This is a genomic window from Pseudomonas sp. CF161, assembly GCF_000416215.1.
Taxonomy (GTDB): domain Bacteria; phylum Pseudomonadota; class Gammaproteobacteria; order Pseudomonadales; family Pseudomonadaceae; genus Aquipseudomonas.
Genome location: NZ_ATLP01000107.1, coordinates 1 through 56,317, shown reverse-complemented (window position 1 = coordinate 56,317; position 56,317 = coordinate 1). Strand labels below are relative to the sequence as shown.

At 61.4% G+C, this 56,317-nt stretch carries 51 protein-coding genes and 1 pseudogene; 37 read left to right on the top strand and 15 right to left on the bottom strand.

Annotation, left to right across the window (positions count from 1 at the left end; genetic code table 11):
- Positions 1-190 precede the first annotated feature (190 nt).
- Positions 191-559: a hypothetical protein gene (locus tag CF161_RS24100; protein WP_020299235.1), complete on the top strand. Its 369-nt coding sequence runs from the start codon at positions 191-193 to the stop codon at positions 557-559.
- A 72-nt stretch (positions 560-631) separates the two neighbouring features.
- Here the strand turns inward: CF161_RS24100 and CF161_RS24095 are convergent, their stop codons facing one another.
- On the bottom strand, positions 632-2,185 hold the full coding sequence (locus CF161_RS24095; protein ID WP_043230297.1) for a beta-1,6-glucan synthase: 1,554 nt from the start codon (positions 2,183-2,185) through the stop codon (positions 632-634).
- 329 nt (positions 2,186-2,514) lie between these two features.
- Between CF161_RS24095 and CF161_RS24090 the strand changes: the two genes are divergently transcribed.
- The 3 genes from CF161_RS24090 to CF161_RS24080 all read left to right on the top strand — a co-directional run bounded on the left by CF161_RS24090 (position 2,515) and on the right by CF161_RS24080 (position 5,524).
- Complete coding sequence (locus CF161_RS24090; RefSeq protein ID WP_020299233.1) at positions 2,515-3,366, top strand: glycine betaine ABC transporter substrate-binding protein; 852 nt, start codon at positions 2,515-2,517, stop codon at positions 3,364-3,366.
- Between the two features lie 191 nt (positions 3,367-3,557).
- Entirely contained in the window at positions 3,558-3,869 is a 312-nt protein-coding gene (locus CF161_RS24085; RefSeq protein WP_020299232.1) for a DUF485 domain-containing protein, read from the top strand.
- Positions 3,866-5,524, top strand: coding sequence for a cation acetate symporter (locus CF161_RS24080; protein ID WP_020299231.1), 1,659 nt, complete (start codon positions 3,866-3,868; stop codon positions 5,522-5,524). Before CF161_RS24085 ends, CF161_RS24080 begins: the two co-directional genes overlap by 4 nt.
- A 275-nt stretch (positions 5,525-5,799) precedes the next feature.
- On the opposite strand, the gene gltA is transcribed toward CF161_RS24080, so the two are convergent.
- Entirely contained in the window at positions 5,800-7,089 is a 1,290-nt protein-coding gene (gene gltA, locus CF161_RS24075) for a citrate synthase (RefSeq protein ID WP_003222994.1), read from the bottom strand.
- A 363-nt stretch (positions 7,090-7,452) separates the two neighbouring features.
- Between gltA and sdhC the strand changes: the two genes are divergently transcribed.
- The 12 genes from sdhC to CF161_RS24015 all read left to right on the top strand — a co-directional run bounded on the left by sdhC (position 7,453) and on the right by CF161_RS24015 (position 21,939).
- The gene (gene sdhC, locus CF161_RS24070; protein ID WP_020299230.1) at positions 7,453-7,827 is read left to right on the top strand and encodes a succinate dehydrogenase, cytochrome b556 subunit; all 375 of its coding nucleotides are present in this window, start codon (positions 7,453-7,455) and stop codon (positions 7,825-7,827) included.
- On the top strand, positions 7,821-8,189 hold the full coding sequence (sdhD, locus tag CF161_RS24065) for a succinate dehydrogenase, hydrophobic membrane anchor protein (RefSeq protein ID WP_020299229.1): 369 nt from the start codon (positions 7,821-7,823) through the stop codon (positions 8,187-8,189). Before sdhC ends, sdhD begins: the two co-directional genes overlap by 7 nt.
- 3 nt (positions 8,190-8,192) lie before the next feature.
- On the top strand, positions 8,193-9,965 hold the full coding sequence (gene sdhA, locus CF161_RS24060) for a succinate dehydrogenase flavoprotein subunit (protein ID WP_020299228.1): 1,773 nt from the start codon (positions 8,193-8,195) through the stop codon (positions 9,963-9,965).
- Positions 9,966-9,976: 11 nt separating this feature from the next.
- On the top strand, positions 9,977-10,681 hold the full coding sequence (locus CF161_RS24055) for a succinate dehydrogenase iron-sulfur subunit (RefSeq protein ID WP_020299227.1): 705 nt from the start codon (positions 9,977-9,979) through the stop codon (positions 10,679-10,681).
- Between the two features lie 261 nt (positions 10,682-10,942).
- The gene (locus tag CF161_RS24050; RefSeq protein WP_020299226.1) at positions 10,943-13,774 is read left to right on the top strand and encodes a 2-oxoglutarate dehydrogenase E1 component; all 2,832 of its coding nucleotides are present in this window, start codon (positions 10,943-10,945) and stop codon (positions 13,772-13,774) included.
- Positions 13,775-13,818: 44 nt separating this feature from the next.
- Positions 13,819-15,039: a 2-oxoglutarate dehydrogenase complex dihydrolipoyllysine-residue succinyltransferase gene (odhB, locus tag CF161_RS24045; protein WP_020299225.1), complete on the top strand. Its 1,221-nt coding sequence runs from the start codon at positions 13,819-13,821 to the stop codon at positions 15,037-15,039.
- 103 nt (positions 15,040-15,142) lie between these two features.
- Positions 15,143-16,579, top strand: coding sequence for a dihydrolipoyl dehydrogenase (gene lpdA / locus CF161_RS24040; protein ID WP_020299224.1), 1,437 nt, complete (start codon positions 15,143-15,145; stop codon positions 16,577-16,579).
- Positions 16,580-16,804: 225 nt separating this feature from the next.
- Entirely contained in the window at positions 16,805-17,971 is a 1,167-nt protein-coding gene (sucC, locus tag CF161_RS24035) for an ADP-forming succinate--CoA ligase subunit beta (RefSeq protein ID WP_020299223.1), read from the top strand.
- A complete protein-coding gene (sucD, locus tag CF161_RS24030) occupies positions 17,971-18,852 on the top strand; it encodes a succinate--CoA ligase subunit alpha (RefSeq protein ID WP_020299222.1) in 882 nt (293 codons plus the stop codon). The genes sucC and sucD overlap by 1 nt, the downstream gene beginning before the upstream one ends.
- Positions 18,853-19,215: 363 nt before the next feature.
- Positions 19,216-20,529 carry a branched-chain amino acid transport system II carrier protein gene (gene brnQ, locus CF161_RS24025; protein ID WP_020299221.1) on the top strand — a complete coding sequence of 438 codons (1,314 nt, stop codon included), beginning with the start codon at positions 19,216-19,218 and terminating at the stop codon, positions 20,527-20,529.
- Between the two features lie 176 nt (positions 20,530-20,705).
- Positions 20,706-21,443, top strand: coding sequence for a DUF599 domain-containing protein (locus tag CF161_RS24020; RefSeq protein ID WP_020299220.1), 738 nt, complete (start codon positions 20,706-20,708; stop codon positions 21,441-21,443).
- A gap of 37 nt (positions 21,444-21,480) precedes the next feature.
- The gene (locus CF161_RS24015) at positions 21,481-21,939 is read left to right on the top strand and encodes a hypothetical protein (RefSeq protein WP_020299219.1); all 459 of its coding nucleotides are present in this window, start codon (positions 21,481-21,483) and stop codon (positions 21,937-21,939) included.
- Between the two features lie 179 nt (positions 21,940-22,118).
- Here CF161_RS24015 and CF161_RS24010 read toward each other — a convergent pair whose 3' ends face one another.
- Positions 22,119-22,370 (bottom strand): hypothetical protein, encoded by a 252-nt coding sequence (locus CF161_RS24010; RefSeq protein WP_020299218.1) that lies wholly within the window; start codon positions 22,368-22,370, stop codon positions 22,119-22,121.
- 158 nt (positions 22,371-22,528) lie between these two features.
- On the opposite strand from CF161_RS24010, the gene CF161_RS24005 reads away from it, so the two are divergent.
- The 4 genes from CF161_RS24005 (at position 22,529) to CF161_RS23990 (ending at position 26,246) form a co-directional block, all read left to right on the top strand.
- On the top strand, positions 22,529-23,005 hold the full coding sequence (locus tag CF161_RS24005; RefSeq protein WP_020299217.1) for a PaaI family thioesterase: 477 nt from the start codon (positions 22,529-22,531) through the stop codon (positions 23,003-23,005).
- Positions 23,002-23,454 carry a PaaI family thioesterase gene (locus CF161_RS24000; protein WP_020299216.1) on the top strand — a complete coding sequence of 151 codons (453 nt, stop codon included), beginning with the start codon at positions 23,002-23,004 and terminating at the stop codon, positions 23,452-23,454. The genes CF161_RS24005 and CF161_RS24000 overlap by 4 nt, the downstream gene beginning before the upstream one ends.
- Before the next feature lie 88 nt (positions 23,455-23,542).
- The gene (gene htpG / locus CF161_RS23995; protein WP_020299215.1) at positions 23,543-25,447 is read left to right on the top strand and encodes a molecular chaperone HtpG; all 1,905 of its coding nucleotides are present in this window, start codon (positions 23,543-23,545) and stop codon (positions 25,445-25,447) included.
- Positions 25,448-25,517: 70 nt separating this feature from the next.
- Positions 25,518-26,246, top strand: coding sequence for a dienelactone hydrolase family protein (locus CF161_RS23990; RefSeq protein WP_020299214.1), 729 nt, complete (start codon positions 25,518-25,520; stop codon positions 26,244-26,246).
- Positions 26,247-26,344: 98 nt separating this feature from the next.
- On the opposite strand, the gene CF161_RS23985 is transcribed toward CF161_RS23990, so the two are convergent.
- The gene (locus tag CF161_RS23985; protein WP_020299213.1) at positions 26,345-27,217 is read right to left on the bottom strand and encodes a pirin family protein; all 873 of its coding nucleotides are present in this window, start codon (positions 27,215-27,217) and stop codon (positions 26,345-26,347) included.
- Between the two features lie 63 nt (positions 27,218-27,280).
- Positions 27,281-27,697 (bottom strand): OsmC family protein, encoded by a 417-nt coding sequence (locus CF161_RS23980; protein ID WP_020299212.1) that lies wholly within the window; start codon positions 27,695-27,697, stop codon positions 27,281-27,283.
- 146 nt (positions 27,698-27,843) lie between these two features.
- Between CF161_RS23980 and CF161_RS23975 the strand changes: the two genes are divergently transcribed.
- The 3 genes from CF161_RS23975 (at position 27,844) to CF161_RS23965 (ending at position 31,185) form a co-directional block, all read left to right on the top strand.
- Positions 27,844-28,851 carry an amidohydrolase family protein gene (locus CF161_RS23975; RefSeq protein WP_020299211.1) on the top strand — a complete coding sequence of 336 codons (1,008 nt, stop codon included), beginning with the start codon at positions 27,844-27,846 and terminating at the stop codon, positions 28,849-28,851.
- Between the two features lie 106 nt (positions 28,852-28,957).
- Positions 28,958-29,422 (top strand): DUF3859 domain-containing protein, encoded by a 465-nt coding sequence (locus CF161_RS23970; RefSeq protein WP_020299210.1) that lies wholly within the window; start codon positions 28,958-28,960, stop codon positions 29,420-29,422.
- Between the two features lie 137 nt (positions 29,423-29,559).
- Positions 29,560-31,185, top strand: a complete 1,626-nt coding sequence (locus CF161_RS23965) for a methyl-accepting chemotaxis protein (RefSeq protein WP_020299209.1) — start codon at positions 29,560-29,562, stop codon at positions 31,183-31,185.
- Between the two features lie 84 nt (positions 31,186-31,269).
- On the opposite strand, the gene fabB is transcribed toward CF161_RS23965, so the two are convergent.
- The 5 genes from fabB to CF161_RS23940 form a co-directional block, all read right to left on the bottom strand.
- Complete coding sequence (fabB, locus tag CF161_RS23960) at positions 31,270-32,490, bottom strand: beta-ketoacyl-ACP synthase I (RefSeq protein WP_020299208.1); 1,221 nt, start codon at positions 32,488-32,490, stop codon at positions 31,270-31,272.
- Between the two features lie 11 nt (positions 32,491-32,501).
- Positions 32,502-33,017: a 3-hydroxyacyl-[acyl-carrier-protein] dehydratase FabA gene (fabA, locus tag CF161_RS23955; RefSeq protein ID WP_010211704.1), complete on the bottom strand. Its 516-nt coding sequence runs from the start codon at positions 33,015-33,017 to the stop codon at positions 32,502-32,504.
- A 247-nt stretch (positions 33,018-33,264) separates the two neighbouring features.
- On the bottom strand, positions 33,265-35,166 hold the full coding sequence (locus tag CF161_RS23950) for an ATP-binding protein (protein ID WP_020299207.1): 1,902 nt from the start codon (positions 35,164-35,166) through the stop codon (positions 33,265-33,267).
- Positions 35,163-36,095 carry an ABC transporter substrate-binding protein gene (locus CF161_RS23945; RefSeq protein WP_043230260.1) on the bottom strand — a complete coding sequence of 311 codons (933 nt, stop codon included), beginning with the start codon at positions 36,093-36,095 and terminating at the stop codon, positions 35,163-35,165. Before CF161_RS23945 ends, CF161_RS23950 begins: the two co-directional genes overlap by 4 nt.
- Before the next feature lies 1 nt (position 36,096).
- Positions 36,097-38,220: a TonB-dependent siderophore receptor gene (locus CF161_RS23940; RefSeq protein WP_020299205.1), complete on the bottom strand. Its 2,124-nt coding sequence runs from the start codon at positions 38,218-38,220 to the stop codon at positions 36,097-36,099.
- Positions 38,221-38,414: 194 nt separating this feature from the next.
- Between CF161_RS23940 and CF161_RS23935 the strand changes: the two genes are divergently transcribed.
- The 10 genes from CF161_RS23935 (at position 38,415) to CF161_RS23890 (ending at position 46,968) form a co-directional block, all read left to right on the top strand.
- On the top strand, positions 38,415-39,440 hold the full coding sequence (locus tag CF161_RS23935) for an NAD(P)H-dependent glycerol-3-phosphate dehydrogenase (protein WP_020299204.1): 1,026 nt from the start codon (positions 38,415-38,417) through the stop codon (positions 39,438-39,440).
- A gap of 19 nt (positions 39,441-39,459) precedes the next feature.
- Positions 39,460-39,807 (top strand): DUF4389 domain-containing protein, encoded by a 348-nt coding sequence (locus CF161_RS23930; RefSeq protein ID WP_020299203.1) that lies wholly within the window; start codon positions 39,460-39,462, stop codon positions 39,805-39,807.
- Positions 39,804-40,253: a phosphohistidine phosphatase SixA gene (gene sixA, locus CF161_RS23925; protein WP_020299202.1), complete on the top strand. Its 450-nt coding sequence runs from the start codon at positions 39,804-39,806 to the stop codon at positions 40,251-40,253. Before CF161_RS23930 ends, sixA begins: the two co-directional genes overlap by 4 nt.
- A 136-nt stretch (positions 40,254-40,389) precedes the next feature.
- Positions 40,390-42,057 carry an AMP-binding protein gene (locus CF161_RS23920; RefSeq protein ID WP_020299201.1) on the top strand — a complete coding sequence of 556 codons (1,668 nt, stop codon included), beginning with the start codon at positions 40,390-40,392 and terminating at the stop codon, positions 42,055-42,057.
- A 29-nt stretch (positions 42,058-42,086) separates the two neighbouring features.
- A complete protein-coding gene (locus CF161_RS23915) occupies positions 42,087-42,530 on the top strand; it encodes a hotdog fold thioesterase (RefSeq protein WP_020299200.1) in 444 nt (147 codons plus the stop codon).
- Positions 42,531-42,646: 116 nt separating this feature from the next.
- Positions 42,647-43,453, top strand: coding sequence for an alpha/beta fold hydrolase (locus tag CF161_RS23910; protein WP_020299199.1), 807 nt, complete (start codon positions 42,647-42,649; stop codon positions 43,451-43,453).
- Entirely contained in the window at positions 43,450-44,304 is an 855-nt protein-coding gene (locus CF161_RS23905) for an alpha/beta hydrolase (protein WP_020299198.1), read from the top strand. Before CF161_RS23910 ends, CF161_RS23905 begins: the two co-directional genes overlap by 4 nt.
- Before the next feature lie 50 nt (positions 44,305-44,354).
- On the top strand, positions 44,355-45,014 hold the full coding sequence (locus tag CF161_RS23900; RefSeq protein WP_020299197.1) for a glutathione S-transferase family protein: 660 nt from the start codon (positions 44,355-44,357) through the stop codon (positions 45,012-45,014).
- Between the two features lie 23 nt (positions 45,015-45,037).
- Positions 45,038-45,844 (top strand): DUF4892 domain-containing protein, encoded by an 807-nt coding sequence (locus tag CF161_RS23895; protein WP_177326801.1) that lies wholly within the window; start codon positions 45,038-45,040, stop codon positions 45,842-45,844.
- 71 nt (positions 45,845-45,915) lie between these two features.
- Positions 45,916-46,968: an AI-2E family transporter gene (locus CF161_RS23890; RefSeq protein ID WP_020299195.1), complete on the top strand. Its 1,053-nt coding sequence runs from the start codon at positions 45,916-45,918 to the stop codon at positions 46,966-46,968.
- Between the two features lie 54 nt (positions 46,969-47,022).
- Here the strand turns inward: CF161_RS23890 and xopAW are convergent, their stop codons facing one another.
- The 3 genes from xopAW to CF161_RS23875 form a co-directional block, all read right to left on the bottom strand.
- A complete protein-coding gene (gene xopAW, locus CF161_RS23885) occupies positions 47,023-47,868 on the bottom strand; it encodes an EF-hand domain-containing protein (RefSeq protein WP_020299194.1) in 846 nt (281 codons plus the stop codon).
- Between the two features lie 123 nt (positions 47,869-47,991).
- Positions 47,992-49,038 (bottom strand): HAMP domain-containing sensor histidine kinase, encoded by a 1,047-nt coding sequence (locus tag CF161_RS23880; protein ID WP_020299193.1) that lies wholly within the window; start codon positions 49,036-49,038, stop codon positions 47,992-47,994.
- The gene (locus CF161_RS23875) at positions 49,038-49,802 is read right to left on the bottom strand and encodes a response regulator (protein ID WP_020299192.1); all 765 of its coding nucleotides are present in this window, start codon (positions 49,800-49,802) and stop codon (positions 49,038-49,040) included. The genes CF161_RS23880 and CF161_RS23875 overlap by 1 nt, the downstream gene beginning before the upstream one ends.
- A gap of 313 nt (positions 49,803-50,115) precedes the next feature.
- Here CF161_RS23875 and pyrF point away from each other — a divergent pair, with 313 nt between their 5' ends.
- Positions 50,116-50,814, top strand: coding sequence for an orotidine-5'-phosphate decarboxylase (gene pyrF / locus CF161_RS23870; RefSeq protein ID WP_020299191.1), 699 nt, complete (start codon positions 50,116-50,118; stop codon positions 50,812-50,814).
- Positions 50,815-50,891: 77 nt separating this feature from the next.
- On the opposite strand, the gene CF161_RS23865 is transcribed toward pyrF, so the two are convergent.
- A complete protein-coding gene (locus CF161_RS23865; RefSeq protein ID WP_020299190.1) occupies positions 50,892-51,896 on the bottom strand; it encodes an NADP-dependent oxidoreductase in 1,005 nt (334 codons plus the stop codon).
- A 232-nt stretch (positions 51,897-52,128) separates the two neighbouring features.
- Between CF161_RS23865 and CF161_RS23860 the strand changes: the two genes are divergently transcribed.
- From CF161_RS23860 to CF161_RS33740, 3 genes and pseudogenes are all read left to right on the top strand, one after another.
- Positions 52,129-52,890, top strand: a complete 762-nt coding sequence (locus tag CF161_RS23860) for an SDR family oxidoreductase (RefSeq protein WP_020299189.1) — start codon at positions 52,129-52,131, stop codon at positions 52,888-52,890.
- Between the two features lie 166 nt (positions 52,891-53,056).
- A pseudogene (locus CF161_RS33745) lies at positions 53,057-54,205 on the top strand (HAMP domain-containing protein); the annotation flags it as partial.
- Positions 54,185-55,066 (top strand): methyl-accepting chemotaxis protein, encoded by an 882-nt coding sequence (locus CF161_RS33740; protein WP_371106541.1) that lies wholly within the window; start codon positions 54,185-54,187, stop codon positions 55,064-55,066. The pseudogene CF161_RS33745 and the gene CF161_RS33740, both read left to right, overlap by 21 nt.
- Positions 55,067-55,159: 93 nt before the next feature.
- Here the strand turns inward: CF161_RS33740 and CF161_RS23850 are convergent, their stop codons facing one another.
- Positions 55,160-55,918 carry a hypothetical protein gene (locus CF161_RS23850; RefSeq protein ID WP_020299187.1) on the bottom strand — a complete coding sequence of 253 codons (759 nt, stop codon included), beginning with the start codon at positions 55,916-55,918 and terminating at the stop codon, positions 55,160-55,162.
- Positions 55,919-56,317: the final 399 nt, after the last annotated feature.

Genomic DNA, 56,317 nt, shown 5'->3' with positions numbered 1-56,317 from the left:
TATGACCACCGGGGTACTGCCGAAGTGCCATGGTTCGGCACAAATATCGGTCAAGACAGGCGGGATCGGGGGTAATAGTAGCCGGACGATACACTTTGCCGCTAATTGCTCACAGTTATATGTGTAACAGGCTTGCTTACCGCTCTCGGGCGATTATGCTGGGCGCCGTTTTCGCTTATCGGAGTGCCTCATGTCCCGTCTTCCCGTGGTTGTGCTGCTTATTGTCCTGCCCCTGTGGCTGGCCGCCAGTTATGGCCTGCGCTACGGCTTTATGGAAGATGCTCGGTGGGTGGGCGTCTGCGTCGATGAGGCGAGCCGCTGGGAGTGCCAGGCACGTTCCACCCTGGGCCTGTGGATTCACTTCAAGGTCATGGGCTGGGCGGCCCTGGTCTCGGCGCTGCTGGCGTTTGTGCTGCCGGGTCGTGGTGGCTGGGGCCTGGCGGTGGTGGCGCTGCTGTTCGGTTTGCCGGCGCTGGCGCTGTACAACACCACCCTGGCGGTGTTTGCCGTGGTGATCGCGGCCTTGCGCCTGGTCAGGGCGCCGCGCCAATCGGCCTGAGCAAACGGGGCTCGATAAAAAAGGGATGACCGCGGTCATCCCTTTTTTGTGCCCGTGAGGCCTGAATCGGGATCAGGCCTTGCGTGCCCGCAGGCTGCGCCACATGGCGGCCACCAGCAGCAGGCTGACCAGGGCCCAGGTCCAGGCTTGCTGGTTTTGCAGGCCTTCGCGATACAGCTGCGGGGCAATCCCGGCGCCGACGATAAAGGTCAGCAGGGCGATCTCGCGGCGTGGCACCCGTACCGGACGGCACAGGTAGACCAGGGCCGGCAGCACCAGGGCCGCACTCGGGAAGCTGCGATAGCGCGGGTCGAACACCAGCTCCAGCATCATCACCGCGGCGGCGAAACCTGAGGCTGTCAGCAGCCAGCCGGCACGTCGCTCCAGGATGTCGAAAGCCTGTTCACGCCAACCGCTCCTGGCGCTCAGGGTCAGGGCCGCGTGGGCCAGCACCAGCAGGTTCAGGCCCAGCAGCAGCGCCGCCCAGAACCACTCGCCGGCAAACCGACTGGTGACCCGCGCCAACTCGCCCCAGGCGCCGATGGAGCAGGCGGCGAGGGCGCCCAGCAACGGCAGCAGCAGCGCCGCGCGGGTGCTGCGGACACGGCCGCCGAGCAGCAGGGTCACCAGGAAGATCGCCCCGCCCACGCCCAGCCACTCCGGCCAGTAAGGCAGGTTGGAGACCGGGCCGGCGAGCACGCCCTTGTCCTGGCGGTCGGCGTCGAACAGGCCCCAGTAACCGCCGACGGCGCCTTCGCTGGCGCGCTTCCAGGGTTGGTCGAAAGCTTCGATCAGGTTGTAGTGCCAGCCATTGTGCTCGGCCAGGGCGACAAACCCGCGAATGAACTTGGCTTCATTGACCCGGCTCGGCAGGGCGGTTTCACGCTGGCGGCCTTCGCTGGGCCAGCCGGTCTCGCCGATCATCACGTCCTTGGGCGCGAAGCGGTTGCCGAATACCTGGCGCACCTCGGCGACGTGGTTCAGCGCGGCGTCGATATTGGACGGGTCGTCTTCCCAGTACGGCAGCAAGTGGATGGTCAGGAAGTCCACCGCCGGGGCGATTTCCGGGTGCTTGAGCCAGAACTCCCAGACATCGGCATAGGTCACCGGCTGTTTGACGTTGGCCTTGACCTTGTGGATCAGCTTGGCCAGTTGCGGGCCGGTGACTTCCTTGCGCAGCAGGGCTTCGTTGCCGACGATCACCGAACTCACTACATCCGGGTTGGCGTTGGCCGAGGCGATCAGCAGGTCGACTTCTTTTTCGGTGTCCACCGGGTTGCTGTTGACCCAGGCGCCGATCATCAGCTTCAGGCCGTGCTTGCGCGCCAGGTCCGGCAGGGCTTCAAGGCCGGTCATGGAATAGGTGCGGATGCACTCGAAGCGGGTGGCCAGCAGCGCCAGGTCGGCGTCCATGCGCTCCGGGCGCAGTTTGAACGGCTGGTCGAACGGTGACTGGTCTTTATCGAAAGGGGTGTAGGAGGCGCATTGCAGCTTGTGGCTGGCGCTGGCGACGTCCGGCAGCAGCACCGGCTGGCCAAGGCCGTACCAGAAGCCGCAGATCGCAAACAGGCCAAGCAGGCAGGCAAATAAATAGGGCAGGACAGGGAAGCGGGCTATCGCGGGCATGGTCAGGCCGTCTGGGAGCAAAGCCGGGCATCTTACCTGCATTTGCCGCTGGCTTGGGGCGCCGCATGATTTTGACATGCAAAGTTCGAGCGGGATCGGCACCCGCCCTGGAGGCGGCAGAATTGCTGGCTATCTGATGTCGTTGCTGGCTGCCTTGAGGTCGCAGACAGAGCAGGTTGCAGATGGCCGCAGGTTGATGATCGAAACATCAGTACTCCGCTGATGTTCGAACGGGTTTTGTGGTGGGCGTGAAGGGGGCGCTGTGCACCAGAACAATAGGTTGACGCGACTCGGCATCCGTCGGGCGCAGCACTTTCGGGGAAGTAACGATGAAGATGCGACGACTCTTAGGCGCAGGTGCCGCTCTGGTACTTGCGATCAGCTCCACCCTGGCCAGCGCCGACAGCAAAACCCTGAGCATCGGCTATGTCGACGGTTGGTCGGACAGCGTGGCGACCACCCATGTAGCGGCTGAAGTGATCAAGCAGAAGCTCGGTTATGACGTCAAATTGCAAGCCGTCGCGACCGGGATCATGTGGCAGGGCGTCGCCACCGGCAAACTCGATGCCATGCTGTCAGCCTGGCTGCCAGTGACCCATGGCGAATACTGGACGAAGAACAAGGACAAGGTGGTCGACTACGGCCCCAACTTCAAGGACGCGAAAATCGGCCTGATCGTGCCGGAGTATGTGAAAGCCAAGTCCATCGCCGACCTCAAGGACGACACCAGCTTCAAGAACAAGATTGTCGGCATCGATGCCGGATCGGGTGTGATGCTCAAGACCGACCAGGCGATCAAGGATTACGGCCTCGATTACAAACTGCAGGCCAGTTCGGGGGCGGCGATGATTGCCGAACTGACCCGCGCCGAAGATAAAAAAGAATCGATTGCCGTCACCGGCTGGGTGCCGCACTGGATGTTCGCCAAGTGGAAACTGCGCTTCCTCGACGACCCGAAAGGCGTGTATGGCGCGGCTGAAACCGTCAACAGCATCGGCAGCAAGGGCCTGGAGAAGAAGGCGCCGGAAGTTGCGGCCTTCCTGAAAAAGTTCCAATGGGCCTCGAAAGACGAAATCGGCGAAGTCATGTTGGCCATTCAGGACGGTGCCAAGCCTGATGTGGCCGCGAAAGAGTGGGTGGCCAAACACCCGGAGCGCGTCGCGGAGTGGACTGCTAAATAATCGACGAGGCGTCTAGATTAGGCTTCTCAAGGCTGCTCGGTGTTCGCACCGGGCGGCCTTTGTTTTTTCTTGGGGATAAATTGGCGTCATGACTAATGTCGTTCTAATACTAAGGTCGTCTGGAACCTGCTCCATAGCCGCATAGAGTGGAATGCGTTCCAACTAAAATCTGTGCTGCGAGGATAAAAACAATGAACGACAGCATTTACCTCTCGATTCAAAACAGCCCGCGTTTCAAGGAGCTGGTCAGCAAGAGAGAGCGGTTCGCCTGGATTCTTTCGGCGATCATGCTTGGGCTTTACTCGGGCTTCATTCTATTGATCGCCTATGGACCTCAGATCCTTGGCGCCAAACTCAGTCCAACGTCATCCATCACCTGGGGCATTCCCATCGGTGTCGGGCTGATTCTTTCGGCCTTTGTCCTGACGGCTATCTACGTACGACGCGCCAACGGCGAATTCGACGACCTGAACAATGCGATTCTCAAGGAGGCTCAGCAATGATCCGGCGTCTATTGGCATTACTGGGCGTCGCGGCCTTTGCTCCAAGTGTCTGGGCGGCTGAAGCCCTGACTGGCGAAGTGCATAAACAACCACTCAACGTTTCCGCGATCATCATGTTTGTGGTGTTTGTCGGTGCAACCTTGTGCATCACCTACTGGGCCTCCAAGCGCAACAAGTCGGCGGCCGACTACTATGCGGCAGGCGGCAAGATCACCGGTTTCCAGAACGGCCTGGCCATCGCCGGCGACTACATGTCGGCGGCGTCCTTCCTGGGTATTTCCGCGCTGGTGTTCACCTCCGGTTATGACGGCCTGATCTACTCGATCGGCTTCCTGGTGGGCTGGCCGATCATTCTGTTCCTGATCGCCGAGCGCCTGCGCAACCTGGGCAAATACACCTTTGCCGACGTGGCGTCCTACCGCCTCGGGCAAACCCAGATCCGCTCCCTGTCGGCCTGTGGCTCGCTGGTGGTGGTGGCGTTCTACCTGATCGCGCAGATGGTAGGTGCCGGCAAGCTGATCCAGCTGCTGTTCGGCCTCGACTACCACGTGGCGGTGATCCTGGTGGGGATCCTGATGTGCCTGTACGTGCTGTTCGGCGGCATGCTGGCGACCACCTGGGTACAGATCATCAAGGCCGTGCTGCTGCTGTCTGGTGCCTCCTTCATGGCACTGATGGTGATGAAGCACGTCAACTTCGACTTCAACGCGCTGTTTGCCGAGGCGATCAAGGTTCACCCCAAAGGTGAAGCGATCATGAGCCCGGGCGGCCTGGTGAAGGACCCGATCTCGGCCTTCTCCCTCGGCCTGGCACTGATGTTCGGTACTGCTGGCCTGCCACACATCCTGATGCGCTTCTTCACCGTGAGTGACGCGAAAGAAGCCCGTAAAAGCGTGCTGTATGCCACTGGTTTCATCGGTTACTTCTACATCCTGACCTTTATCATCGGCTTCGGCGCGATCCTGCTGGTCAGCACCAACCCGGCCTTCAAGGATGCTGCTGGCGCGCTGTTGGGCGGCAACAACATGGCGGCGGTGCACCTGGCCAATGCCGTAGGCGGCAGTGTGTTCCTGGGCTTCATCTCGGCGGTGGCCTTCGCCACCATTCTGGCGGTGGTTGCCGGCTTGACCCTGGCAGGCGCTTCGGCGGTGTCTCACGACCTGTATGCCAGCGTGATCAAGAAGGGCAAGGCCAACGAGAAGGATGAAATCCGCGTCTCGAAGATCACCACCGTCGCGCTGGGTGTGCTGGCGATCGGCCTTGGCATCCTGTTCGAAAGCCAGAACATCGCGTTCATGGTCGGCCTGGCGTTCTCCATTGCCGCCAGCTGCAACTTCCCGGTACTGCTGCTCTCGATGTACTGGAAGAAGCTCACCACCCGTGGCGCCATGATCGGCGGCTGGCTGGGGCTGGTCAGTGCGGTTGGCCTGATGATCCTGGGCCCAACCATCTGGGTGCAGATCCTGCATCACGAGAAGGCGATCTTCCCGTACGAGTACCCGGCACTGTTCTCGATGATCATTGCCTTCGTCGGGATCTGGTTCTTCTCCATCACTGACAAGTCGGCTGCTGCGGAAAATGAGCGGGCGCTGTTCTTCCCGCAATTCGTCCGCTCGCAAACCGGCCTTGGCGCCAGTGGGGCGGTGTCGCACTAAGGTAGCAAGAGGTATCGGCTTCTATATATAAGCGGCGTTACCTGACAAATGCCCCGGTCGAGAGACTGGGGCATTTTTTTGCCTGGGGGGAGGGCTGGGGTGGGGCGCAGATCGGACGCAGCCTGTGGTAGTGGCTACAGAGGCTGGAGCGCTGTCGGTCTGCCGTAGCCGCTGCAGCAGGCTGCGCTAATGTTCTCGAGCCTTGTCCCGGACACAAAAACGGCCTCTAAAGAGGCCGTAATCGCTGCTGCTAAGACGTTATCGCAAGGCAGATCTTATTTGCGGTCTTCCAGCTTGGTGATATCACGCGACTCGTAACCGGTGTACAGCTGGCGCGGACGGCCGATCTTGTACGGGCTGGAGAGCATTTCTTTCCAGTGGGAGATCCAGCCGACAGTCCGCGCCAGGGCGAAGATCACGGTGAACATGCTGGTTGGAATGCCGATCGCCTTGAGGATGATCCCCGAGTAGAAGTCGACGTTCGGGTACAGCGAGCGTTCGATGAAGTACGGGTCGGTCAGGGCGATCTCTTCCAGGCGCATGGCCAGTTCGAGTTGCGGATCGTTGTTGATCCCCAGTTCCTTGAGCACTTCGTCGCAGGTCTGTTTCATCACGGTGGCGCGCGGGTCGCGGTTTTTGTAAACCCGGTGACCGAAGCCCATCAGCTTGAACGGATCGTTCTTGTCCTTGGCCTTGGCGATGAATTTGTCGATGTTCGAGACATCGCCGATTTCATCGAGCATGGTCAGCACGGCTTCGTTGGCGCCGCCGTGGGCAGGGCCCCAGAGTGCGGCGATACCGGCAGCGATACAGGCGAACGGGTTGGCACCCGAAGAGCCGGCCAGGCGCACGGTGGACGTCGAGGCGTTCTGTTCGTGGTCGGCGTGGAGGATGAAGATCCGGTCCATTGCCTTGGCCAGTACCGGGCTGATCGGTTTGATCTCGCACGGGGTGTTGAACATCATGTGCAGGAAGTTTTCCGCGTACGTCAGGTCGTTGCGCGGGTACATCATGGGCTGGCCCATGGAGTACTTGTAAACCATCGCTGCCAGGGTCGGCATCTTGGCGACCAGGCGGATCGCGGAGATTTCGCGATGCTGCGGGTTATTGATGTCCAGGGAGTCGTGGTAGAACGCCGAGAGGGCGCCGACTACGCCGCACATGACGGCCATCGGGTGAGCATCGCGACGGAAGCCGTTGAAGAAGGTCTTCAACTGCTCGTGGACCATGGTGTGGTTTTTCACGGTGCTGACGAACTGGGCCTTCTGTTCCGCTGTTGGCAGTTCGCCATTAAGCAGCAGGTAGCAGGTTTCCAGATAGTCCGACTTTTCAGCTAACTGCTCGATCGGATAGCCACGGTGCAACAGAATGCCGTTGTCGCCGTCGATGTAGGTGATTTTCGACTCGCAGGAAGCGGTCGACATGAAGCCAGGGTCAAAGGTGAAGCGGCCCGTGGCCGTCAGGCCCCGAACATCAATAACATCGGGACCAACGGTGCCGGTTAAAATGGGCAGCTCGACGGGGGCTGCGCCCTCGATGATCAACTGCGCTTTTTTGTCAGCCATGTGGCCTCCTATTTATGCTTGAAATCATCAGACAGACCCCCCACGCAGGGCCCGCACCACTATAGTGAGATAAATCTGAATGTCAATTTGCCTAAAGTCTTGCCCCAGAAGGCTTTAACCGTACTTTTTCGTCGAAATTCCCTGCCATTTACGCCTTTTATACTCGTAACGCAATGCGCTATTAGGGGAAGGCGTTTGCGTTGTCATTAGTAGCCTAACTGTCTATACTCGGCCACCGACCGCCATGGGCTTTTGGGCCTGTTTTGATGGGGGTCGCACTCCCTGGGTGGTGGTTACCTGACCAGTGCACTCCCCAACAACTTTGCCCTGATTGTTAGGGGCTCTTCAGTGTGAAAAAAAGCCGTGAATAGCCAACGACCTGTAAACCTAGACCTAAGGACCATCAAACTCCCCATTACTGGCGTTACGTCATTTCTCCACCGTGTTTCCGGCATCATCCTCTTCCTGGGCCTTGGCATCATGCTTTATGCATTGGGCAAATCCCTGGGTTCCGAGGAAGGTTTCGCCGAGGTGAAGGCATGCTTGACCAGCCCGCTGGCCAAATTCGTTGCGTGGGGCCTGCTGTCCGCCTTGCTGTATCACTTGGTGGCCGGTGTACGCCATCTGATCATGGACATGGGCATCGGTGAGACGCTGGAAGGCGGCAAGCTGGGCTCGAAAATCGTTATCGCCGTATCCGTGGTGATCATCGTTCTGGCGGGAGTTTGGATATGGTAACTAACGTCACGAACCTGTCGCGTTCGGGCCTCTATGACTGGATGGCGCAACGCGTTTCTGCAGTCGTTCTCGCGGCTTATTTCATTTTCCTGATTGGATACCTCGTTGCGAACCCGGGCATGGGCTACGCCCAGTGGCACGCGCTGTTCGCAAACAACGGGATGCGCATCTTCAGTCTGTTGGCTCTGGTTGCTCTGGGCGCTCACGCCTGGGTCGGCATGTGGACCATTTCGACCGACTACCTGACGCCGATGGCGCTGGGCAAGTCCGCGACTGCAGTACGTTTCCTTTTCCAGGCAGTATGCGGCGTTGCAATGTTCGCTTACTTCGTCTGGGGTGTGCAGATTCTCTGGGGTATCTGATTCATGTCTAACATTCCAACTATTTCCTTCGACGCCATCATCATTGGTGGCGGCGGTGCCGGCATGCGTGCCGCATTGCAGCTGGCCCAGGGCGGCCACAAGACTGCGGTGATCACCAAGGTGTTCCCGACTCGTTCGCACACGGTGTCTGCCCAGGGCGGCATCACTTGCGCCATCGCTTCGGCCGACCCGAACGATGACTGGCGCTGGCACATGTACGATACCGTCAAGGGGTCCGACTACATCGGTGACCAGGACGCTATCGAATACATGTGTCAGGAAGGCCCGGCTGCGGTCTTCGAACTGGACCACATGGGTCTGCCGTTCTCCCGTACCGAACAGGGCCGCATCTACCAGCGTCCGTTCGGCGGTCAGTCCAAGGACTACGGCAAGGGCGGCCAGGCTGCACGTACGTGCGCCGCTTCCGACCGTACCGGTCACGCTCTGCTGCACACCCTTTATCAGGGCAACCTGAAAGCCGGCACTACCTTCCTCAACGAATGGTATGCCGTTGACCTGGTGAAGAACCAGGACGGCGCTTTCGTCGGTGTGATCGCCATCTGCATCGAAACCGGCGAAACCACCTACATCCGTGCCAAGGCCACCGTGCTGGCTACCGGCGGTGCCGGTCGTATCTACGCCTCCACCACCAACGCCCTGATCAACACCGGTGACGGCGTGGGCATGGCTCTGCGCGCTGGCGTGCCGGTACAAGACATCGAAATGTGGCAGTTCCACCCGACCGGTATCGCCGGCGCTGGTGTACTGGTTACCGAAGGCTGCCGCGGTGAAGGCGGTTACCTGATCAACAAGCACGGCGAGCGTTTCATGGAGCGTTATGCTCCGAACGCCAAGGACCTTGCAGGTCGTGACGTTGTGGCACGTTCGATGGTTAAAGAGATCATCGCCGGCAACGGCTGTGGCCCGAATGGCGACCACGTGATGCTCAAGCTCGACCACCTGGGCGAGGAAGTGCTGCACAGCCGCCTGCCAGGTATCTGCGAGCTGTCCAAGACCTTCGCTCACGTTGACCCGGTAGTTGCTCCGGTGCCTGTGGTTCCAACCTGCCACTATATGATGGGCGGCGTAGCCACCAACATTCATGGTCAGGCGATCACTCAGGACGCCGAAGGCGTGGACACCATCATCCCTGGCCTGTTTGCGGTCGGCGAAGTGGCGTGCGTATCGGTTCACGGCGCCAACCGCCTGGGCGGCAACTCGCTGCTCGACCTGGTGGTATTCGGTCGCGCTGCCGGCCTGCACCTGGAAAAAGCCCTGACTGACGGTATCGAGTACCGTGATGCCAGCGACACCGACATTGATGTAGCTCTGAACCGCCTGGCCCAGCTCAACGAGCGCACCACCGGTGAAGATGTCGCTACCCTGCGTCGCGAGCTGCAGAACTGCATGCAGAACTACTTCGGTGTATTCCGTACCGGCGAATACATGCAGAAGGGCATCACCCAGTTGGCTGACCTGCGCGAGCGTATCGCCAACGTCAAGATCAACGACAAGTCTCAGGCCTTCAACACCGCACGTATCGAGGCACTGGAACTGCAGAACCTGCTGGAAGTGGCTGAAGCTACTGCCATCGCTGCAGAAGTGCGTAAAGAGTCCCGCGGTGCTCACGCCCGTGAAGACTTCGAAGATCGCGACGACGAAAACTGGCTGTGCCACACCCTGTTCTTCCCGGGTGAGAAACGCGTTGCCAAGCGTGCCGTGAATTTCTCGCCGAAGACTGTTCCGACTTTTGAACCTAAGATTCGGACTTATTAAGGGTGGCTGCCATGTTGAAAGTCAGTGTTTATCGCTACAACCCTGATCAGGACGCTGCGCCGTTCATGCAGGAATTCTCGGTCGATACCGGTGGTAAAGATCTGATGGTGCTGGATGTACTGGCCCTGATCAAAGAGCAGGACGAAGGTTTCTCCTATCGTCGCTCTTGCCGTGAAGGCGTTTGCGGTTCGGATGGCATGAACATCAACGGCAAAAACGGCCTGGCGTGCGTTACGCCGCTGTCCGCTGTCGTAAAAGGTAACAAGCTGGTCATTCGTCCGCTGCCAGGTTTGCCGGTTATCCGTGACCTGGTCGTCGATATGAGCATCTTCTACAAGCAATACGAGAAGGTTAAGCCATTCCTGCAGAACGATACGCCGGCTCCGGCCATCGAACGTCTGCAGTCCCCGGAAGAGCGCGAAAAGCTCGATGGTCTGTACGAGTGCATCCTGTGCGCTTGCTGCTCGACTTCCTGCCCGTCCTTCTGGTGGAACCCGGACAAGTTCCTGGGTCCAGCTGCTCTGCTGCAAGCCTACCGCTTCCTGGCAGACAGCCGCGATACCAAGACTTCCGAGCGACTGGCTTCGCTGGATGACCCATTCAGCGTATTCCGCTGCCGTGGGATCATGAACTGCGTCAACGTTTGTCCGAAGGGCCTGAACCCGACTAAGGCCATCGGTCACATTCGTAACATGCTGCTGCAAAGCGGCGTTTGATTCAGCTGCTGTACCCGTAGACCGCTGTACCGTAGATGCTGCGGCGCAGGCTTCAACCGGCGCCGTAGTTTTAACCTGAGTAGCAGCTCACAAAGCTGCCGCTCTATATTTTGAAGAAATGAGACAAGCAGGGGCATCCGGGCTGGTACCCGGACTATCAGCGTGATCCTAAGTGGCTTGTTTTGGTCGCTGCACTCGGACTTCTGCAAGTTTGCTCGGTGTCTTCGCCGGTGGTGTTCCCCTAACCGAGGGTGACCAAGCATGCAAGAAAGCGTGATGCAGCGCATGTGGAACAGCGCCTACCTATCCGGTAGTAACGCTGCCTATGTGGAAGAGCTCTACGAGCTCTACCTGCACGACCCTAACGCTGTGCCAGAAGAGTGGCGCACTTACTTTCAGAAGTTGCCTACCGAAGGCAGCACTGCCATCGATGTTTCGCACTCGACAATCCGCGATCATTTCGTCTTGCTGGCAAAGAACCAGCGCCGCGCTCAACCGGTATCCGCCGGTAGCGTGAGCAGTGAGCACGAGAAGAAGCAAGTTGAAGTGCTGCGACTGATCCAGGCCTACCGTATGCGGGGCCACCAAGCAGCCCAGCTTGACCCGCTGGGGCTGTGGCAGCGTCCTGCACCTGCAGACCTGTCGATCAATCATTACGGCTTGACCAATGCCGATCTTGATACGACCTTCCGTGCCGGCGACCTGTTCATCGGCAAAGAGGAAGCGAGCCTACGCGAAATTCACGAAGCGTTGCAGCAGACATATTGCCGCACCATCGGCGCTGAATTTACCCATATCGTCGATACCGAGCAGCGCCACTGGTTCCAGCAGCGTCTGGAAAGCGTGCGTGGTCGCCCAACGTACTCCGCCGATATCAAGGGTCACCTGCTTGAGCGCGTAACCGCAGCTGAAGGCCTGGAAAAATACCTGGGTACCAAATACCCGGGTACCAAGCGTTTCGGCCTGGAAGGCGGCGAGAGCCTGATTCCGTTGCTCGACGAGCTGATCCAGCGTTCCGGTTCCTACGGCACCAAGGAAATCGTCATCGGCATGGCCCACCGTGGTCGCCTGAACGTGTTGGTCAACACCTTCGGCAAGAACCCGCGTGAGCTGTTCGACGAGTTCGAAGGCAAGAAGAAGGTCGAGCTGGGTTCCGGTGACGTCAAATACCACCAGGGCTTCTCGTCCAACGTCATGACGGCCGGCGGTGAAGTTCACCTGGCCATGGCGTTCAACCCGTCCCACCTGGAAATCGTTTCCCCGGTGGTCGAAGGTTCGGTGCGTGCTCGTCAGGATCGTCGTAACGACGCCAATGGCGACAAGGTCCTGCCGATTTCCATCCACGGTGATGCTGCATTCGCAGGTCAGGGCGTGGTCATGGAAACCTTCCAGATGTCGCAGACCCGCGGCTTCAAGACTGGCGGCACGATCCACCTGGTGATCAACAACCAGGTTGGCTTCACCATCAGCAACCCGCTGGACTCGCGTTCCACCGAGTACGCTACCGACGTTGCGAAAATGATCCAGGCGCCGATCCTCCATGTGAATGGTGATGATCCGGAAGCCGTATTGTTCGTGACCCAGTTGGCCATCGATTACCGCATGCAGTACAAGCGCGACGTCGTGATCGACCTGGTCTGCTACCGTCGCCGCGGTCACAACGAAGCGGATGAGCCGAGCGGCACCCAGCCGCTGATGTACCAGCAAATCGCCAAGCAGCGCACGACCCGTGAGCTGTACGCCGAACGCCTGATCCAGGCCGGTGTGGTGGATGATGCGCGTGTTCAGGCGAAGATCGATGAATACCGCAACGCGCTGGACAACGGCCTGCATGTTGTAAAAAGCCTGGTCAAAGAGCCGAACAAAGAGCTGTTCGTCGACTGGCGTCCATACCTGGGCCACGCCTGGACTGCACGTCACGACACAACGTTCGATCTCAAGACCCTGCAAGAGCTGTCTGCCAAGCTGCTGGAAATTCCGGAAGGCTTCGTGGTTCAGCGCCAGGTTGCGAAGATCTACGAAGACCGTCAGAAAATGCAAGCCGGCGGCCTGCCGATCAACTGGGGTTATGCCGAAACCATGGCGTACGCGACCCTGGCGTTCGAAGGTCACCCGATTCGCATGACCGGCCAGGACATCGGCCGCGGTACGTTCTCGCACCGCCATGCGGTCTTGCACAACCAGAAAGACGCGGGCACCTACATCCCGTTGCAGCATCTGTACGAAGGCCAGCCACGTTTCGACCTGTACGATTCGTTCCTGTCCGAAGAAGCTGTATTGGCGTTCGAGTATGGTTACTCGACCACCACGCCAAATGCCCTGGTTATCTGGGAAGCCCAGTTCGGCGACTTCGCCAACGGTGCCCAGGTGGTTATCGACCAGTTCATCACCAGTGGCGAGCACAAGTGGGGCCGTCTCTGCGGTCTGACCATGCTGCTGCCGCACGGTTATGAAGGGCAGGGGCCGGAGCACTCCTCGGCTCGTCTGGAGCGTTACCTGCAGCTGTGCGCCGAGCACAACATTCAGGTGTGCGTACCGACGACCCCGGCTCAGATCTATCACCTGCTGCGTCGCCAGGTCATTCGCCCACTGCGCAAGCCGTTGGTAGTCCTGACTCCGAAGTCGCTGTTGCGTCATAAATTGGCCATCTCGACCCTGGAAGATCTGGCGGAAGGTTCGTTCCAGACCGTTATTCCGGAAATCGATGCCCAGGACCCGAAAAAGGTCGGTCGCATCGTACTGGCGAGCGGCAAGGTCTATTACGACCTGCTGGAAAAACGCCGTGCCGAAGGTCGTGACGACATCGCTATCGTGCGTCTTGAGCAGCTGTACCCATTCCCTGAGGACGACTTGATTGAAGTCCTGGCTCCTTATTCCAACCTCAAACACATCGTTTGGTGTCAGGAAGAGCCGATGAACCAGGGTGCCTGGTACTGCAGCCAGCATCACATGCGTCGCATCATCAGCGGTCACAACAAGTCGCTCGTACTCGAGTACGCGGGCCGTGACGCTTCTGCTGCACCTGCTTGTGGTTATGCATCGATGCACGCTGAGCAGCAGGCAAAACTGCTGCAAGATGCCTTTACTGTTTAACGCCTTCGCGCTGACTGAAACCGAATTTTAAGGAACCACAGATAATGGCTATCGAGATCAAAGCCCCCACTTTCCCGGAATCGGTTGCCGATGGCACCGTTGCCACCTGGCACAAACAACCGGGCGATGCTGTCAAGCGTGACGACCTGATCGTCGATATCGAAACTGACAAAGTCGTACTGGAAGTGTTGGCCACTGCTGACGGCGTGCTGGGCGCTATCGTCAAGAACGAAGGCGACACCGTTCTGTCCGACGAAGTCCTGGGCTCCATCGTGGAAGGTGGCGCTGCCGCCGCCGCTCCGGCCGCTGCTGCACCTGCTGCCGCACAGGCCGCTGCTCCTGCCGCTGCTGGCGAAGACGATCCTGTTGCTGCTCCAGCCGCGCGCAAGCTGGCTGAAGAAAACGGCATCAACATCACCTCCGTTGCCGGCACTGGCAAAGGCGGTCGTGTGACCAAGGAAGACGTGGTAGCTGCTGTTGCCGCCAAGAAAGCCGCTCCGGCTGCCGCGCCTGCCAAGGCTGCTGCTCCTGCTGCCGCTGCCCCGGTATTCGCTGCCGGCGATCGCGTCGAGAAGCGCGTACCTATGACCCGTCTGCGGGCCAAGGTTGCCGAGCGTCTGGTTGAAGCTCAATCGAACATGGCGATGCTGACCACTTTCAACGAAGTCGACATGACCGAAGTCATGGCCCTGCGTTCGAAGTACAAGGACCTGTTCGAGAAGTCCCACAACGGCGTACGCCTGGGCTTCATGTCGTTCTTCGTGAAAGCGGCTACCGAAGCGCTGAAGCGTTTCCCGGCAGTCAACGCCTCGATCGATGGCGCGGACATCGTTTACCACGGTTACGCCGACGTCGGTGTTGCCGTGTCCAGCGACCGTGGCCTGGTAGTGCCGGTTCTGCGTAACGCCGAACTGATGAGCCTGGCTGAAATCGAAGGCGGCATCGCCACCTTCGGCAAGAAAGCCCGCGACGGCAAGCTGTCGATGGAAGAGATGACTGGCGGTACCTTCACTATCACCAACGGTGGTACTTTCGGTTCCATGATGTCGACCCCGATCGTCAACCCGCCGCAAGCGGCCATCCTGGGCATGCACAACATTCTGCAGCGTCCTATGGCGATCAACGGTCAGGTCGTTATCCGTCCGATGATGTACCTGGCTCTGTCCTACGATCACCGCCTGATCGATGGTAAAGAAGCTGTGACTTTCCTGGTTACCATCAAAAACCTGCTGGAAGACCCGGCTCGTTTGCTGCTGGATATCTAAAAAGCAGCGGCAAGCTGCAAGTGGCAAGCCTCAAGCTCAAGAGCGGCAGGGCTTCGAACTTGCAGCTTGCGGCTTGTAGCTTGTTGCTAAAAGGGAACCTTTTATGACACAGAAATTTGACGTTGTAGTTATTGGTGCGGGCCCTGGTGGCTACGTAGCCGCGATCAAGGCTGCACAACTGGGCCTGAGCACTGCCTGCATCGAGAAGTACACCGACAAAGAAGGCAAGCTGGCCCTCGGCGGTACTTGCTTGAACGTTGGTTGCATTCCTTCCAAGGCGCTGCTGGACAGTTCCTGGAAATTCCACGAAGCCCAAGACGGTTTCGCGATCCACGGTATCAATCACGCTGGCGTGACCATGGACGTACCGGCGATGGTCGGCCGCAAGGCCAACATCGTCAAAGGCCTGACTTCCGGCGTTGCCACCCTGTTCAAAGCCAATGGCGTGACCTCTATCCAGGGTCACGGCAAGTTGCTGGCTGGCAAGAAAGTCGAAGTGACCAAGCCTGACGGTTCGGTTGAAGTGATCGAAGCCGAGAACGTAATCCTGGCTCCAGGTTCGCGTCCAATCGACATTCCACCGGCTCCAGTCGATCAGAACGTGATCGTAGACTCCACCGGCGCTCTGGAATTCCAAGCGGTACCAAAACGTCTGGGCGTGATCGGCGCTGGCGTCATCGGCCTGGAACTGGGTTCGGTATGGTCGCGCCTGGGTGCCCAGGTGACCGTTCTGGAAGCCCTGGACACCTTCCTGATGGCTGCAGACGCTGCCGTTTCCAAGGAAGCGCTGAAAACCCTGACCAAACAAGGTCTGGACATCAAGCTGGGTGCTCGCGTTACCGGTTCCAAGGTCAATGGCGAAGAAGTCGTAGTGACTTACACCGACGCCAATGGCGAGCAGACCATTACTTTCGACAAGCTGATCGTAGCCGTTGGTCGCCGTCCGGTGACCACCGATCTGCTGGCTGCTGATTGCGGCGTGACCCTCGACGAGCGCGGTTTCGTGCACGTTGATGATCACTGCGCCACCACCGTACCGGGCGTTTACGCCATCGGTGACGTGGTTCGCGGCATGATGCTGGCTCACAAGGCCTCGGAAGAGGGCATCATGGTTGTCGAGCGCATCAAGGGCCACAAGGCTCAGATGAACTATGACCTGATCCCTTCGGTTATTTATACTCACCCGGAAATCGCGTGGGTCGGTAAAACCGAGCAGGCCTTGAAAGCTGAAGGCGTTGAAGTTAACGTCGGCACCTTCCCGTTTGCAGCCAGTGGCCGTGCCATGGCGGCCAACGACACCGGCGGTTTTGTCAAAGTGATCGCCGATGCCAAGACTGATCGCGTATTGGGCGTCCATGTGATTGGCCCAAGCGCTGCGGAACTGGTTCAGCAAGGTGCAATCGGCATGGAATTCGGCACCAGTGCCGAAGACCTGGGCATGATGGTTTTCTCCCATCCGACCCTGTCCGAAGCCCTGCACGAAGCAGCACTGGCAGTGAATGGCGGCGCCATCCACATCGCCAACCGCAAAAAGCGTTAAGACAATAAGAAACCACGGCGGATTGCCCGTCGTGAGCCTTGCGAGCAAGACTCACCGCGGAACATCCGCTGGACTCGACCTCATGGGATCGCTTCAGCGCTGTACCAGAGCCACGGCTCCGGGTTCAGGGCTGGAGATGTCCGGTGAGTAGCGGTCACAGGTGGCGCGGCACTTATCAACAGTGCAGCGCCGAATGCGCAGTACCTAACGAAGACGGTAAAAAGCATGAATCTTCACGAGTATCAGGGTAAGCAGCTGTTCGCTGAGTACGGCCTGCCAGTATCCAAAGGCTACGCGGTAGACACCCCCGAAGCAGCAGCAGAAGCTTGCGACAAGATCGGCGGCACCGAGTGGGTTGTCAAAGCCCAGGTTCACGCAGGCGGTCGCGGTAAAGCGGGCGGCGTTAAGCTGGTTCGCAGCAAAGAAGACGCTAAAGCATTCGCTCAGCAGTGGTTGGGCAAGCGTCTGGTGACTTACCAGACTGACGCCAATGGTCAGCCTGTCACCAAGATCCTGGTTGAATCGTGCACTGATATCGCTAAAGAGCTGTACCTGGGCGCTGTCGTTGACCGTTCGAGCCGTCGCATCGTGTTCATGGCTTCCACCGAAGGTGGCGTGGACATCGAGAAAATCGCTCACGATACCCCTGAGAAAATCCTCAAGGCCACTATCGATCCACTGGTTGGCGCTCAGCCATTCCAGGGTCGCGAGCTGGCATTCCAGCTGGGCCTGGAAGGCAAGCAAGTCACTCAGTTCGCCAAGATTTTCGTAGGCCTGGCCAAGCTGTTCCAGGACCACGATCTGGCTCTGCTGGAAGTGAACCCGCTGGTGATCAAGGCTGACGGCGATCTGCATTGCCTCGATGCCAAGATCAACATCGACGCCAACGCCATGTACCGTCAGCCTAAGCTGAAGACTTTCCACGATCCGTCGCAAGACGATCCGCGCGAAGCGCACGCTGCCAAGTTCGAACTGAACTACGTAGCCCTGGAAGGTAACATCGGTTGCATGGTCAACGGTGCTGGCCTGGCCATGGGTACCATGGACATCGTCAACCTGCATGGCGGCAAACCAGCCAACTTCCTCGACGTAGGTGGTGGCGCTACCAAGGAACGCGTTACCGAAGCGTTCAAGATCATCCTGTCCGACACCAACGTCGCTGCAGTATTGGTCAACATCTTCGGCGGCATCGTTCGTTGCGACATGATTGCCGAAGGCATCATCGGTGCAGTGAAAGAAGTCGGCGTGAAAATCCCGGTTGTTGTTCGCCTTGAAGGTAACAACGCTGAACTGGGCGCTAAAGTACTGGCAGAAAGCGGCTTGAACATTATCGCTGCTACCAGCCTGACCGACGCTGCTCAACAAGTTGTCAAAGCTGCGGAGGGCAAATAATGAGCGTCCTGATCAATAAAGACACCAAAGTTATCTGCCAGGGTATTACCGGTTCGCAAGGTAGTTTCCACACCCAGCAAGCTCTGGAATACGGCACCAAGATGGTTGGTGGTGTAACTCCTGGTAAAGGCGGCACCGAACACCTGGGTCTGCCAGTGTTCAACACCGTGAAAGACGCTGTAGCTGCCACTGGCGCCACCGCCAGCGTGATCTACGTTCCAGCTCCTTTCTGCAAGGACTCCATCCTGGAAGCAGCATTCGGCGGCATCAAGCTGATCGTTTGCATCACCGAAGGCATTCCTACCCTGGACATGCTGGACGCTAAAGTTAAGTGCGACGAGCTGGGCGTAGTCCTGATCGGCCCTAACTGCCCAGGCGTGATCACTCCAGGCGAATGCAAGATCGGCATCATGCCAGGTCACATTCACTTGCCAGGCAAGGTCGGTATCGTTTCCCGTTCCGGCACCCTGACCTACGAAGCTGTGAAGCAGACCACTGACGCCGGTTTCGGTCAGTCGACTTGCGTCGGCATCGGCGGTGACCCGATCCCAGGCTCGAACTTCATCGACATCCTGAAGCTGTTCCAGGAAGACCCGAAGACCGAAGCGATCGTCATGATCGGCGAGATCGGCGGTTCGGCTGAAGAAGAAGCTGCTGCCTACATCAAGGCCAACGTGACCAAGCCGGTTGTTTCCTACATCGCTGGTGTGACTGCCCCTGCGGGCAAGCGCATGGGCCATGCTGGCGCAATCATCTCCGGCGGCAAGGGCACTGCAGACGAGAAGTTTGCTGCCCTGGAAGACGCAGGCGTGAAAACCGTGCGTTCGCTGGCAGACATCGGCAAGGCGCTGTCCGAGCTGACCGGTTGGGCTATCAAGTAAGCCTCGCGCTTAGCTGAAACCCCAATACGACAAAAGCCACCTTCGGGTGGCTTTTGTTGTTTTAGGGGCAGCTACACGCGGCAAGTTTGTAGCTGCAAGCTTGAAGCCCAAGGTTGTTGCTTGCCGCTTATGGCTGCTTTTCTTTCAAAAACGCGACACGAGAATGTCGCTTATCAGATAGTTCGCCCTCTAACGGTGCGCTTGTCTTGTGAAATCTGTAATCTAGCCGCCTCTTTTTGCGTCTGCGTCCCATAAGGATGCTGCGCGCTAAACGGGTCAGTCTTATACGGACTGACAGCATTTCCCTCACCCATAAGGGAAATCCCTCTCTAAATTCCGATTCAGTAGTGTGGTATTTCCTTAATGAAAGTGTTGAAAGGCCAGGACATTCTGGCACTTGGATTTATGACGTTCGCCCTGTTCGTCGGGGCTGGCAACATCATCTTCCCGCCTATCGTCGGTTTGCAGTCCGGGCCTCATGTCTGGATGGCGGCGCTGGGTTTCCTGATTACGGCAGTCGGTCTGCCGGTGGTCACAGTCGTAGCCCTGGCCAAGGTCGGCGGTGCGATGGATACGCTGAGCAGCCCGATCGGCAAGATCGCCGGTGGCCTGCTGGCGGCATCGGCTTATCTGGCGGTAGGGCCGTTGTTCGCGACGCCGCGGACCGCCACCGTGTCCTTTGAAGTGGGCCTGGCGCCATTGACGGGTGAAAGCCCGCTGGCGCTGTTCCTTTACAGTTCGGTGTATTTCCTCCTGGTGTTTTTCGTCTCCCTGTACCCAGGTCGCTTGCTGGATACCGTTGGGCGCTTCCTGGCACCGTTGAAAATCATCGCCCTGGCGGTACTGGGTATCGCTGCATTCGCCTTGCCTGCCGGTGATATCGGGGTTGCTACCCCGGAGTACGTCGCCGCGCCGTTCTCCCAAGGCTTCGTCAATGGCTACCTGACCATGGATACCCTGGGTGCACTGGTGTTCGGCATCGTTATCGTCAACGCCATCCGTTCTCGCGGTATCGAGTCGCCACGCCTGATCACCCGCTACGCAATCATCGCCGGCCTGATCGCCGGGGTGGGGCTGGCATTGGTGTACATCAGCCTGTTCCGCCTGGGTGCGGGCAGCCATGAAGTGGCGGCGGGTGCCAGCAACGGCGCCGCGGTATTGCACGCTTATGTGCAGCACACCTTCGGCTCCCTGGGCAGCGGCTTCCTTGCGGTGCTGATCTCCCTGGCGTGCCTGGTGACTGCGGTCGGCCTGACCTGCGCCTGCGCCGAGTACTTCAGCCGGATCCTGCCGCTCTCCTACAAGACCCTGGTGGTGATCCTCGCGCTGTTCTCGCTGGTGGTGTCCAACCTGGGCCTGACCAAGCTGATTGCGTTCTCGATCCCGGTGCTGACCGCGATCTACCCGCCGTGCATCGTTCTGGTGGCCCTGAGCTTCTGCAAGGACTTCTGGTATGAGGAGCGGCGCATTGTCGGACCGGTGATGCTGGTGGCGTTTGTGGTGGGCGTGATTGACGCGCTCAAGGGCACGCCGTGGGCGCACAAGATTCCGCCGGCATTGTCCGATATGCCGCTGAGCGCGCAAGGCCTGGCCTGGCTGGTGCCTGCATTCAGCGTTCTGGTGTTCGCCTTCTTGTGCGATCGCCTGCTGGGTAAGCGCAGCGACGCCCTGGCCTGAGCCCCCCTTGATGGCCGGGTTGCCACGAGCGACCCCGGCGCAGGAATGAACATGCCCCGCATCCATCGATGCGGGGCATTTTTTATGGGCGGTGCAGGGTGTCTTTTTCTCAGGTGCAGCGTCGAAGCAGTTCGGGTCTGTTCTTACCTTCTGCCAACGCTCTTGTAGGGAAATGCATGTCGTTTGTTCAAGCCAACCTGATCCATATTCTTGCGGCCCTGTGGTTTGCCATCTGCTGGGGCGGCTACACCCGCTACGCCACCTGGAAGGGGCGCGATACGGCGTGCCTGGCCAGCGTGCTGCATTTGTACCGCGAAGACTGGATGCGGCGGATGCTGCTGCGTGACAACCGCATCGCCGACGCCAGCGTGATCGGCAACCTTGAGCGCAACGCCTCGTTCTTCGCTTCCAGCACCCTGATTATCCTGGCGGGCATCCTCACTGTGCTGGGCGCGTCTGAACGTGCAGTGTCGCTGCTGGCGGACATTCCCATGGTCCAGCAGGCGTCCCAGGGTATGTCGGAGATCAAGCTGCTGTGCCTGGCGCTGGTGTTTGTCTATGCCTTCTTCACTTTCAGTTGGTGCATGCGCCAATACAACTTTGCCGCGATCCTGGTGGGCTCGGCACCGATGATCGGTGAGCGGCATGTCTCCGAGCAGGAGCGCAAGGCATTCGCCTCGCGGGCCGCACGGGTGATCTCCATGGCCGCCAACCAGTTCAACTTCGGCCTGCGCTCCTATTACTTCGGCATGACCATGCTGGCCTGGTTCGTCAGCCCCTGGCTGTTCATGCTGATGAGTGCCGGGGTGGTGTTTGTGCTCTATCGGCGTGAGTTCCATTCCGATGTGCTCGACGTTATGGTCTATACCCCGACCGAGGCGCCGCTTGCGGAGTCCGCCAAGGACGCAGGCTGACGCGGGTTTTCATATTCAGCTAAACAGGATGTTGCCGATGACGCAGTCGAGTGCCTTCAAGCTGCTGCTTTTATGTGTGCTGGTGTTGCCGGGATGCCGAGTTCAGACCTTGTACCTCAATGGTGAAGGTTCCGCCGTGGTGGTGGACGCCCTGACGGCTGAGCCCATCGCCCAGGCGCAGGTGAACTTTTGCGGGGTCAGGCGGGTGACGGGTGATGACGGTGCTTTTCATGTCGCCGAGAAAACCGATTGGGAGGTGGTGAACTTCCTGGCAGGGCGCTCGCCACTGGATAGCAAGCGGCCGTGCTTCGTGAGCATCGTGGCCCCGGGTTACCAGGCCAGGCATTGGGAAGGGCCTTTCGACAGGCGTTATGAATTTCCTGTGCGCCTGCTCCCGGCGGGCAGCCACTTAACTTATAAGGTTGCCGAGCATTCCACGGTGGATGTTCCGTTACAGGTCGAACCCCAGGCCGATGAGGTATTTGTTCCGCGATAGGCCTGGTCGCCATTAGTTGGCGGGGAGGGTGACTGAATCGTTTTACTGGTGTTATCGATCGGCATTAGTCGTCGCTGTATCAACTTGCAATGAAGCAATCTTTGCAGTGGCGCCACTGGATAACTTGACCCATAAAAAAACCCGCACTAAGCGGGTTTTTTTGTTGCTCTAAAACCGTATTAGTTGGTTTTAGGTGCAGCTTCCGGAGCGGCTTCTTGAGCAGCAGCCTTATTCGATTCAGCCTGATCTTTGGCAGCTTCGGCGTTTTCTTTTGCCGCCTCGTTCACCTTATTCTGAGCTTCGTTCATTTTCTGTTGGGCTTGCTCAGCATGTTGGTTGGCATCTTGAGCTTTGTCCTCGGATTTTTTATCGCAGGCAGCGAGACCGAGGGAAGCGGTCAACATCAAGGCAATAGCTAAAGTCTTACGCATGGGGTGTTTCTCCTTAGTGAAGATATCTTCTGGCCTTTCGAACACAGCCCAACAGGTTAAGTTCCTTGAGACTCACAGATATATTAAGTGCTCAGCGCAGGGAACTTTTACAGCCCCCACCAATTGCCAAGTTTCGACATTAAAAGAGAGTTCAGCCCATGGCGCAAAACCCCATTTTTGAGCGTGCGACGCGATTTCTTTCGGCGTTGCGGCACTGCCAGGTCCTGGGGATGTGCGTGCACAGCGCCTCGACGGACGGCATTACCGTGACCCTGCCCTACAGCCCGCAGATTGTCGGCAATCCGCAAACCGGGGTGATTCACGGTGGCGCACTGACCTCATTGATGGACACCGCCTGCGGCATGGCCATCCTCTGTGTGCTGCCGGAGTTCGAGGTCTGCCCGACCCTCGACCTGCGCGTCGATTACATGCACCCCGCCGAGCCGCACAAGCCGGTGTATGGCTTCGCCCAGTGCTACCGGGTGACCCGTGACGTGATCTTCACCCGCGGCTTTGCCTATCAGGACGACCCCGAACAACCGGTGGCCCATGCCGTCGGCACTTTCATGCGCATGGGCAAGGGACTCAAGGGAACCCGGGGCTTCACCAGCGCGATCAAGGACGGTGCAGCATGAGCGACGACTTCAAGGAACAACTGCAAACCGCCCATGAGCAGGGCGACTATGCGTCGCTGCTGCACTTGATTCCCTACGCCAAACTGATCGGCATCGAGTGTTCGCGCCTGGGCGACGAATTGCTGTTTCGCCTGCCGGCCAACAAAGACAACATCGGCAACCCCTTGCTGCCGGCGATTCACGGCGGAGTGATTGCGGGCTTCATGGAGTTGGCCGCTGCCTTGCACCTGTTGGTTTTCACCGGCTCGCCCGGGGTGCCGAAGATTATCGACTTCTCCCTGGACTACCTGCGGGCCGGGCAATTTCGCGATACCTACGCCAAATGCCAAGTGTGCCGCCAAGGCCGACGGGTGGCCAACGTCGCGATTACCGCCTGGCAAAGCACCCAGGCAGAGCCCATCGCCACGGCGCGGGCACATTTCAAGATTGAAGAAAGCCCCAGCCCTTGAAATCCCGGCCACAGCCCCCAACTTTGATGACATCCCGCCGTTAGCCCCGTAGGCACGGCTTATGCCATCTGATTGGAGTTTGATGACCATGAGTGTGGAAACTCAAAAAGAAACCCTGGGCTTCCAGACCGAGGTGAAGCAACTGCTGCACCTCATGATCCATTCGCTGTATTCCAACAAGGAAATCTTCCTTCGCGAATTGATCTCGAACGCCTCTGACGCAGTCGACAAATTGCGCTTTGAAGCCCTGTCCAAGCCCGAGTTGCTGGAAGGTGGCTCGGAGCTGAAGATCCGTGTGAGTTTCGATAAAGACGCCAAGACCGTCACCCTCGAAGACAACGGCATCGGCATGAGCCGTGAAGACGCGATCACCCATCTGGGCACCATCGCTAAGTCCGGCACCGCAGACTTTATGAAGAACCTGTCGGGCGACCAGAAAAAAGATTCGCACCTGATCGGCCAATTCGGTGTGGGCTTCTACTCGGCCTTTATCGTCGCCGACAAAGTTGAAGTGTTCAGCCGTCGCGCGGGCCTAGACGCCAGCGAAGGCGTGCACTGGTCGTCCAAGGGTGAGGGCGAATTTGAAATCGCCACCCTCGACAAGGCCGACCGTGGTACCCGCATCGTGCTGCACCTGAAATCCGGTGAAGATGAATTCGCCGACGGTTACCGCCTGCGCAACATCATCAAGAAATACTCCGACCATATCGCGCTGCCGATCGAACTGCCGAAAGAACAGGCAGCCGCCGAAGGCGAAGACAAGCCTGCCCAGGAATGGGAAGTGGTCAACCGCGCCAGCGCCCTGTGGACCCGTCCTCGCACCGAGGTGAAGGACGAGGAATATCAGGAGTTCTACAAGCATATCGCCCACGACTACGAGAACCCGCTGAGCTGGAGCCACAACAAGGTCGAAGGCAAGCTGGAATACAGCTCGCTGCTCTACGTACCGGCACGTGCTCCGTTCGATCTGTACCAGCGTGAAGCGCCCAAAGGCCTGAAGCTGTACGTGCAGCGTGTGTTCGTCATGGACCAGGCGGAATCCTTCCTGCCGCTGTACCTGCGTTTCATCAAGGGCGTGGTCGACTCCAACGACCTGTCGCTGAACGTGTCGCGGGAAATCCTGCAGAAAGACCCGATCATCGACTCCATGAAGTCCGCACTGACCAAGCGCGTGCTGGACATGCTGGAAAAACTGGCGAAGAACGAGCCTGAGCAATACAAGGGCTTCTGGAAAAACTTCGGCCAGGTGATGAAAGAAGGCCCGGCTGAAGATTTCGCCAACAAGGAAAAAATCGCCGGCCTGCTGCGCTTCGCCTCCACCCAGGGTGAAGAAGGGGAGCAAGTGGTGTCCCTGGCCGAATACCTGGCTCGCGCCAAGGAAGGTCAGGACAAGATCTACTACCTGACCGGCGAGACCTACGCCCAGGTCAAAAACAGCCCGCACCTGGAAGTCTTCCGCAAGAAAGGCATCGAAGTGCTGCTGCTGACCGACCGCATCGACGAGTGGCTGATGAGCTACCTCAACGACTTCGACGGCAAGAGCTTTGTCGACGTGGCGCGTGGCGACCTGGACCTGGGCAACCTGGACTCCGAAGAAGAGAAGAAAGAAGCCGAAGAAGTGGCCAAGGCCAAAGAAGGCCTGGTTGAGCGTATCAAGACTGCGCTGGGCGATGCCGTCAGCGAAGTGCGGGTTTCCCACCGTCTGACCGATTCTCCGGCGATCCTGGCCATCGGTGAGCAGGACCTGGGCCTGCAGATGCGGCAGATCCTCGAAGCCAGCGGTCAGAAGGTTCCGGATTCCAAGCCGATCTTCGAATTCAACCCGGCTCACCCGCTGATCGAGAAACTCGACGGCGAGCAGAGCGAAGAGCGTTTTGGCGACTTGTCGCACATCCTCTTCGACCAGGCAGCCCTGGCTGCCGGCGACAGCCTGAAAGACCCGGCGGCCTATGTCCGTCGACTGAACAAGCTGTTGGTTGAACTGTCGGTTTAACTGCGTTGCAAGAAAAACCCGCTTCGGCGGGTTTTTTCATTCTCGTCCTCTCAGCTGGAGAACATGATTAATGAGCCAAGTCACTCTGCGTTCCGTGGTCTATCAGGTCGATGGCCAGTCTTATGAAAGCCGGCTGGCATTCGACGCCAGCCATAAGGGCGCGCGACCGGGCCTGTTGATGGCGCCGAACTGGATGGGCGTCAGCGCCGGTGCCGAGCAGATCGCCGAAGCGGTGGCCGCCAAGGGCTACGTGGTGCTGGTGGCTGACTTGTACGGGCAGGCAGTGCGGCCGAGCAACGGTGACGAAGCCGGCGCCGCGATGATGCCGCTGAAGAATGACCGCGCTCTGTTGCGCAAACGCATGCAGGCCGCCTTTGAAGCCTTGCAGAGCCAGGGCGAGGCGGCGGTGGACAGCTCCAGGCTGGCGACCTTTGGTTTCTGTTTTGGTGGCTGCTGCTCGCTGGAGCTGGCCCGCACCGGTGCGCCGCTGAAGGCCGCGGTTTCGTTCCACGGCACCCTGGATACGCCGAACCCGGCGGACGCCAACAACATCAAGGGTTCGGTGCTGGTGCTGCATGGCGCAGCCGATCCGCTGGTGCCGAAGGAGCAACTGCCGGCCTTCGAGGCGGAAATGGATGCCGCAGGCGTCGATTGGCAATTGCTCAGTTACGGTGGTGCGGTGCATTCCTTCACCGATCTGCATGCCAACGTGCCGGGCAAGATGATGTACGACGCCAAGACCGCCAGCCGCGCCTTCACCTCAATGCATAACCTGCTGGATGAAGTGTTCAAGGCCTGACGCCTGAGCGAGCGCCGGCAAGCCCTCGGTTTGCCGGCTTGGGCTTTTTTGCCCGGGGAGCGCCCTTGCATCCCGGGCTGGCGGTGAATGGAGCAGGATCAGCGCCTGCTCGGCGGCAATTCGATGCGCTCGCTTTCTCCCGGTACCTGTGGCCAGTCGCCGGCCGCCCAACGTTGGCGAGCTTCATCGATGCGTGCCGGGTCACTGGCAACGAAGTTCCAATTGATGCGCCTTGGCCCGTCCAGCGGCGCACCGCCCAGAATCACCCCATGGCAGTCACTCTGGGCGCAGAGCGTCGCGCTTTGCCCGGGTTCAAGCACGATCAGCGTGTGGGGTTGCACCGCTTCGCCATCCAGTTCGGCATCGCCATCCAGCACATACAGCGCGCGTTCCTGATGTTCGGCCGGGATCAGCAGGCTGGTTGCCGTTTGCAGCTGCACCTCGGCATACAGGGTCGGGGAGAGCACTGGCACCGGGGATTCCAGGCAAAAGCCGCTGCCGGCAATCATGCGGATCTTCACCCCCAGCACCTCGCTGACCGGCAGGCTGGCGGCCGGGTGATGGCTGTAATGCCCGGGGCCCTGCTCATGCTCCTTGGGCGAGGCCAGCCAGACTTGCAGCCCGTGCAGACGGAAGCCGCTCTGCTTCAAGGCGTCGGGCGTGCGTTCGACGTGGGCGATGGCGCTGCCGGCGGTCATCCAGCTGACGTCCCCCGGGTTGACGAGCTGGTCTGAGCCGAGGCTGTCCTTGTGCTGGATCTGGCCTTCGAACAGGTAGGTGAGGGTGGACAGGCCGATATGGGGGTGCTGGCGGATATTCATGCCGCTGCCGGCCGGGTAGGCGGTGCTCAGCATATGGTCGAAAAACACGAAAGGCCCGACGCTGCGGCATTGTGCCGAGGGCAGGGGGCGCAGGATGGGTTGGCCTTCGACGTCCTCGGCGCGGGGACGGATTACGATCGATGTGGGCATGGGGGCATTCCAGGCTGAGCGGGTCATGCCCGAAAGCATAACCCGCCGCTGAGGCCCGCGCCGCTACTGGCTGAAGGCGCCTTCGGAGAGGTGGGTCTCGATGCTGACCTCGGTCGTGGTCATCAATTTGTGCACGGGGCAGCGATCCGCCACCTGATGCAACTCGTCACGCTGGGCGTCGGTCAGCACGCCCTTGAGGGTCAGCTTGACGTGCAGCGCGTATTTGCCTTTTTGCTCCTGGCTGCTGTCGTGCTTGACCTCCACCGTGACCCCGGTCAGCGGGATGCCCTTCTTGTGGGCGTAGAGCTTCAGGGTCAGGGCTTTGCAGGCGCCCAGCGCCGCGTCGAAGTAGTCGTGCGGGTCAGGAGCCGAACCTTCGCCGCCCAGGGTCTTGGGCAGGTCGGTAAACAGTTGATGGTCATCGATCTGGATGCTGTGGCGAAAACCTTCGCTGGACTCGGTATTGACGGTAATGGTCATGGCAAACCTCAGGCAGTGATGAAACTAGGACAGGCTTCAAAGGTGCTGAAGTTATAGAGCATTGCGCTGCCGCTGCGTTCCCCTTTTTATGAACCGCAGCGCCTCGGGGCGGGTCTATCCTGCTCGGAACGACTGGAGATTGCCCCGTGCACTGGACTCACCTGACTGCCCTGCTGTTGCTGCTGCCCGCGGCCCTGACCCAGGCCCGGGACTACGCCTACAGCGATGCGCACCTGCATTACGTGGACTTTTTCCAGGAGTCGGCAGGCATGGATAAGCTGCTCCAGGCCATGGCCGACAATCGCATCGAGCATGTGATGATTTCCGGAATTCCGGTGGCCAAGAAATGGCATGAGGATGAACCCAAGCGCCCGCGTTACTACGCCGGCGATGACGCCGATGCCTACTGGTACAGCGCCACTGACGTGATTGTCGCGGCGGCGGTCAACAAGCTGACGCCCGAGCAGCGCCAGCACTTTCATCCGTTTCTTGCGGGTTTCAACCCCAATGATAAAAACTCCGCGGCCCACATCCAGCGCATGCTCGATCTCAACCCGGGCCTGTGGCAGGGCATCGGCGAGGTCTTCACCCGCCACGACGACCTGACCGCGCTGACCTCCGGCGACACGCCGCGGGCCAATAACGAAGCCATGACCCGCATCTATCACCTGGCGGCGGAAAACGATCTGCCGGTGATGCTCCATTCCAATATCACCTCCAAGCGCGAGCGCAACCCGCTGTATCTGGCGGAGGTCGAAGAGCCGCTGCGCAACCATCCCCACACGCGTTTTATCTGGGCCCATGCCGGCACCAGTGCGGAGATTCATCGGCACCAGGTGCAGCTGGATTTTCTGCTGCCGACCCTGGCGCGAATGCTCGAGGCCTACCCCAACCTGTACGTGGACCTGTCCTGGAGCGTGCTCACGCCTTATCTGCTGGATGACAAGGGCAAGCCCCGCCCTGAATGGCTGGCGCTGGTCCAGCGCTTTCCGCAGCGCTTCATGCTGGGGTCCGATGTGGTCGGGCGTTTCAACAAGTTGGGCCAGGAGTTGCGTAGTTTCGAGCCGTTTCTCGATGCCTTGCCGCCGGAGGTGGCGCACAAGGTGGCGCGGGACAACTTCCTGGCGATATTGCCCCGCACCGTGGCTCGCTGAGCGCCGCTGCTTGGGAAGAGGCGAGTGCGCCAGGCGCGCCTCAGACTGTCATCAGCCTGTCATGCCTGCGTCATAGGCTCGCGCCATCTCAATCAAGGAGCGCGATATGCACCTCACCCGTTTTAGCGCGTTGGCCGCGCTGATGATGCTCAGTGGCCTGGCCAGTGCCGAAGTCCGTGTCGAAGGCCCGGTGGAATATGGCGTGTTCAGCGGGCCCAAGGCCGAGTTGCAGTCGGGCGAGCGCGTGCTGCGTCGCAGCAACGAAAAAATCCAGCAGACCGAAGTGGTCCCGGCCAAGTTGGGCAGCAAGTTCGGCCTGCGTTATTCGCTGGTGGGCAAAGTGGCCGATGACGTGCCGCTGACCCTGCTTTACCTCACGCCAGGGATCCGCACCCCTGACGGCCTGCGCCATGACAAGTTCGAAGTCACCCAGAAGCTGGTGCCCGGAGCACCGCAGGATGTGATGGCCTACGAATTCACCGAAAGCCATGAAGTGATACCAGGCGAATGGCATTTTATGGTGTTCCAGGGCGATCGTTTGCTGGCGCAGCAGCGTTTTACCGTACGCTGAATCGATTGAGCCCTGGTATGGAAGTGCTAGGGCGTTTTGATATCACGTTTTTGTCTTACGCAAAATTTCCAAGGGCCGATACCTTCTAAAGCAGCCAGCTGCATGGCGGATGCAGCGCTCTTGGAAGGAACCAGAGGATGAGTATCAGAAGTCTCAATATCGCGCCGCGTGCAGGCCTTGGTTTTGGCTTGCTGGCGCTGATGGTGTTCGGCCTGGGGATGTTCGCCCTGATGCAGATGTCGAACATGCGCCAGCAATCCGATGAGGTTGACAACAACTGGCTTCCCAGCGTGATGGCGGTTGGCGAGATGAATCAGGATCTGCTGCGCCTGCGGGCCCTGACCATGCGCTTGCTGGTCAATCGCGATCCCCAGGCCCTGGCCCAGAACGAGGGCAAACTCAATGACATCAAGCGCGGCCTGAGCATCGCCCAGGACCGCTATGCCGCGCTGATCGTATTGCCCGCGGAGCGCGTGCTGTTTGATCGCTTCAAACAGATCGAGCGCCAATACCTTGAGCACCAGAGCCAGGTCATGGCGTTCTCTGGCCAGGGCCGGGTCGAGGACGCGGTGGCGGTGGTCAATGGCGAGATGAGCCAACTGGCCGACGACATGACCCTGACCCTGAACGAGCTGATGGCCTTGAACAAGCTGAACGCCAACCAGGCCACCGAACTGGCGCGGGCGGTATTCAGCAACTCCCGGGTGTGGGTGATCGGCATGATCCTGGTGACCGGGCTGGTGACCATCGCCCTGGCGCTGCTGCTGACCCGCAGTATCGTGCTGCCGCTCTCGCAATCGTTGAATGTGGCCGAGGTGGTGGCGGGCGGCGACCTTACCGGGGATATCACCATCAGCGGCAAGGACGAACCGGCGCGCCTGTTGCAGGCACTCAAAACCATGCAGCACAACCTGCGCGAGACCATCCGCCGGATTTCCGACTCTTCCAGCCAACTGGCGTCCGCCTCGGAAGAACTCAGTTGCGTGACCGAGGATGCGACCCGCGGCCTGCACCAGCAGAGCCTGGAAATCGAGCAGGCGGCGACGGCGGTCAACCAGATGACGGCAGCGGTGGAGGAGGTGGCAAGCAATGCGGTGGCCACGTCCGAGGCATCGCGAGAATCGGATCGGATTGCCCAGCACGGTCGCGAGCAGGTACATCAGACGGTGCTGTCGATCGAGGCCCTGGCCGAGGATGTGACCGCCAATGCTTCACAAGTGGAAGATCTGGCGCAGAAGGTCTACGGCATCAGCAAGGTGCTGGATGTGATTCGTTCGATCGCCGAGCAAACCAACCTGCTGGCGCTCAATGCGGCTATCGAGGCGGCGCGCGCTGGCGATGCCGGGCGCGGTTTCGCGGTGGTGGCTGATGAGGTGCGGGCCCTGGCCCATCGCACCCAGCAGTCGACCCAGGAAATCGAACAGATGATTGGCGGCATTCAGCAGGGCACCGACCAGGCTGTCAGTTCCATGCAGCACAGCAACACCCGTGCCCGCTCAACCCTGGAAGTGGCCAAGGCCGCTGGCACGGCGCTGGAGGAGATCGCCTCGGCGTTCACCCTGATCAATGAGCGCAATATCGTGATTGCTAGCGCATCGGAGGAGCAGGCGGCCGTGGCCCGGGAAGTGGACCGTAATCTGATGAACATCCGGGATCTGGCGTTGCAGACGTCGGCCGGCGCCAACCAGACCAGTGCCGCAAGCCAGGAGCTGTCGCGCCTGGCGGTGGACCTCAACAGCATGGTGGCGCGCTTCTCGGTGTAGGTCGCGGCCCAGGAAAGGGCATTGTCCCAGGCATAAAAAGCCCCGAACCAGTCGGGGCTTTTTCATGGAGCCAAGCTGCGAGGCTTACTTGCCCTGCCAGCGTTTCAGGACCAGGGTGGCGTTGGTGCCACCGAAGCCGAAGCTGTTGCTCATCACGGTGTTGATGGTGGCGTTTTCGCGAGTCTTGGTCAGGATCGGCATATCGGCCACTTCCGGATCCAGTTCGTCGATGTTGGCCGAACCGGCCATGAAGTTGCCTTCCATCATCAGCATGCAGTAGATCGCTTCGTGAACGCCGGCGGCGCCCAGGGAGTGACCGGACAGGCTCTTGGTGGAGCTGATGGCCGGAGCCTTGTCGCCGAACACTTCACGCACGCCCTTCATTTCGGCAACGTCGCCGACCGGAGTCGAGGTGCCGTGGGTGTTCAGGTAGTCGATCGGTGCGTCAACGGTGGACATGGCCATCTGCATGCAGCGGATGGCGCCTTCGCCGCTTGGAGCCACCATGTCGTAGCCATCGGACGTTGCGCCGTAGCCCACGATTTCAGCGTAGATCTTCGCGCCGCGAGCCAGAGCGTGCTCCAGCTCCTCGACCACGACCATGCCGCCACCGCCGGCAATGACGAAACCGTCACGCTTGGCGTCGTAGGCGCGGGAGGCTTTTTCCGGGGTTTCGTTGTACTGGCTGGACAGGGCGCCCATGGCGTCGAATAGGAACGACTGGCTCCAATGTTCTTCTTCACCGCCGCCGGCAAACACGATGTCCTGCTTGCCCATCTGGATCTGTTCCATGGCGGTACCGATGCAGTGAGCACTGGTGGCGCAGGCAGAAGCGATGGAGTAGTTCAGGCCCTTGATCTTGAACGGGGTGGCCAGGCAGGCGGAAACGGTGCTGCTCATGGTCCGCGTGACGCGGTATGGGCCAACGCGCTTGACGCCTTTTTCGCGCAGGATGTCCAGCGCTTCCATCTGGTTCAGGGTCGACGCGCCACCGGAGCCGGCGATCAGGCCGGTACGCGGGTTGGAAACCTGCTCTTCGGTCAGGCCGGAGTCGGTGATGGCGTCTTTCATGGCCAGGTAGGCGTAAGCCGCCGCGTGGCCGACGAAGCGATAAATCTTGCGATCGATCAGTTCTTCGAGGGGCAGGTCAATGGAGCCGGAAACCTGGCTACGCAGACCCATCTCGGCATATTCCGGGTTGAAGCGGATGCCAGGGCGACTTGCACGCAGGTTAGCGGAGACGGTCTCTTTGTCATTGCCCAGGCACGAAACAATGCCAAGACCTGTGATAACGACGCGGCGCATGCGGATAACCCTTAGAAGTTGTCAGTGGAGGTGAATACGCCGACCCGGAGGCCTTCGGCGGTGTAGATTTCGCGGCCGTCGACACTGACCGAACCATCGGCGATGGCCAGGTTCAGCTTGCCTTTCAGGACGCGCTTGATTTGGATGTTATAGGTGACTTTCTTGGCAGTCGGCAGGACCTGGCCGAAGAATTTCACTTCGCCCGAACCCAGTGCGCGACCGCGGCCTGGCAGACCCTGCCAGCCAAGGAAAAAGCCAACCAGCTGCCACATGGCGTCGAGGCCCAGGCAGCCCGGCATTACCGGATCACCTTCGAAGTGGCAGGCGAAAAACCACAGGTCTGGAGTGATATCCAGCTCGGCGACCAATTCACCCTTGCCGTACTTGCCACCCTCTTCGCTGATATGGGTGATGCGATCCACCATCAGCATGTTCGGGGCGGGCAGTTGCGCGTTACCTGGGCCGAACAGCTCACCGCGACTGCAGCGCAGCAGGTCTTCCCGGGTAAAGGCGTTTTGTTTGGTCATGCGAGCTCCTCAATAGTCCCATGCGGCAGGTGGGGCAAATCTTACCGGCCGATCGAAGCCTTCATGCCTCGAACCGGCAGCCTACTCATAGACTATTGCGTTGTGGTGAAAGTCACAGCACAAGGAACATGAATGTACACTTGTGCACTGAAAATTTAAAACCGGCCCGTTTCCGGGTCCGTTCGGGTGCCTAAGACTGCCGCACTTTCGCCCTTCACGCCAGTCGTAGCAGTACGAAAACCGCTTCTCAGCGCACCCAGCGTTGGAGAATTTGCTGCAAATCCGTGCGTTTGAACGGCTTGGCCAGGTAATCGTTCATTCCAGCCGACAGACAGGCCTCGCGATCACCCTGCAAGGCGTTGGCGGTCAGGGCGATGATCGGCAGATCGGCACAGCCGGGCAGTTGGCGGATCTGCCGGGTGGCTTCGTAGCCATCGATCAGCGGCAGCCGGCAATCCATCAGAATCGCTTCGAATATCAGACTCTCGGCACTGCGGATCGCCTGGGCGCCGTCGGTGGCGATGCTCACGGTAAAGCCCAGGCTGCGCAACATGGCCTGGATCACGGTCTGGTTGACCGGGTTGTCTTCCACCAGCAGCACATTGCGGCCCTCGCCGTGGGCGTTGCCGGCGTGGGCCCGTGGTGCCAGCACCGGCAGGCTCTGTTGAAACCGTGCCAGGGGAATTTCCAGGGTGAAGACCGAGCCCTGGCCCTCTTCACTCTGGGCGCGCAGGGTGCCGCCCATGCGTTCGGCCAGGGTGCGGGCGATAGGCAGGCCCAGGCCGGTGCCGCCATAACGTCGGGAGATCGAACTGTCGGCCTGCTGGAAGGCATCGAACATCAGCTCCAGGCTTTGCGCGCTGATGCCAATGCCGCTGTCGCGCACGGTGCAGGTGAACCACAGCAACTCGTGATCCAGCGCCTGCCACTGCGGCTCGATGCTGACACTGCCTTTCTCGGTGAACTTCAAGGCGTTGCCCACCAGGTTCACCAGGATCTGGCGGATCCGCGTCGGGTCGCCCTTGACCTGCAAAGACTCCATGCCGGGCGGGATCTGCAGTTGCAGGTCGAGGCCGCGCTGCGCGGCGTTGTGCTGGAAGGCCTGGGCCGAGCTGATGATCAGCTCCGACAGGTTGAACGCAATATGTTCCAGCTCCAGGGCCGAGCGCTCGATGCGCGAGAAATCGAGAATGTCGTTGATCACCTTGAGCAGGTGCTCGGTGGATTCGGAGGCCAGCGCCGCGTATTCGGCCTGCTCCTCGGTCATTTCGGTGGTTTCCAGCAACTGCAGCATGCCCAGCACGCCATTCATCGGCGTGCGCAGTTCGTGGCTCATCATCGCCAGGAAGTCCGATTTGGCGTTGTTCGCGCGCTCGGCTTCTTCCCGGGTCTGGATCAGTTGCGCCATGGCCTGGTGCTGCTCGCGGCTGGCCAGCTCCAGGCCGGCGGCGAGGTTGTTGATGTGCCGCGCCAGGTCGCCCAGCTCGGCGTCGTCGACAATGGGCAGCGGCGTCTTGAAGTCGCCTTCCTGGATCGCCTTGACCGCCTGGCCCATGGCACTGATGGGCTGCGACAGGCCGGCCGCCAGGCGCCGCGCCAGGAGAAAGGTGAACAGCAGGGCAAACAGCGCCAGCACGGCGGCCTTGAGCAGGATTTCCTGCTGGCGCTGGCTGAAGGCGTCGTTCGACATGCCGACGATGACCCGGCCCAGGTACCCGTCGCCCAGGGTGCCGAGGTGGCTGTCTTCATTCTGGAAGAAGTCGTTCTGCACCTGGATCCGCTGCAGGCGTACCGGCGCCTGGAACACCTTGACCTGTTGCGAGCGGTTGTCGGCCTCCGACGGCTGTTCGACGTAGACCAGGATGTTGTTGGCGCTGTCCTGGACTTCCAGGAAGCGCACATGGGGCGTGGCCAGGGTGGCTTTGAGCAGGCTTTCGAGCCCCTCGCTGTTGCCCGAGATCACCCCGTACTCGGTGGCGGGTGCCAGCTGGTTGGCGATCAGTTGGCCGGTGTGGTTGAGCTCCTGGCGCAAGTCCTGGATCCGCACGAAGGTGAAGAAACTGATCAGCAGCAACGTCAGCAGCAGGGCCGGGCCAAGGCTGATGACCTGAGTGCGGGTGTTGATGTCCCAATGGCGACGCAAACTCATGGGCGTTGTTCTCCTTCGGCCAGTCGGCGCGCGACGGACGTCTCGTCAATTTCTTCGATACCCAGTGAGCGAGCCACCTGCGGGTTGCTCAGTACCTTGAAATCCCTGGGGTAGAGCGCTCCAGGCCAGCGCGCCGGGGGCTGGTCGAGCAGGTTGTTGAGGGTGTGCAGCCAGTCTTGCTGATCGCTGTAGGTACTGGCCAGGCTGCCGGCCCTGACGAAGCCGGCGTTCGGGCCGACCAGCGCCAGGTGGCGGGCGTAGCTGCTGAGCAACAGGTTCTTGGCGGTCTTGGGGTTGTACAGCAGGGGATCGTCCAGCCCCAGCAGGACGTCGCTGTTTTTCAGCAGGGCCTGCAGCGGCCGGCTGTCAGCGGTGCTATCCCAGCGCTCGGCAACGATTTCCAGCCCCAGGCGGGCGGCGGCGCTGTCCAGTTCCTTGAGCAGAAACTCGCTGTGGGCGCTATACAGCACGCCGACTCGCCTGACTTGGGGCAGGACGCTTTGGATCAGGCGCAATTGCCGGGCCAGCGGCGGATCGCTCCACAGCAGGCTGAGGCGCGGAGTTCGGCTGATTGCCGGGTGTTTTTCGGCTTGCAGGCGGCTGATGCGCAGCACCAGGGTCCATGGACCCTGGGCATCCTGCAGGCGCCAGTCGAGGCTGGGTGGGTCGAGCAGGATCAGCCGGGTATTGCTCGGCAGGCGGCTCGGGGCGGGCAGGTCGTGCAGGGCGACGAACCGTACGTTGTCCATCGGCCGTTGCCGGGCCAGTTCCTGGGTGAAGGCCTGGACGCCGAGGCTGTCTTCGCTGGCCGTCAGCAGAACCGAGGCGGCCCAGGCCGGCGCCGCGCCCCACAGGCTGGCCCATAACGCCAGGCAGGCGAGCAGCTTGCGGCCCACAGCGGACGTTACCCGTGACTGAGCCCGGCCCATGTCAGAACTCCAGCTCCGCGCTGAAGTACAGGACGTGACGCTGGTCGTAATAGTTGTCGCTGAAGGTTGTCGGCTGTTTATCCAGGCGTTGCTGGAGCATCGCGGCCAGCTCCAGGTTGGCCTTGCCCAGGGTCAGGTGCTTGGCGACGCGGCTGTCCACCCGTTCGAAGCGATAGCCGTTGAGCGCATTGTCGCCATAGTAGAAGAGCGCGCTCGACCAACCCTGACCCCAATCGCGCAGCCAACCCGCCGAACCACTGTTGCTGGCGGTCTGGCGCTGGTCCAGGCGATTGCTGGCCTCGGCATGCACATAGGCGTAGGTCAGGCGCAGCCGGTCGGCGCGGCTCAGGTGCCAGTCCAGCTGGCTCTCGGTGCCGCTGAAGCGCGAGCTGTTGGCATTGCTGGCGATGTACTGATTGTTGCGCAGGGGCTCGCTGACCATGCCGGTGATTTCGTCATAGAACAGTTTGACGTCGAGGTTGAGCCCCAGGTCGACGAAAAAGCCGTTGTAACCCAGCTCCCGCGAACGCATGTGTTCCTGGTCGAGGTTGCCCGGGCCCCGGGTCTTGACGAAGTACTCGGCGCTGGGCTGGCCGTAGGCGCGAGGGCTGAGGCCGGTGACCCGGTAACTCCAGTTGACGTTGTTCTCGAACATGTCCGGTGAGCGGATCGCTTCCGAATACACCGCACGCAGGCCATGGCGCGGGTTGATCAGGTAGTTGAGCGCGACCCTCGGGGTCAGCGAGCTGCCGGTCAGTTGGCTGTTTTCAAACATGGCTCCGCCCTGCAACAGCCAGTGTTCGCTGGCGCGCCATTCAAGCTGGCCGAACAGGCGCCAGGTGGTGTCATCGAGGGTGCCATTGAAGTAGGTCTCGGAGTCCGCCCGGTCATAACGATAGTTCATGCCGCTGACCAGTCGCAGGCTGTCGGACAGGCTCAGGGTGTCTTGCAGTTCCAGGTCGTAGCGGGTTTCCCGGGCGCTCTGGTCGATGTTGCCGCACACGGTCTGGCTCGCGCCGGCCTGCCACTGGGCCAGTACCTGGTTGGCCAGGGCCTGTTCGTCGCTGCGGCCGGCCGGTGCACCGCTGCCGAGGTAGCTGGGAATATTGCGCGCCAGGCGCTCGGCGTAATTCGGGTTGAGCTGCCAGAGGCGGGTCAGTTCGGGGCTGAACGAGATCTCGGCATCGCAGGCGCGCCAGGTTTGCTGGCGGTCCCAGTGCTGGGCCGAACCCTGGATGTACAGGCTGTGCCTGGGGTTGAGGTCGAGGTTCCAGCGCAAGGAACTGGCGTAGTCCTTGGCCGCCACATCGGAGTCCTTGCCGGTCTGGGTGATGCCGGCAAACACCGGCCGGTAGGTATAAGGACGCTGGTTGCTGCCTTCCTTGGCGCTGAACTGCCAGTCGATGCTCTGCCGCTCATCGAGCATCTGCCCCAGGGCCAGGCTGATGCGGTTCAGGCGCCTGCTGTCGCGGTAGTCGGCGCCGCTGCGGTCGGAGTCGAAGCCGTCGTCTTCCTGGCCGGACAGCGACAGCCGCAGGTCGCCGCTGTCCCAGCCGGTGCCCTGGCTGGCGTACCAGTCGCTGATGCCGCGCTGGCCGCGGGTCATCTTGAGCCGGGTGCCGTGGCTGTCGGCCGGGGCGCGGGTAATGATGTTGACCACCGCCATCAGCGCGTTGGCGCCGTAGCTGACGGTGTTGGGGCCACGGAAGACTTCGATGCGCTCGATGTCTTCCATGGCCACCGGGATATCGCTCCAGTCCACGGTCGCCAGGCCCGCGCGATACACCGAGCGGCCGTCGATCAGCACCTGCATGCGTCGCGCTTCGCTGGCGCTGGTGCCGTGGTAGTTGACCGCCGCCTGGTTGCCGTTGATGGCACCGACCATCATCCCCGGCACCAAGCGCAGCAGTTCGCCGATATCCCGCGAACCGCTGGCCTTGATCAGCTCGCTGTCGAGCACCGTCATGCTCCCGGGCACCGCTGCCGGGGACTGCTTGAGGCGGGTAGCCGTCAGCACTTGCGGCAGCGGCTGGTTGTCCACAAACAGGTCGTCGGCCAGCGCCGCAGCACTGAACAGCAGTGCCAGGAGCAACGACGAGGGGCGGCGGGGAGGGCCAAAACGCACGGTACAGCCTTGAATCGCAATAATGGCCGCGCATGTTAACCGAGATGGTTGAGTTTTCCAGTCGATAGCCCGACATTCCCTGATCGAATCCGGCAGATCCCGACATTTCGCGCTAATTGTCCCAGGGGCTGGTAGGCGCAGGACTGCCCCGTATAATGCCGCCATCGCCACTGGTATGGATTGACGGATTGCATATGACTGAACAGCGCCCTATTGCGGTCCTGGGAGGCGGAAGTTTTGGTACCGCCGTGGCAAATCTACTGGCCGAAAACGGTCATCAGGTGCGGCAGTGGATGCGCGATCCCGAGCAGGCCGAGGCCATTCGGGTCAATCGCGAGAACCCGCGCTACCTCAAGGGCATCAAGATTCATCCGGCGGTCGAGCCGGTCACCGACCTGCTGGCCACCCTCGGCGAATGCGACCTGTGCTTTGTCGCGCTGCCGTCCAGCGCCTTGCGCTCGGTACTGGCCCCCCATGCGCAACTGCTCAGCGGCAAATTGCTGGTGAGCCTGACCAAAGGCATCGAAGCCCAGACCTTCAAGCTGATGAGCGAAATCCTCCAGGACATCGCCCCCCAGGCGCGGATCGGCGTGCTCTCGGGGCCGAACCTGGCCCGGGAAGTGGCCGAGCATGCGTTGACCGCCACCGTGGTCGCCAGTGAAGACGAAGAACTGTGCCAGCGTGTGCAGGCCGCGCTGCATGGGCGCACTTTCCGCGTGTACGCCAGTGCCGACCGTTTTGGCGTCGAGTTGGGCGGGGCGCTGAAAAACGTCTATGCGATCATCGCCGGCATGGCGGTGGCGCTGGGCATGGGGGAAAACACCAAGAGCATGCTGATCACCCGGGCGCTGGCGGAAATGACCCGCTTTGCCGTAAGCCAGGGCGCCAACCCGATGACCTTTCTCGGCCTGGCCGGGGTGGGTGACCTGATCGTTACCTGCTCTTCATCCAAGAGCCGCAACTATCAGGTCGGCTTCGCCCTGGGCCAGGGCTTGAGCCTGGAAGAGGCGGTGACCCGCCTGGGCGAGGTGGCCGAAGGCGTCAACACGCTCAAGGTGCTCAAGGTCAAGGCCCAGGAACTGGGGGTGTACATGCCGCTGGTAGCCGGGCTGCACGCGATTCTGTTCGAAGGGCGTACGCTGAACCAGGTGATCGAGTTGCTGATGCGTGGCGAGCCGAAAACCGACGTCGACTTTATCTCCACCAGCGGATTCAACTGAAAGCAGACAGGAGCTAAACATGAACGATAGCAATTCCGAAGCCAAATACGAGTCGATCCTGCTGCGGGTCCTGTGGATGCTGGTGTTTCTGCTGGTGTGGCAGGTAGCGCAGTTCATTCTCGGCGTCCTGGTGCTGGTGCAGTTGATCTATCGCCTGATCTACGGCGCGCCCAGCGCCAGCCTGATGAACTTCGGCGACAGCCTGAGCCAGTTCCTGGCGCAAATCGGCCGTTTCGGCAGCTTTCATACCGATCAGAAACCCTGGCCCTTTGCCGACTGGCCGGCGCCGCGCACCCCTGAAGGCGAGGCGCCCCATGCCGTGCCGCCGGCCCCGCATCCGGCTCGCGACGAGGAGCCCAAGCTATGAAGCTCTGGGTGTTGCGCCACGGCGAAGCCGAGCCCCACGCCCGCAGCGATGCCGAGCGCAACCTGACTGACCATGGGCGCAAGGAAGTCCTGAGCAGTGCCGCGCAATTGATCGGTCAGCCCATCGACGCGATCCTCGCCAGCCCGTATGTGCGGGCCCAGCAGACCGCCGAGCTGGTGCGCGAGGCCCTGGGCTTCGAGGCGCCGATCCGCACCGTGCCCTGGCTGACACCCGACAGCAACCCGCTGACCGCGCTGGAGCGGCTCGACTCCGCGGACAACCTGCTGCTGGTCAGCCACCAACCCCTGGTGGGCAACCTGATTGGCTTGTTGCAGCATGGCCACCTGCGCAGCCCACAGGCGATGGGCACGGCCTTCCTTGCCGAGCTTGAAGGCGACTGGCCACTGGCCGGGCTGATGGCGCTCAATAGCCTCAGGCAACCCTAGCGGGACAGCCCTGTCTCCAGGAGGCAGGGCGCAACATTTCTTAACTTGCAGCGCTCCTTTGTGCGTGGAATAGTCGACCGAGCAAGTGCTTGGTTGGCTAGTCTCACGATCAGAACAAAAACAAGGAGCGAGTCGCATGTCTACTGCTTTTCGTTTGCCGCTGGAAGTGTTCTACGAGCGTGAAGCTCGTCATCCTCGCCAACGTTTCCTGGTCCAGCCCACGGGCGGTGGGCAGGTCGAGGAGCTGGACTGGTCCCAGGTCGCTCACCAGGCACGCTGCGCCGCACATTGGCTGCGCGGGCGCGAGCTGCCTCCCGGCAGCCATATCGCAATCATCTCCAAGAACTGCGCGCACTGGATCATTGCCGACCTGGCGATCTGGATGGCCGGCCACGTCTCCGTGCCCCTGTACCCCAACCTGACCGCCGACTCGGTGGCCCAGGTGCTCGAACACTCCGAGTCGGCCCTGGTGTTTATCGGCAAGCTGGATGACTGGCCCGCCATGGCGCCCGGGCTCAAGCCAGGGTTGACCACCGTCAGCCTGCCGCTGCACCCCGAGGGCGATTTTGATTTCAACTGGGGCGATCTGCAGCGCTGTTCACCGATCCTGGATAGCCCCACGCCGGCCGGCGAGCAACTGGCGACCATCATCTATACCTCCGGCACCACCGGCCTGCCCAAAGGGGTGATGCACAGTTTCGCCAACTTGGGGTTTGCCACCACCCACGGCGCCGGGCTGTTCGGCCTGGGCACTTCGGATCGCCTGCTGTCCTACCTGCCGCTGTGCCACGTGGCCGAGCGCATGTTTGTCGAGATGGCGGCCCTCTATACCGGGCAGACGGTGTTCTTCGCCGAGAGCCTCGATACCTTCCTCACCGACCTGCAGCGCGCACGGCCGACCGCGATGTTCGGTGTGCCGCGGATCTGGACCAAGTTCCAGATGGGGGTGTACAGCAAGGTCCCGGCCAAGCGCCTGGACCTGTTGTTGCGGCTGCCTGTCATCGGCAAGCGCGTGGGCCACAAAGTGCTGGCCGGGCTGGGCCTGGACGCATTGCGCGTAGCGCTGTCGGGTGCGGCTCCGGTGCCGCAGACGTTGCTCCACTGGTATCAGCGCCTGGGGCTGGATGTGCTGGAGGTGTATGGCATGACCGAAAGCTGCGGCTACTCCCATATCGGCCGCCCCGGGGAGCATATCCCCGGCTGGATCGGCAAGCCGTGCCCGGAGGTCGAAGTGCGCATCGATGAGTTCGGTGAAGTCCAGGTGCGCAGCGGCGCGACCATGCTCGGGTACTACAAGGATCCGCAGAAAACCGCCGAGACCCTCACCGCCGACGGGTTTTTGCGTACGGGCGACAAGGGCGAACAGGACGCCGCTGGCAACCTGCGCCTGACCGGCCGGCTCAAGGAGATCTTCAAGACCAGCAAAGGCAAGTACGTGGCCCCGGCGCCGATCGAGAATCGCCTGGCGGTGCACCCGCGGATCGAGCAGGTGTGTGTGGTCGGCGACGGCCTGGGGGCGCCGCTGGGGTTGTGCGTGCTGTCGGCGGTGGGCGTGCAGGAGGCCGCCGGCGCGGCGCGCGGAGCCTTGCACAGCAGCCTGGAAGTGCTGCTGGAGCAGGTCAATCAGGTCCTGGACAAACACGAGCGCTTGCGTCGCCTGGTGGTGGTGAAGGACAGTTGGGCGGTCGAGAACGGTTTCCTGACGCCGACCCTGAAGATCAAGCGCAACGTGATCGAAGCCGCTTACGGTCAGCGATTTCAGGAGTGGAGCGAGCGCTCCGAAGCCGTGCTGTGGCAGGATTGACCCCCATAAAAACCCTGAAGGATGCAGCGATGAGCTTATGGCGTACCACTCCGAATATCGAACAACTCAACTCGCTCCAGAAAAACACCATTGGCGAAGTGTTGGATATTCGTTTCGAGTCCTTTGATGAAGAGTCCCTGACCGCCAGCATGGTCATCGATCATCGCACCCACCAGCCTTACGGCCTGCTGCATGGTGGCGCCTCGGTGGTGCTGGCGGAAACCGTCGGTTCCATGGCCAGCTACCTGTGCATCGATGCCAGCAAGTTCTATTGCGTGGGCCTGGAAATCAACGCCAACCACTTGCGTGGCCTGCGCAGCGGCCGGGTGAGCGCGGTGGCCAGGGCGGTGCACATCGGTCGCACGACCCATGTCTGGGATATCCGCCTGAGCAGCGATGAAGGCAAGTCCAGCTGCATCTCGCGCCTGACCATGGCGGTGGTGCCGCTGGGGGAAACGCCGCCGGCCCGCTGAGTGGCGCAGGCTTATAGGCTGAAGCGGCGTGTCATCATTCGTGTTCGTTACGGTCATTGCCCTGGTGCGGTGACCTGCGGACAATCAGCCATTGTTCGGTTCATGGGTAATTCGGTATGTCGCAGCAGGTTTTTTTCGCTCACGCCAACGGCTTTCCTTCGGGAACCTACGGCAAGTTGTTTGCTGCCCTGGCGCCCGAGTACGACGTGGCCCACTTGCAGCAACACGCGCACGATCCGCGTTTTCCGGTGGACGACAACTGGCAGAACCTGGTCAGCGAGCTGATCCACCATCTGCAACAGCAGGCGCAACCGGTATGGGGCGTAGGTCATTCCCTGGGCGGCATTCTGCATTTGCATGCCGCTCTGCGTTGCCCGGAGCTGTACCGCGGTGTGGTGATGCTCGATTCGCCGGTGCTGACCCGTGCCGACCAATGGGTGATCCGGGCGGCCAAGCGCTTTGGATTCATCGACCGCCTGACCCCGGCCGGCCGCACTCTGGGCCGGCGCGAGGAGTTTGCCAGCCTGGAGTCGGCCCGCAGCTACTTTGCCGACAAGAGCCTGTTTCGCCGGTTTGATCCGGAATGTTTCGAAGCCTATCTGCAACACGGCCTGCACCAGGTCGGTGATCGTCTGCGTCTACGTTTCGACCCGGCGACGGAAATCAGCATCTACCGTGGGGTGCCCCACACCAGTCCGGGCCTCGTCCGCCAGTTGCAGGTGCCGCTGGCCATGGTGCGCGGACGGCATAGCCGGGTGGTAATGCGGCATCACGCCAGCGCGGTCGGGCGCATGCCCCAGGGCGAGTCGCTGAGCATGCCGGGCGGGCACATGTTTCCACTGGAGCGCCCACAGGACACCGCGGCGCTGCTCAAGGAGCTGTTCAGCCGCTGGGACGCACGCTGCGAACGGAGTTGCGCATGAGCCGGGTGGTCGAAGAGGTTCGCCTGAGCCTGCCCCATATCGAACTTGCGGCCCATCTGTTCGGTCCCGAGGACGGTTTGCCGGTGATTGCCCTGCATGGTTGGCTGGATAACGCCAACAGCTTTGCGCGCCTGGCGCCCAAGCTCGACGGCTTGCGTATCGTTGCCCTGGACATGGCCGGCCATGGCCACTCCGATCATCGGCCGGCAGGCGCCGGTTATGCCCTGTGGGACTACGTGTACGACGTGCTGCAGGTGGCCGAGCAATTGGGCTGGAAACGCTTTGCATTGATGGGCCACTCCCTGGGGGCGATTGTCTCGCTGGTGCTGGCCGGCGCCTTGCCGGAGCGCGTCAGCCACCTGGCGTTGATCGATGGGGTGATCCCGCCCACCGCCGGCACCGAGAATGCCGCCGAGCGTCTGGGCATGGCGCTGCAGGCGCAACTCGCCCTGCAGGACAAGCGCAAGCGGGTTTACGCCACCCTGGAGCAGGCCATCGAGGCGCGGATGAAGGGCCTGGTGGCGGTCAGTCGTGAAGCCGCCGAATTGCTGGCTCAGCGTGGCCTGATGCCGGTGCCCGGGGGCTATACCTGGCGCAGCGACAACCGCCTGACCCTGGCCTCGCCGTTGCGCCTGACCGAAGAACAGGCCATGGCCTTCGTGCAGCGGGTCAGTTGCCCGACCCGGCTGGTGGTGGCGGCCGACGGCATGCTGGCCAAGCACGGGCAATTGCTCGAACGTCTACCCTTTGCCCGGGAGCAGTTGCCGGGAGGCCATCATTTGCACCTGAACGACGAGGCCGGCGCGATCTTTGTCGCAGACTGTTTCAATCGGTTTTTCGCCGTTCCTTGACTTGCGCCGGTCAACTGTCGAGGCTGGGCGGGTTGAAATCGGAGACAACCATGATAGATCTCTACACCGCTGCGACGCCTAATGGCCACAAGGTCTCTATCGTGCTCGAGGAACTCGGCATGCCCTACACGGTGCATGCCCTGAGTTTCGACAAAAAGGAACAGAAGGCTCCAGACTTTCTCAAGATCAATCCCAACGGGCGGATCCCGGCAATCGTCGACCGTGCCAATGGTGATTTCGCCGTGTTTGAATCCGGCGCCATCCTTATCTACCTCGCCGAACTCAGCGGCCAATTGCTGCCCGCCGACCCCAAGGGGCGTTCCCTGGTCCTGCAATGGCTGATGTTCCAGATGGGCGGGGTCGGTCCGATGCAGGGGCAGGCCAATGTGTTCTTCCGCTACTTCCCGGAAAAACTCCAAGGCGCCATCGACCGCTACCAGCATGAAACCCGGCGTCTGTACGAAGTGCTTGACGGTCGTTTGCAGGCGGCGGAGTTTCTGGCCGGTGACTACAGCATCGCCGACATCGCCACTTACCCCTGGGTCCGCGGCCATGAATGGTCCGGGGTCTCGGTCGACGGCCTGCCGGCCCTGCAGCGCTGGATGGCGGCCCTGGCGGCGCGCCCGGCGGTGCAGCGCGGCCTGCTGGTCCCTCAACGCACGGATGACGCCAGCGTTGTCAAAGGTGCCCAGGCCATGCTGATCCGATGAGCGTATTTCCAATGAAAGGACTCATCCGTTGTTTCAGCGTGCTGGGCTTGGCCTGTGCCAGTTCCATGGTGTTCGCCGCCGACGTGCCCGGTAGCCACGACCTGCCGCTGGTGCCGCGCCTGGCCGATGCGCAGATTGTCGATTACCGGCCACTGGCGGAGCTGGAGCGCATTTACCCCATGGGGTCGATCCGCAGGATCAGCGGCCAGTTGCGCTTTGACGGCCAGGTCAGCGCCCGGGGCCAGGCCACGTCGGTGACTTATGAGTTGCCGCCCGAGCATTCATCCACCGAAGCCTTTACCGCCGCCCGCGAAGCCCTGCAGAAGCAGGGCGCTGAACTGCTGTTCTGGTGCCAGGCGCGGGACTGCGGGGAAAGCAGCCTGTGGGCCAATGAAGTGTTCGGCAACGCCAAGCTGTTTGGCGCCGACGACCAGCAGGCCTACCTGCTGTTGCGCCTGGCCGCACCCCAGGACAACTCCCTGGTGGCGCTGTACAGCATCACCCGGGGCAATCGCCGGGCGTACCTGCATGTCGAACAGTTCGAGGCCAGCGCGCCACTGGGCGACTTGCTGCCGACGTCGGCAACCCTGTTGCGCCAGCTGAAGGACACCGGCCGTCTGGACCTGCCCAAACTCGGCGCCGACCCGCAGCCGGTCTGGCTGACCCTGTTATCCCGAGGGCTGAACCTGGATACCACGCTGCGGGTGAGTATTTCCGGAAGCAACGCCGAAGCCTGGCGCCAGGCCCTGATCGGCCAGGGCGTGCGCGCCGCGCGCATGGAAACCGGCAACACCGAAACATCGGGCCTGCACTTCGAGTTGTTGCGCTAATACCCTCAAGGCGAACACACCGGCCCTGTGTTCGCCTACTCTGTGTTCGACGTCCTTTCTCGAGATTCTTCATGCTCAATAACGATCGCCTGTTGGTGCAGATTCTGCTCCTGGTGTTGTTTGGTGCCAGTTTGTGGGTGATGGCGCCGTTTTGGTCGGCGCTGTTCTGGGGCGCGGTGCTGGCGTTTGCCAGTTGGCCGCTGATGCGCCTGCTGACACGCTGGCTCAATGGCCGCGAGTCGTTGGCGGCGGCCCTGTTGACCCTGGGCTGGATGGTGCTGGTGGCCGCGCCCATGGTCTGGCTGGGCTTGAACCTGGCTGACCATGTGCGCGATGCCACGGCCTTTATCAAGGATGTGCAGGTCGATGGCTTGCCCGCTGCGCCGGTCTGGCTGGGCGGTATCCCCCTGGTCGGGGAGCGGCTGGTGGGGCTGTGGGACAGCATCGATCAACAGGGCGCGGCGATGATGCTGGCGGTCAAGCCCTACCTGGGGCAGGTCGGGAACTGGTTGCTGGCGCGCAGCGCACAGATCGGCGGCGGCATCCTCGAGTTGACCCTGAGTATCGTCTTTGTGTTTTTCTTCTACCGCGACGGCCCGCGCCTGGCGCTGTTCGTGCACAAGCTGCTGGAACGCCTGATCGGCGATCGGGCCGGTTACTACATCGAGCTGGTGGCGGGTACGGTGCAGCGGGTGGTCAATGGCGTGATCGGCACGGCAGCGGCCCAGGCGGTTCTGGCCCTGATCGGCTTCCTGATCGCGGGAGTGCCGGGCGCCCTGGTCCTGGGGATCACCACCTTCCTGCTCAGCCTGATTCCCATGGGGCCGCCCCTGGTGTGGATACCGGCCACGGCCTGGCTCGCCTGGAAGGGCGAATACGGGATGGCGGTGTTCCTCGGGATCTGGGGCACGTTCATCATCAGCGGCGTCGACAACGTGCTCAAACCTTACCTGATCAGTCGTGGCGGCAATCTGCCGCTGGTGATTGTGCTGCTGGGGGTGTTCGGCGGCTTGATTGCCTTCGGTTTTATCGGCCTGTTTATCGGCCCGACCCTGCTGGCGGTGGCCTACAGCCTGCTCACCGACTGGAGCGCGAGCCAGGCGCGGGTCGAGGACCGGCGCTGACCCGGCAACCTGCTGGGGTGCAGGCGCTGGCAGGCCAGCGCTGCTTTGCGTAGGTCAGGCGGCGACGTTGACGCTGCTGCCGACCTGCGCCACGTTATCGAGCTGATACTGCTTGTTCAGGTTGGCGATCATCTTGCCCAGGGCCTGGGCCAGTTCGCTCTTTTCGCTGGAGGCCGTGCTTGGCTGATCACGACCGGCCTGCAATGCAGCCTTCAGCTCGTCGCTGCTGACGCCACCGCTGTTATCGCTGTCCAGCACCTTGAGCAGGGCGGCACTGGTGTCAGTGCTGGTGCTGCTATTGCTGGCCTGCAGCGCGCTGCTCAACTCGCTGGTGGTAATGCTGCCATCGCCGTCCGTGTCCAACTGGCTGAACAACTCCTCACTGGAAACCTGCTGAGGCGGCGGTGGAGGCGGGGCGAGGGCGGCGGCCATTTCTTCCTGGCTGACGCTGCCATCCTGGTTCTTGTCCAGGGCCGAGAAGATTTCCTTGCTGTCGGCGCTGCTGCCGGCACTGCTCAGGCCGTTGCTCAGTTCGTCGCTGCTGACAACGCCGTCACCGTCGGTGTCCAGGGCCTTGATCAGGGCGTCGGCCAGTTCGGTATTGGGTGCTTGGTCTTGCGATGGCCGCGGCGGGGGCGCCATGGCGGCCATTTCTTCGCTGCTCAGGCTGCCGCTGCTGTCGCTGTCCAGGTCACTGAAGTTCTTGCTCAGGCTGACCAGGATGCCGTTGTCGCTTTTCTGCGACAGGGCGCTCTTGAGCTCGTCCTGATCCACTGCACCGTCGCCGTTGCTGTCGAGTTTGCTGAACAGCTCTTTCTGCAACTGCTGGCTGCGGGTGTTGTTGGTCGTACTGCTGCTGGAGCTGATATAGCTCGAATAATTACTGACGCTACCGATCATGGGGCTCACTCCCTGCGGATGGATAAAGCCGGTGGGTGTGCCGGCTGGTGCAGCCTCGCGGGGGGATTTGTCGTGGGTATGTGGGCTTTGTACCCAGGGCTACACATGCTGCTTGAGCGGTGATCAGTGGCGTGGCAGGCAGACCACCGCGGTCAGGCCGCCGCCTGGGGTTTCTTCCAGGCTCAGTTGGCCACCCAGGCGCCCGACCGCCTCGCGGGCGATGGTCATGCCCAGGCCGACGCCGCCGGAGTTGCGGTTGCGCGAGCCTTCCAGGCGAAAGAACGGCTCGAATACCGCCTCGCGCTGGGTGGCGTCGATCCCCGGGCCATGGTCGATGACCCGGATCAGCAACTGTTCGCGGCTGTCCTGCAGGTCGATCGCCGCATGCCCGGCGTAACGCAGGGCGTTGTCGAGCAGATTGTTCAGGCAGGAGCGCAAGGCCATGGGCTGGACTTGCAGCGGCGCACAGTGGCCGCTGGCCTGGACGTCGGCGCCCTGGTCCTGGGCGTTTTCGCAGAGCGATTCAACCAGGGCCTGCACGTCCATGCGCTGCTGGGCTTCACTGGTGCGCTGCTCGTGCAGGTAGCTGAGGGTCGCGTCGAGCATGCTGATCATGTCGTCGAGGTCCTGGCGCATCTGCCCTTGCAGCTTGATGTCTTCGATCTGCTCCAGGCGCAACTTGAGGCGCGACAGGGGCGTGCGCAGGTCATGGGAAACCGCGCCGAGCATGCGCCCGCGCTGCTGCACCTGCTCGCGGATGCGGCGTTGCATCAGGTTGAAGGTGTGAGCAGCCTGGCGCGCCTCTCGTGGCCCGGACTCGTCCAGTGGCGGGCTGTCGAGGTTTTCACTCAGGCGTTCGGCGGCGCCGCTCAGGCGCTGGATCGGGCGGCTCAGCAGCTTGGCGCCATACCAGGCGGCAATCACCAAGGAAATCAGTTGAAAGGTCAGCGGCACGATCGGCCCGCCAAACCACGGCCGTGGTGGCCGCGGTTCAAAATTCGGCGGCCCTCGGGGCGGCCCGTTGAAGGCTTGTCCGGCCTGGGGAGGGGGCGGCGGCGGTGGCGGGCCGTAATGGTGAAACCAGAAAAAGGCCAGCAGGTGGGCGAGTACGATCGCCATCAGCAACATCCCGAACAGGCGGCTGAACAGCGTATCGAAACGCCCCCGCATCAGCCGATGTCTCGCGCGTCGAACAGATAACCCTCACCGCGTACGGTCTTGATCAGCTGTGGCGATTTTGGATCGTCGCCCAGCTTCTGCCGCAGGCGCGAGACCAGCAGGTCAATGCTGCGGTCGAAGGCTTCGATGGAGCGCCCGCGTGCGGCGTCCAGCAGTTGCTCGCGGCTCAACACTCGGCGCGGGCGCTCGATGAACACCCAGAGCAGGCGGAACTCGGCATTCGACAGCGGCACCACCAGGCCATCGGCGGAGATCAGTTGGCGCAGGACGCTGTTCAGGCGCCAGTTGTCGAAGCGGATATTGGCCCGCTGTTCGCTGCGATCGTCGCGCACCCGGCGCAGGATGGTCTGGATCCGCGCCACCAGTTCCCGAGGCTCGAACGGCTTGGCCATGTAGTCGTCGGCGCCCAGTTCCAGGCCGATGATGCGGTCGGTGGGTTCGCAGCGCGCGGTGAGCATCAGGATCGGGATGTCCGATTCGTTACGCAGCCAGCGGCACAGCGACAGACCGTCTTCGCCCGGCAGCATCAGGTCGAGCACCACCACGTCGAAGTGTTCGGCCTGCAATGCCACGCGCATGGCGGCGCCATCGGTGACGCCACTGGCGTGGATATTGAAGCGTGCCAGGTAGTCGATCAGCAGTTCGCGGATCGGCACGTCGTCGTCAACGATCAAGGCCCGGGTGTTCCAGCGTTTTTCGTCGTTGCTGACGGGCGCTTTCTGATCGTCGTTGAGAGGGGCTGGAGTGTTTTGCATGGGTGCGATCATCTGCCAGGTAGGCTGCCAACCACAAAGATGGGCTGCGAGGTTGTGGCTTCAGCATAGGCGTCCGGCCCGGGGGCAGGAAGTGCTGTTCGGGGTGTAGCGGCTGGCGAGGGTAGCGCTGTGGATTGTTGCGGGCGTGTCGGAAGTGTATCGAGCTTGATACAAAGCCCGCCGGGCTGGCCATTGTGCCCGATCTGGCGGCTGATCGGGCGCTCCTGGCGACGATTTACCGATCACCGGGTCCCGGAACATCCCGGCTTGCGCTACAATCCGCGCCGATTTCGACTTGCCTGAGAGCCCATTCATGTCCGCCTGCCAGACTCCTATCATCGTCGCCCTGGATTTCCCCACCCGTGACGCCGCACTGAAACTGGCTGATCAGCTGGACCCGAAACTGTGCCGGGTCAAAGTCGGCAAGGAACTGTTCACCAGTTGCGCCGCTGAAATCGTCGGGACCTTGCGCGACAAGGGTTTTGAAGTGTTCCTCGACCTCAAGTTCCACGACATCCCCAACACCACGGCGATGGCGGTCAAGGCCGCGGCGGAAATGGGCGTGTGGATGGTCAACGTGCATTGCTCCGGTGGCCTGCGCATGATGGCCGCCTGCCGTGAAGTGCTCGACCAGCGCAGCGGCCCGAAACCGCTGCTGATCGGCGTGACCGTGCTGACCAGCATGGAGCGCGAGGACCTGGCCGGTATCGGCCTGGATATCGAGCCCCAGGAGCAGGTGCTGCGCCTGGCGGCGCTGGCGCAAAAAGCCGGCATGGATGGCCTGGTGTGCTCGGCGCTGGAAGCCCAGGCGCTGAAAGCCGCCCACCCGTCGCTGCAACTGGTGACCCCGGGCATTCGTCCGGCCGGCAGCGCCCAGGACGACCAGCGACGCATTCTCACCCCGCGCCAGGCGCTGGATGCCGGTTCCGACTACCTGGTGATCGGTCGCCCGATCAGCCAGGCGGCTGATCCAGGCCAGGCGCTGGCGGCTGTGGTCGCCGAACTGGCCTGAGGCTGAACAGGCCCTGAGTCGCCAGTCCATCGCCGGTTTGCCGGCGATGGACGGTGCTCTTCAATCGTCAGCCGCGCTTATACCTTCAGCACCAACTTGCCAAAGTTCTCGCCGCTGAACAGTTTCATCAGGGTTTCCGGGAACGTCTCCAGCCCTTCGACAATATCTTCCTTGCTCTTGAGCTGCCCCTTGGCCATCCAGCCGGCCATTTCCTGCCCGGCTGCCGCAAATTGCGCGGCATGGTCCATCACCACAAAACCTTCCATGCGCGCGCGGTTGACCAGCAACGACAGGTAGTTGGCCGGGCCTTTGATCGCTTCCTTGTTGTTGTACTGGCTGATGGCGCCGCAGATCACCACCCGCGCCTTGAAATTCAGGCGGCTGAGCACCGCATCCAGAATGTCGCCGCCGACGTTGTCGAAATACACATCGACGCCTTTCGGGCATTCGCGCTTGAGGCCGGCGTGCACGTCTTCGCTCTTGTAATCGATGGCGCCGTCAAAACCCAGTTCGTCGATCAGGAACTTGCACTTGTCCTGGCCCCCGGCGATGCCGACCACGCGGCAGCCCTTGATCTTGGCGATCTGCCCGGCAATGCTGCCCACCGCCCCGGCGGCCCCGGACAGCACCACGGTCTCGCCGGCCTTGGGCGCGCCGACGTCGAGCAGGGCGAAGTAGGCGGTCATGCCGGTCATGCCCAGGGCCGAGAGGTAGCGCGGCAGGGGAGCGAGCTTGGGGTCGACCTTATAGAAGCCGCGAGGCTCGCCGAGGAAGTAGTCCTGCACGCCCAGGGCGCCATTGACGTAATCGCCGACACTGAAGCCCGGGTTGTTCGACGCAATCACCTGGCCCACGCCCAGGGCGCGCATCACTTCGCCAATCGCCACCGGCGGGATGTAGGACTTGCCCTCGTTCATCCAGCCGCGCATGGCTGGGTCCAGGGACAGGTATTCGTTTTTCACCAGAATCTGCCCCGGCCCCGGTTCACCGACTGCAACCTGCTGGTAGGTGAAGGTCTCGCGGGTCGCCGCGCCGACAGGGCGCTTGGCGAGCAGGAACTGGCGATTGGTCTGGCTGGTCATGGCGGGCACTCAAGGTCAATGAAACCCTAGTTGATAGACCTTCAGCGCCGCTGCCGCAAGGATTGCCGGCGCAGCGAATAGTCGCCGATCCAGTGCAGTGATGGTCACCCCGTGCGGTTTATCACTGCCGCGCATAAGTCCTCAACCGGGCTTCTGATAGTGCTGCCGCAGGGCCTCGGCCTGTGGCTAGACTCCCGGCACGCGACCCCCGCATTCCATCGAGGACATAACAATGAGCATGACGTTTTCCGGCAACGTGGCCCTGGTTACCGGCGGCGCCGCCGGTATTGGCCGAGCCACGGCCCTGGCGTTCGCCGGCGAAGGCTTGAAAGTGGTGGTGGCGGACCTGGATGTCGCCGGCGGCGAAGGCACGGTGGAACTGATTCGCCGTGCCGGTGGCGACGCCTTGTTCGTGCGCTGCAACGTGACCCTGGAAGCGGATGTACAGCAGCTGATGGCCCAGGCAGTGAATGCCTACGGGCGGGTCGATTACGCGTTCAACAACGCCGGAATCGAGATCGAGAAGGGCCGGCTGGCCGACGGCACCCAGGATGAGTTCGACGCGATCATGGGGGTCAACGTCAAGGGCGTCTGGCTGTGCATGAAGTACCAGTTGCCGCTGATGCTGGCCCAGGGCGGCGGCGCCATCGTCAACACCGCGTCGGTGGCAGGCCTCGGGGCGGCACCGAAGATGAGTATCTACGCCGCTTCCAAGCACGCGGTGATCGGTCTGACCAAGTCCGCGGCCATCGAGTATGCGAAGAAGAAAATCCGCGTCAACGCGGTCTGCCCGGCGGTGATCGACACCGATATGTTCCGCCGCGCCTATGAGGCCGATCCGAAGAAAGCCGAGTTCGCGGCGGCCATGCACCCGGTGGGTCGGGTAGGCAAGGTCGAGGAGATCGCCAGCGCCGTGCTGTATCTGTGCAGTGACGGCGCGGCCTTTACCACTGGCCATGCGCTGGCGGTCGACGGCGGCGCCACGGCCATCTGAGGGGCTTTTTCGTCGAGGCGGGACGGGGATGTGCCCCGTCGCATCCAGGCCCGCCCGATCGACCTCGACCGTCCTGAAAACGACCTGAACGTAGCTTTTTGCCATTATTCCGACGCCAGAGACTTGTATTGCGGTACAGCCCGTTGCGAACCTGCAGTACTCGAAAATGGCCTTGCCGCCATTGGGTATCGGAAGGGGACTGAGCGCAATGAATTCGGCCACGAGCGGACGTTTTGCCAACCTGGGCATGGCAAAGAAACTGGGCATCGGGTTTACCCTGGTCCTGTTGTTGACGGCAGTGGTGGCGGCCATTGGTGTCTGGTCGTTGCAGACCATCAGCCATCGTTTTGATGGCCTCAAACAGATGTCTTCCCTCAACAGCGGTTTGCTCAACGTGCGCCTGCTGGAGCAGGAGTACGCCCTGCGTGGCGACCCCAAGACCGTCGATGCCCTGCATGAGGGGGTCGAGGGGTTGCTGCAGTTGGCGTCCGAACTCAAAGGCCAATCGTCGGCGAACGTGCCGCTAATGAACGATGTCGAGCAGGCTTTGGCGGCGTATCGCAAGGCATTCGATGAGTTTGTCGAACTGACCCAGGCCAAGGACCTGGCGCTGGAGATGGCCAGTTGGTCGGTCTCCAGCGTGGCCAATAACCTCGATGTGCTCCAGGCCGGGCTGGCCGACGATGGCACCTACGGGTTGAAGGAGTCCCAGGGCAAGGAGGGCAGCGAATTCATCGACCAGGCCAATCAGGTCAGCCAGGTCTCGCGCCTGATGTTGCAGGCCATGAATGAAGCTCGCCTGCGCCTGGATCAAAGCCGCAAGGGCGACGAAGAAAATGCCGGCCAGGGCAAGATCGAGCAGGCCGAACAGGCGCTGGCCCAAGCCGAGCAGCTCAAGACCGCAGTCAAGGACGCCGGCTATCAGACGGTGCTTAATGAGGTCGCCGGGCACATTGGCAACTTCGGCGAAAAACTCGCGGAGTACACCGGGCTGCTGGCTCAGGAGAAAACCGTTTACCAGCAGCTGCGCGAACGCGCCGCGCAGGTGACGGAGCGGGTCGACCAGGCTTACGCCGCCCAGGACCTTTCGATGCAGGCCGAGCTGAAGCAGAACGCCTGGCTGATCATCGGCTCCTCGGCGCTGGCCCTGCTGGTGGGGCTGCTGGCGTCGTGGATCATTACCCGGCTGATTGTCGCGCCGCTGCGCAGCGTGATTCGCGTGGCCCAGCAAATTGCCGCCGGCGACCTCAGTGCCACGGTCGAGGTCACCCGGCGCGATGAAATCGGCCAGTTGATGCTGGCTATGCAGCAGATGGGGGCCGGGCTCAGCAGTATTGTCAGCGGCTTGCAGGCCGGTATCGAACAACTGGCCAGTTCGGCCCAGTCCCTGTCGGCGGTCACCGAGCAGACCAACCTTGAAGTCAGCAGCCAGAAGGAAGAAACCGAGCAGGTTGCCACCGCCATGAATCAGATGACCGCCACCGTCCACGATGTGGCGCACAACGCCGAACAGGCGGCACTGGCGGCGCAGTCTGCCGACAACAAGGTGGAGAGCGGGCAGCAGGTGGTGCGCCAGAGCATGCAGCGCATCGAACAACTGGCTGACTCGGCGAACAGTGCCAGCAGCAGTATCGAAAGCCTGAGTGCCGAGATCCAGAACATCGGCGCGGTGTTGGGAGTGATCAAAAGCGTGGCCGAGCAGACCAACCTGCTGGCCCTCAACGCTGCGATCGAGGCCGCGCGTGCGGGCGAGCAGGGCAGGGGCTTTGCGGTGGTGGCCGACGAAGTGCGAGCGCTGGCCAAGCGGACCCAGCAGTCCACCGAGGAGATCGAGCGCCTGGTCAGTGCCCTGCGCGCGGCGGCGGACTCTTCGGTGCAGCAGATCCAGGGCAGCGGTGAACTGGTCAAGCTGGCGGTCAGTGATGCCCTGCAAACCGAAAGCGCCCTGGGCAGCATTGCCGCGGCGGTTTCCCTGATCCAGCAGATGAACCAGCAGATCGCCGCCGCGGCCGAGCAGCAGAGTTCGGTGGCCGAAGAGATCAATCGCAGCGTCACCAGCATCCGTGCCAGCGCCGACCAGTCATCACTGGCGATGCAGGGCAATGCCGCGTCGAGCATCGAGCTGGCGCAGTTGGGGGTGGAGTTGAAGGGGATGGTCGGGCACTTCCGGCTCTGAGGCCGTGCGCTTCACCTGCGGGCTATTGGCCGCAGGTTGAAGGCAGGTCCTGGCCCTGGCCGCACGAGGGGAGCGTGCGGCCAGGGGCAGGCATCAATCGTAGATCGCTTTCTTCTTCCAGTCGGCATCGGCTTCGGCGGTCTTCAGGCCTTCGGTCAACTGGTTGACTTCGCCTTCGACCGGCTGGGTGCTGGCCAGCACCATCGAGTTGGCCCGGGCCAACAGTTTCTCCAGGTACTCGAGTTGCTCCCTGTAGGTGTTCGGGTCCTGCTGTTTACGCAGGTACTGGGCGCCACGCTCGAACGCCAGGCGCGCCTGGCCGGGCTGGCCCTGCTGCAGGGCATGCTGGCCGAGGTTGTTGAAGAACTCAATGTGCAACAGCACCAGCAGATGGCGGATCTCGCGGATCCAGCGCTTGGCTTCATTGGTCGGCAAAAAGCCGTCCTGGGCCGCGCGGGTCACCTGGCCGTGCATGGCTTCCAGCAGAAAGCGCACATCCTTGGCCTTGGCTTCGGTCTGGATCGGGCAGGGTGGGTTGTTCACCGGGATCGATTCGCCCTGGGCGATCAGCGCATTGAGCTCGGCGATACGGGCCCGGATCCCGCTATCGGACTTGTTCAGGTTGAGCAGGCGCTGATTGACGTTGAGTTCCAGCCGGGTCAGCAGCAGCTTGAGCGCCGGTGTCATCAACTGGCCGGGGAAGGTCTCGGTGATTTCGCCGCAACGACGCAGGCGATCATTGAGCTCGACCTTGGTGCGGGCCTTTTCCAGTTTGCTGTTTTCCACCACATGGTTCATGTAGCCAATGGCGATCAGTATTACGATCCCGGCTACAACTAGCAGGGTGATCATGAGTGGTGTCACCGTTAAGACCTCTTTATAGGATTTCGCGTGCGAGTGTAGTGGCTTCGCCTGGGGGCGCATAGCGCCGCTCGACGAGCCGGGGCCAGGCGGCAACGCTGCTTATATAGGTAGTGGCGGCAATAGGTGCACATTGCCATCATTGGCAGCGCTGGACTATAACGCCTTGTCGGGTGCCAGAATATAGGCGTCAAAGCCCGGGCGACAGAAATGCTCGCCCAGGCCGGTAATCGGCGGGGAAGTCATTGATTTAAATAAATTTATATCAGGGGGTTGACGACCCCCCAATCCATCCATAGAATGCGCGCCACTTACAGCGTAAAGCACACAGCGAAACGCAGTAGGCAGTGAATGTTGTACGTGTGTCCCCTTCGTCTAGTGGCCTAGGAC

Excerpts from the sequence above, each read along its gene's own strand:
- CF161_RS24100 (WP_020299235.1), top strand. The coding sequence starts at position 191 with ATGTCCCGTCTTCCCGTGGTTGTGCTGCTTATTGTCCTGCCCCTGTGG.
- CF161_RS24095 (WP_043230297.1), bottom strand. The coding sequence starts at position 2,185 with ATGCCCGCGATAGCCCGCTTCCCTGTCCTGCCCTATTTATTTGCCTGC.
- CF161_RS24090 (WP_020299233.1), top strand. The coding sequence starts at position 2,515 with ATGAAGATGCGACGACTCTTAGGCGCAGGTGCCGCTCTGGTACTTGCG.
- CF161_RS24085 (WP_020299232.1), top strand. The coding sequence starts at position 3,558 with ATGAACGACAGCATTTACCTCTCGATTCAAAACAGCCCGCGTTTCAAG.
- CF161_RS24080 (WP_020299231.1), top strand. The coding sequence starts at position 3,866 with ATGATCCGGCGTCTATTGGCATTACTGGGCGTCGCGGCCTTTGCTCCA.
- gltA (WP_003222994.1), bottom strand. The coding sequence starts at position 7,089 with ATGGCTGACAAAAAAGCGCAGTTGATCATCGAGGGCGCAGCCCCCGTC.
- sdhD (WP_020299229.1), top strand. The coding sequence starts at position 7,821 with ATGGTAACTAACGTCACGAACCTGTCGCGTTCGGGCCTCTATGACTGG.
- sdhA (WP_020299228.1), top strand. The coding sequence starts at position 8,193 with ATGTCTAACATTCCAACTATTTCCTTCGACGCCATCATCATTGGTGGC.
- CF161_RS24055 (WP_020299227.1), top strand. The coding sequence starts at position 9,977 with ATGTTGAAAGTCAGTGTTTATCGCTACAACCCTGATCAGGACGCTGCG.
- CF161_RS24050 (WP_020299226.1), top strand. The coding sequence starts at position 10,943 with ATGCAAGAAAGCGTGATGCAGCGCATGTGGAACAGCGCCTACCTATCC.
- odhB (WP_020299225.1), top strand. The coding sequence starts at position 13,819 with ATGGCTATCGAGATCAAAGCCCCCACTTTCCCGGAATCGGTTGCCGAT.
- lpdA (WP_020299224.1), top strand. The coding sequence starts at position 15,143 with ATGACACAGAAATTTGACGTTGTAGTTATTGGTGCGGGCCCTGGTGGC.
- sucC (WP_020299223.1), top strand. The coding sequence starts at position 16,805 with ATGAATCTTCACGAGTATCAGGGTAAGCAGCTGTTCGCTGAGTACGGC.
- sucD (WP_020299222.1), top strand. The coding sequence starts at position 17,971 with ATGAGCGTCCTGATCAATAAAGACACCAAAGTTATCTGCCAGGGTATT.
- brnQ (WP_020299221.1), top strand. The coding sequence starts at position 19,216 with ATGAAAGTGTTGAAAGGCCAGGACATTCTGGCACTTGGATTTATGACG.
- CF161_RS24020 (WP_020299220.1), top strand. The coding sequence starts at position 20,706 with ATGTCGTTTGTTCAAGCCAACCTGATCCATATTCTTGCGGCCCTGTGG.
- CF161_RS24015 (WP_020299219.1), top strand. The coding sequence starts at position 21,481 with ATGACGCAGTCGAGTGCCTTCAAGCTGCTGCTTTTATGTGTGCTGGTG.
- CF161_RS24010 (WP_020299218.1), bottom strand. The coding sequence starts at position 22,370 with ATGCGTAAGACTTTAGCTATTGCCTTGATGTTGACCGCTTCCCTCGGT.
- CF161_RS24005 (WP_020299217.1), top strand. The coding sequence starts at position 22,529 with ATGGCGCAAAACCCCATTTTTGAGCGTGCGACGCGATTTCTTTCGGCG.
- CF161_RS24000 (WP_020299216.1), top strand. The coding sequence starts at position 23,002 with ATGAGCGACGACTTCAAGGAACAACTGCAAACCGCCCATGAGCAGGGC.
- htpG (WP_020299215.1), top strand. The coding sequence starts at position 23,543 with ATGAGTGTGGAAACTCAAAAAGAAACCCTGGGCTTCCAGACCGAGGTG.
- CF161_RS23990 (WP_020299214.1), top strand. The coding sequence starts at position 25,518 with ATGAGCCAAGTCACTCTGCGTTCCGTGGTCTATCAGGTCGATGGCCAG.
- CF161_RS23985 (WP_020299213.1), bottom strand. The coding sequence starts at position 27,217 with ATGCCCACATCGATCGTAATCCGTCCCCGCGCCGAGGACGTCGAAGGC.
- CF161_RS23980 (WP_020299212.1), bottom strand. The coding sequence starts at position 27,697 with ATGACCATTACCGTCAATACCGAGTCCAGCGAAGGTTTTCGCCACAGC.
- CF161_RS23970 (WP_020299210.1), top strand. The coding sequence starts at position 28,958 with ATGCACCTCACCCGTTTTAGCGCGTTGGCCGCGCTGATGATGCTCAGT.
- CF161_RS23965 (WP_020299209.1), top strand. The coding sequence starts at position 29,560 with ATGAGTATCAGAAGTCTCAATATCGCGCCGCGTGCAGGCCTTGGTTTT.
- fabB (WP_020299208.1), bottom strand. The coding sequence starts at position 32,490 with ATGCGCCGCGTCGTTATCACAGGTCTTGGCATTGTTTCGTGCCTGGGC.
- fabA (WP_010211704.1), bottom strand. The coding sequence starts at position 33,017 with ATGACCAAACAAAACGCCTTTACCCGGGAAGACCTGCTGCGCTGCAGT.
- CF161_RS23950 (WP_020299207.1), bottom strand. The coding sequence starts at position 35,166 with ATGAGTTTGCGTCGCCATTGGGACATCAACACCCGCACTCAGGTCATC.
- CF161_RS23945 (WP_043230260.1), bottom strand. The coding sequence starts at position 36,095 with ATGGGCCGGGCTCAGTCACGGGTAACGTCCGCTGTGGGCCGCAAGCTG.
- CF161_RS23935 (WP_020299204.1), top strand. The coding sequence starts at position 38,415 with ATGACTGAACAGCGCCCTATTGCGGTCCTGGGAGGCGGAAGTTTTGGT.
- CF161_RS23930 (WP_020299203.1), top strand. The coding sequence starts at position 39,460 with ATGAACGATAGCAATTCCGAAGCCAAATACGAGTCGATCCTGCTGCGG.
- sixA (WP_020299202.1), top strand. The coding sequence starts at position 39,804 with ATGAAGCTCTGGGTGTTGCGCCACGGCGAAGCCGAGCCCCACGCCCGC.
- CF161_RS23920 (WP_020299201.1), top strand. The coding sequence starts at position 40,390 with ATGTCTACTGCTTTTCGTTTGCCGCTGGAAGTGTTCTACGAGCGTGAA.
- CF161_RS23915 (WP_020299200.1), top strand. The coding sequence starts at position 42,087 with ATGAGCTTATGGCGTACCACTCCGAATATCGAACAACTCAACTCGCTC.
- CF161_RS23910 (WP_020299199.1), top strand. The coding sequence starts at position 42,647 with ATGTCGCAGCAGGTTTTTTTCGCTCACGCCAACGGCTTTCCTTCGGGA.
- CF161_RS23905 (WP_020299198.1), top strand. The coding sequence starts at position 43,450 with ATGAGCCGGGTGGTCGAAGAGGTTCGCCTGAGCCTGCCCCATATCGAA.
- CF161_RS23900 (WP_020299197.1), top strand. The coding sequence starts at position 44,355 with ATGATAGATCTCTACACCGCTGCGACGCCTAATGGCCACAAGGTCTCT.
- CF161_RS23890 (WP_020299195.1), top strand. The coding sequence starts at position 45,916 with ATGCTCAATAACGATCGCCTGTTGGTGCAGATTCTGCTCCTGGTGTTG.
- xopAW (WP_020299194.1), bottom strand. The coding sequence starts at position 47,868 with ATGATCGGTAGCGTCAGTAATTATTCGAGCTATATCAGCTCCAGCAGC.
- CF161_RS23880 (WP_020299193.1), bottom strand. The coding sequence starts at position 49,038 with ATGCGGGGGCGTTTCGATACGCTGTTCAGCCGCCTGTTCGGGATGTTG.
- CF161_RS23875 (WP_020299192.1), bottom strand. The coding sequence starts at position 49,802 with ATGCAAAACACTCCAGCCCCTCTCAACGACGATCAGAAAGCGCCCGTC.
- pyrF (WP_020299191.1), top strand. The coding sequence starts at position 50,116 with ATGTCCGCCTGCCAGACTCCTATCATCGTCGCCCTGGATTTCCCCACC.
- CF161_RS23865 (WP_020299190.1), bottom strand. The coding sequence starts at position 51,896 with ATGACCAGCCAGACCAATCGCCAGTTCCTGCTCGCCAAGCGCCCTGTC.
- CF161_RS23860 (WP_020299189.1), top strand. The coding sequence starts at position 52,129 with ATGAGCATGACGTTTTCCGGCAACGTGGCCCTGGTTACCGGCGGCGCC.
- CF161_RS33740 (WP_371106541.1), top strand. The coding sequence starts at position 54,185 with ATGCTGGCTATGCAGCAGATGGGGGCCGGGCTCAGCAGTATTGTCAGC.
- CF161_RS23850 (WP_020299187.1), bottom strand. The coding sequence starts at position 55,918 with ATGATCACCCTGCTAGTTGTAGCCGGGATCGTAATACTGATCGCCATT.